Annotated in this window: 44 protein-coding genes and 3 pseudogenes; 32 read left to right on the top strand and 15 right to left on the bottom strand. The window is 61.7% G+C overall.

Annotated features, from left to right (window positions below):
* The first annotated feature begins 368 nt into the window (after positions 1 to 368).
* Positions 369 to 701, top strand: coding sequence for a DUF2790 domain-containing protein (locus tag ABX75_RS26565; RefSeq protein ID WP_047882969.1), 333 nt, complete (start codon positions 369 to 371; stop codon positions 699 to 701).
* 159 nt (positions 702 to 860) lie between these two features.
* Positions 861 to 1621, top strand: a pseudogene (locus ABX75_RS26560) (OprD family outer membrane porin); the annotation flags it as partial.
* A gap of 36 nt (positions 1622 to 1657) precedes the next feature.
* Here the strand turns inward: ABX75_RS26560 and ABX75_RS26555 are convergent.
* Both ABX75_RS26555 and ABX75_RS26550 read right to left on the bottom strand, forming a co-directional pair.
* Complete coding sequence (locus ABX75_RS26555; RefSeq protein WP_033979952.1) at positions 1658 to 1927, bottom strand: hypothetical protein; 270 nt, start codon at positions 1925 to 1927, stop codon at positions 1658 to 1660.
* Positions 1928 to 2062: 135 nt separating this feature from the next.
* Positions 2063 to 3112 (bottom strand): DNA-binding protein, encoded by a 1050-nt coding sequence (locus ABX75_RS26550; protein WP_011154388.1) that lies wholly within the window; start codon positions 3110 to 3112, stop codon positions 2063 to 2065.
* Positions 3113 to 3298: 186 nt separating this feature from the next.
* Between ABX75_RS26550 and ABX75_RS26545 the strand changes: the two genes are divergently transcribed.
* Positions 3299 to 4309 (top strand): tyrosine-type recombinase/integrase, encoded by a 1011-nt coding sequence (locus ABX75_RS26545; protein ID WP_077747747.1) that lies wholly within the window; start codon positions 3299 to 3301, stop codon positions 4307 to 4309.
* A 128-nt stretch (positions 4310 to 4437) separates the two neighbouring features.
* On the opposite strand, the gene ABX75_RS26540 is transcribed toward ABX75_RS26545, so the two are convergent.
* Positions 4438 to 5598, bottom strand: coding sequence for a 7TM diverse intracellular signaling domain-containing protein (locus ABX75_RS26540; protein WP_053060116.1), 1161 nt, complete (start codon positions 5596 to 5598; stop codon positions 4438 to 4440).
* Positions 5599 to 5709: 111 nt separating this feature from the next.
* Between ABX75_RS26540 and ABX75_RS26535 the strand changes: the two genes are divergently transcribed.
* Both ABX75_RS26535 and ABX75_RS26530 read left to right on the top strand, forming a co-directional pair.
* Positions 5710 to 6402, top strand: a complete 693-nt coding sequence (locus tag ABX75_RS26535; protein ID WP_047882968.1) for a response regulator transcription factor — start codon at positions 5710 to 5712, stop codon at positions 6400 to 6402.
* An 8-nt stretch (positions 6403 to 6410) separates the two neighbouring features.
* On the top strand, positions 6411 to 7250 hold the full coding sequence (locus ABX75_RS26530; protein ID WP_053060118.1) for an alpha/beta fold hydrolase: 840 nt from the start codon (positions 6411 to 6413) through the stop codon (positions 7248 to 7250).
* Positions 7251 to 7273: 23 nt separating this feature from the next.
* Here the strand turns inward: ABX75_RS26530 and ABX75_RS28140 are convergent, their stop codons facing one another.
* Positions 7274 to 7492, bottom strand: a complete 219-nt coding sequence (locus ABX75_RS28140; protein ID WP_371264010.1) for an SDR family oxidoreductase — start codon at positions 7490 to 7492, stop codon at positions 7274 to 7276.
* Between the two features lie 112 nt (positions 7493 to 7604).
* Here ABX75_RS28140 and ABX75_RS26520 point away from each other — a divergent pair, with 112 nt between their 5' ends.
* From ABX75_RS26520 to ABX75_RS26510, 3 genes are all read left to right on the top strand, one after another.
* Complete coding sequence (locus ABX75_RS26520; protein ID WP_047882966.1) at positions 7605 to 8120, top strand: sigma-70 family RNA polymerase sigma factor; 516 nt, start codon at positions 7605 to 7607, stop codon at positions 8118 to 8120.
* Positions 8107 to 9087, top strand: a complete 981-nt coding sequence (locus ABX75_RS26515; RefSeq protein WP_047882965.1) for a DUF4880 domain-containing protein — start codon at positions 8107 to 8109, stop codon at positions 9085 to 9087. The genes ABX75_RS26520 and ABX75_RS26515 overlap by 14 nt, the downstream gene beginning before the upstream one ends.
* Positions 9088 to 9188: 101 nt before the next feature.
* Complete coding sequence (locus ABX75_RS26510) at positions 9189 to 11627, top strand: TonB-dependent siderophore receptor (protein ID WP_047882964.1); 2439 nt, start codon at positions 9189 to 9191, stop codon at positions 11625 to 11627.
* 15 nt (positions 11628 to 11642) lie between these two features.
* On the opposite strand, the gene ABX75_RS26505 is transcribed toward ABX75_RS26510, so the two are convergent.
* The 3 genes from ABX75_RS26505 to ABX75_RS26495 all read right to left on the bottom strand — a co-directional run bounded on the left by ABX75_RS26505 (position 11643) and on the right by ABX75_RS26495 (position 16465).
* Positions 11643 to 13346: an AMP-binding protein gene (locus ABX75_RS26505; protein WP_047882963.1), complete on the bottom strand. Its 1704-nt coding sequence runs from the start codon at positions 13344 to 13346 to the stop codon at positions 11643 to 11645.
* 72 nt (positions 13347 to 13418) lie between these two features.
* Positions 13419 to 15449, bottom strand: coding sequence for a PQQ-dependent dehydrogenase, methanol/ethanol family (locus ABX75_RS26500; protein WP_047882977.1), 2031 nt, complete (start codon positions 15447 to 15449; stop codon positions 13419 to 13421).
* An 86-nt stretch (positions 15450 to 15535) separates the two neighbouring features.
* Positions 15536 to 16465 carry a transporter gene (locus ABX75_RS26495; RefSeq protein ID WP_082136209.1) on the bottom strand — a complete coding sequence of 310 codons (930 nt, stop codon included), beginning with the start codon at positions 16463 to 16465 and terminating at the stop codon, positions 15536 to 15538.
* Between the two features lie 355 nt (positions 16466 to 16820).
* On the opposite strand from ABX75_RS26495, the gene ABX75_RS26490 reads away from it, so the two are divergent.
* Positions 16821 to 18311 carry an aldehyde dehydrogenase family protein gene (locus ABX75_RS26490; protein WP_047882962.1) on the top strand — a complete coding sequence of 497 codons (1491 nt, stop codon included), beginning with the start codon at positions 16821 to 16823 and terminating at the stop codon, positions 18309 to 18311.
* Between the two features lie 41 nt (positions 18312 to 18352).
* On the opposite strand, the gene ABX75_RS26485 is transcribed toward ABX75_RS26490, so the two are convergent.
* Positions 18353 to 20245, bottom strand: a complete 1893-nt coding sequence (locus ABX75_RS26485; protein WP_053060114.1) for a sigma-54-dependent Fis family transcriptional regulator — start codon at positions 20243 to 20245, stop codon at positions 18353 to 18355.
* Positions 20246 to 20671: 426 nt separating this feature from the next.
* Here ABX75_RS26485 and ABX75_RS26480 point away from each other — a divergent pair, with 426 nt between their 5' ends.
* The 6 genes from ABX75_RS26480 to ABX75_RS26455 all read left to right on the top strand — a co-directional run bounded on the left by ABX75_RS26480 (position 20672) and on the right by ABX75_RS26455 (position 28933).
* Positions 20672 to 21181, top strand: coding sequence for a sigma-70 family RNA polymerase sigma factor (locus tag ABX75_RS26480; protein ID WP_047882961.1), 510 nt, complete (start codon positions 20672 to 20674; stop codon positions 21179 to 21181).
* A complete protein-coding gene (locus ABX75_RS26475) occupies positions 21178 to 22143 on the top strand; it encodes a FecR family protein (protein WP_047882960.1) in 966 nt (321 codons plus the stop codon). The genes ABX75_RS26480 and ABX75_RS26475 overlap by 4 nt, the downstream gene beginning before the upstream one ends.
* Before the next feature lie 101 nt (positions 22144 to 22244).
* Positions 22245 to 25010 (top strand): TonB-dependent receptor, encoded by a 2766-nt coding sequence (locus tag ABX75_RS26470; protein ID WP_053060113.1) that lies wholly within the window; start codon positions 22245 to 22247, stop codon positions 25008 to 25010.
* A gap of 31 nt (positions 25011 to 25041) precedes the next feature.
* Positions 25042 to 26883, top strand: a complete 1842-nt coding sequence (locus ABX75_RS26465; protein WP_047882959.1) for an iron ABC transporter permease — start codon at positions 25042 to 25044, stop codon at positions 26881 to 26883.
* Between the two features lie 2 nt (positions 26884 to 26885).
* Positions 26886 to 28040: an ABC transporter ATP-binding protein gene (locus tag ABX75_RS26460; RefSeq protein ID WP_053060112.1), complete on the top strand. Its 1155-nt coding sequence runs from the start codon at positions 26886 to 26888 to the stop codon at positions 28038 to 28040.
* Positions 28037 to 28933, top strand: coding sequence for a hypothetical protein (locus ABX75_RS26455; protein ID WP_047882958.1), 897 nt, complete (start codon positions 28037 to 28039; stop codon positions 28931 to 28933). The genes ABX75_RS26460 and ABX75_RS26455 overlap by 4 nt, the downstream gene beginning before the upstream one ends.
* 15 nt (positions 28934 to 28948) lie before the next feature.
* Here the strand turns inward: ABX75_RS26455 and ABX75_RS26450 are convergent, their stop codons facing one another.
* From ABX75_RS26450 to ABX75_RS26440, 3 genes are all read right to left on the bottom strand, one after another.
* On the bottom strand, positions 28949 to 29284 hold the full coding sequence (locus ABX75_RS26450; protein WP_047882957.1) for a hypothetical protein: 336 nt from the start codon (positions 29282 to 29284) through the stop codon (positions 28949 to 28951).
* Positions 29281 to 29775 carry a hypothetical protein gene (locus tag ABX75_RS26445; protein ID WP_047882956.1) on the bottom strand — a complete coding sequence of 165 codons (495 nt, stop codon included), beginning with the start codon at positions 29773 to 29775 and terminating at the stop codon, positions 29281 to 29283. The genes ABX75_RS26450 and ABX75_RS26445 overlap by 4 nt, the downstream gene beginning before the upstream one ends.
* Before the next feature lie 115 nt (positions 29776 to 29890).
* Positions 29891 to 30346: an RDD family protein gene (locus ABX75_RS26440; RefSeq protein ID WP_047882955.1), complete on the bottom strand. Its 456-nt coding sequence runs from the start codon at positions 30344 to 30346 to the stop codon at positions 29891 to 29893.
* Between the two features lie 215 nt (positions 30347 to 30561).
* On the opposite strand from ABX75_RS26440, the gene ABX75_RS26435 reads away from it, so the two are divergent.
* The 3 genes from ABX75_RS26435 (at position 30562) to ABX75_RS26425 (ending at position 31785) form a co-directional block, all read left to right on the top strand.
* Positions 30562 to 30795 carry a hypothetical protein gene (locus tag ABX75_RS26435; RefSeq protein WP_096067288.1) on the top strand — a complete coding sequence of 78 codons (234 nt, stop codon included), beginning with the start codon at positions 30562 to 30564 and terminating at the stop codon, positions 30793 to 30795.
* Between the two features lie 285 nt (positions 30796 to 31080).
* Positions 31081 to 31350 (top strand): nicotinamide mononucleotide transporter, encoded by a 270-nt coding sequence (locus ABX75_RS26430; protein ID WP_047882953.1) that lies wholly within the window; start codon positions 31081 to 31083, stop codon positions 31348 to 31350.
* A gap of 96 nt (positions 31351 to 31446) precedes the next feature.
* On the top strand, positions 31447 to 31785 hold the full coding sequence (locus ABX75_RS26425) for a hypothetical protein (protein ID WP_126588706.1): 339 nt from the start codon (positions 31447 to 31449) through the stop codon (positions 31783 to 31785).
* A 78-nt stretch (positions 31786 to 31863) separates the two neighbouring features.
* On the opposite strand, the gene ABX75_RS26420 is transcribed toward ABX75_RS26425, so the two are convergent.
* From ABX75_RS26420 to ABX75_RS26410, 3 genes are read right to left on the bottom strand one after another with little or no spacing between them, the layout of a single operon-like run.
* Complete coding sequence (locus ABX75_RS26420) at positions 31864 to 32307, bottom strand: hypothetical protein (RefSeq protein ID WP_047882951.1); 444 nt, start codon at positions 32305 to 32307, stop codon at positions 31864 to 31866.
* Positions 32297 to 32956 (bottom strand): PIN domain-containing protein, encoded by a 660-nt coding sequence (locus tag ABX75_RS28135; protein ID WP_053060111.1) that lies wholly within the window; start codon positions 32954 to 32956, stop codon positions 32297 to 32299. The genes ABX75_RS26420 and ABX75_RS28135 overlap by 11 nt, the downstream gene beginning before the upstream one ends.
* A complete protein-coding gene (locus tag ABX75_RS26410) occupies positions 32956 to 33237 on the bottom strand; it encodes a hypothetical protein (RefSeq protein ID WP_047882950.1) in 282 nt (93 codons plus the stop codon). Before ABX75_RS26410 ends, ABX75_RS28135 begins: the two co-directional genes overlap by 1 nt.
* A gap of 179 nt (positions 33238 to 33416) precedes the next feature.
* On the opposite strand from ABX75_RS26410, the gene ABX75_RS26405 reads away from it, so the two are divergent.
* The 6 genes from ABX75_RS26405 to ABX75_RS26380 all read left to right on the top strand — a co-directional run bounded on the left by ABX75_RS26405 (position 33417) and on the right by ABX75_RS26380 (position 38817).
* The gene (locus tag ABX75_RS26405; protein WP_082136211.1) at positions 33417 to 35177 is read left to right on the top strand and encodes a PRTRC system ParB family protein; all 1761 of its coding nucleotides are present in this window, start codon (positions 33417 to 33419) and stop codon (positions 35175 to 35177) included.
* 14 nt (positions 35178 to 35191) lie between these two features.
* On the top strand, positions 35192 to 35659 hold the full coding sequence (locus ABX75_RS26400; RefSeq protein ID WP_053060110.1) for a hypothetical protein: 468 nt from the start codon (positions 35192 to 35194) through the stop codon (positions 35657 to 35659).
* 11 nt (positions 35660 to 35670) lie between these two features.
* Entirely contained in the window at positions 35671 to 35883 is a 213-nt protein-coding gene (locus tag ABX75_RS26395; RefSeq protein ID WP_047882948.1) for a PRTRC system protein C, read from the top strand.
* Positions 35884 to 36078: 195 nt separating this feature from the next.
* On the top strand, positions 36079 to 37353 hold the full coding sequence (locus tag ABX75_RS26390; RefSeq protein WP_169859693.1) for a hypothetical protein: 1275 nt from the start codon (positions 36079 to 36081) through the stop codon (positions 37351 to 37353).
* Entirely contained in the window at positions 37343 to 38047 is a 705-nt protein-coding gene (locus ABX75_RS26385; RefSeq protein ID WP_047882946.1) for a hypothetical protein, read from the top strand. The genes ABX75_RS26390 and ABX75_RS26385 overlap by 11 nt, the downstream gene beginning before the upstream one ends.
* Positions 38044 to 38817, top strand: a complete 774-nt coding sequence (locus ABX75_RS26380; protein ID WP_047882945.1) for a PRTRC system ThiF family protein — start codon at positions 38044 to 38046, stop codon at positions 38815 to 38817. Before ABX75_RS26385 ends, ABX75_RS26380 begins: the two co-directional genes overlap by 4 nt.
* Position 38818: 1 nt before the next feature.
* Here the strand turns inward: ABX75_RS26380 and ABX75_RS26375 are convergent, their stop codons facing one another.
* Positions 38819 to 39118, bottom strand: coding sequence for a helix-turn-helix domain-containing protein (locus ABX75_RS26375; protein ID WP_047882944.1), 300 nt, complete (start codon positions 39116 to 39118; stop codon positions 38819 to 38821).
* Between the two features lie 130 nt (positions 39119 to 39248).
* Between ABX75_RS26375 and ABX75_RS26370 the strand changes: the two genes are divergently transcribed.
* From ABX75_RS26370 to ABX75_RS26345, 8 genes and pseudogenes are all read left to right on the top strand, one after another.
* Entirely contained in the window at positions 39249 to 39806 is a 558-nt protein-coding gene (locus ABX75_RS26370) for a hypothetical protein (RefSeq protein WP_047882943.1), read from the top strand.
* A 200-nt stretch (positions 39807 to 40006) separates the two neighbouring features.
* Positions 40007 to 40336 (top strand): hypothetical protein, encoded by a 330-nt coding sequence (locus ABX75_RS26365; RefSeq protein ID WP_096067285.1) that lies wholly within the window; start codon positions 40007 to 40009, stop codon positions 40334 to 40336.
* Between the two features lie 84 nt (positions 40337 to 40420).
* Positions 40421 to 41110 carry a hypothetical protein gene (locus ABX75_RS26360; protein ID WP_047882941.1) on the top strand — a complete coding sequence of 230 codons (690 nt, stop codon included), beginning with the start codon at positions 40421 to 40423 and terminating at the stop codon, positions 41108 to 41110.
* A complete protein-coding gene (locus ABX75_RS29265; RefSeq protein ID WP_144419330.1) occupies positions 41107 to 41298 on the top strand; it encodes a hypothetical protein in 192 nt (63 codons plus the stop codon). Before ABX75_RS26360 ends, ABX75_RS29265 begins: the two co-directional genes overlap by 4 nt.
* A gap of 25 nt (positions 41299 to 41323) precedes the next feature.
* A complete protein-coding gene (locus ABX75_RS26355; RefSeq protein WP_047882940.1) occupies positions 41324 to 41554 on the top strand; it encodes a hypothetical protein in 231 nt (76 codons plus the stop codon).
* Positions 41555 to 41582: 28 nt separating this feature from the next.
* Positions 41583 to 41675 (top strand): annotated as a pseudogene (locus ABX75_RS30130) (DUF2807 domain-containing protein); the annotation flags it as partial.
* Positions 41676 to 41685: 10 nt separating this feature from the next.
* Complete coding sequence (locus ABX75_RS26350) at positions 41686 to 41991, top strand: hypothetical protein (protein ID WP_047882939.1); 306 nt, start codon at positions 41686 to 41688, stop codon at positions 41989 to 41991.
* A 423-nt stretch (positions 41992 to 42414) separates the two neighbouring features.
* A pseudogene (locus ABX75_RS26345) lies at positions 42415 to 42884 on the top strand (phosphohydrolase); the annotation flags it as partial.

Genomic DNA, 42884 nt, shown 5'->3' with positions numbered 1-42884 from the left:
GGCGGCACATCCTGCTGAACGGGCATTACACATTCCAGACTGACGGCAAGTTCATCGACCTGGATGCGCTCGTGGCGGGACTGGAGCTGGGCTGACGGAAATTTCTGGGATTCCGGCGTACAACCCCGTACTAGACCATGGTGCTGACGAAAGACTTGAGCCGGATGAGGCGCGACTCTCATGCCCGGTTCTTTGGGGGCGGTGGCGCAGTAATGCGCTGCTGTTACCCGACGAAAGTGTACTTAAGCCCTACCATCTTATCTCGGCGCCATAAACCAGGACCTTCATCTCCTCCCTCCTTGATTCCGTACTTAACTACGGAGGTAGAGTTGAATCGTGGATCGAAAACCCGAGAGGAGATCGCCGTTATGAAACACCTAAGACTGCTGCTGATAGTGAGTGCGACTCTGCTGTCATCCACCGTATGGGCCGATGGCAGTTCCGATCGCCTGTACGGTAAGATGATCCAGGCCAACGAGCAATCCATGCGCGAATACGCTAGCGCCCAAGGCAAGAACCCGCCAGAAGTCACTCACTACCGCTATGGCATGAAGCTCGACATCGCCAAGGTCATTCACGTCACGTCGACCAATGGCAACTGCGATGTGATGCCTGCGCAAATGACCTACGAGGATTCGAGCGGAAACCTGCATATTCTGGAGTACCTCGTATCAGGAACGGACTGCAGGAGCCAGCACTGAGCATTGTTGACGTGTTGCTGACGGAAAAGTAATTTTCACGTCACCCTGACGTTATTTTGCATGTGGAAGTATGTAAGAAGCGCACCCGGCTATGCCCGGCGCGCTTCGGCATATACACAACCGCACAATGAAAAATCTGCCAAAACATCAAGAGCGTTTATGAACAACAAGGCCCTGTTGGGACTTTCTCAGATCGTCTTGAGCATCAGCGCTGCGCAGGCTGCAATGGCCGCCGAGGAAAAAGGCGAGGGATTCATCGAAGGCAGCAGCCTGAGCATCCTCAATCGAAATTTCTACTTCAACCGTGATTTTCGCAAAGGCCAGTCCAGCAGTACAGGAAATGGCTACTCGGAAGAATGGGCCCACGGAGTCATAGGCCGATTCGAGTCGGGCTCGGCCAGGCCGAGGACAATTACTCCAAGCTCGGCGGCGCCGTAAAGACCCGTTTCCTGGACACTGAAATCAAAGTAGGCGATGTCTTCCCTGTCACGCCTGTCGTGCAGTACGGCGATTCGCGACTGCTTCCGGAAAGCTTCCGCGGCGTCACCGCATACAACACCAGTGTCGAGGGCTTGGTGCTACAGGGCGGACGCCTGCACGCGATGAGCCAACCCAGCTCCAGCAGCATGCGGGATGATTTTGCAACCTTCTACGCAGGCGAAGTCGGCTCTCCGTGGATAGTCGGCGGTGATTACACACCCAACGACAACCTTGGCTTCAGCCTTTACACCAGTTGTCTCAAGGATGCCTGAAACCAATACTATACCGGCACTACCTGGAGCTACCCGCTTGCAGATGATGTCGCCTTGGTCGGTGGTTTGAATTACTACAAGGCCGTCGATGAGGGGAAGCAGCTCCTCGGCAGTTTTGAGAACGATATCTGGAGCGGCAAGGTCGGCCTCCGTGTCGGGGCGCACACCGGCGAGGGACGGAGACGGCCGACGTGAACCAGATCGCTATTGTGCCTTGCTATCGCCCTTCGGGGACTCCATTCCAATGTGTTGGTTCATGTTCTCCATCATTGTATTGCAGTTTTTCATCATCTTGGACATTTCCTGCATGTCCATCATCGGCATATGGTTGCCGTCCATCATGTGCATGTCCTCACCCTTATTTGTCTCGGCACTGCTTTGGGCGGGGGCTTTGGCCTGTTCGGCAAATCCCGTGGCAACAGTTCCAAGGGCTATGAAGGTAGCAAGGACGGTGTAGGTAATGGCGTTACGCATGGCGACTCTCCTCATCTACGACCTTGGTTTCCAGCCAGGCTGTGTATTGAAGAGTTGATTGCTCCACTGTCCTCCTGTTTGGCTCCTTTGGTTTGGAGGATGGTTTCAGGCGCCTGAGGTAGGCGCCTTTTTCGGTCAACAAGTCTTCGGCTTCATCGCTCTGGACTCTGCGAGCTGGCTTGACAGCACCGCGTTGTCTTGCACGAGAAGCTGCTTTTCTGTGGCCAACTGGCTCAATTGGCTTTCAGTTTGGCTTAAGCGTTCCGCCAGCAGGCTTCGCTCCCGTTCATTGACGGCCAGGTAAGTCCGCGTCTCAGCCAAACGCTGCTCACCTTGGCCATGGCGCTGCTCCAGTGCCTGATGCGACTGTTGCAAGTCGGTGAATTGAAGTAAGACGTGTTCATGCGCAATCTGACTCTGCGCGAGCGTCGCTTGCGTCGTGAGCAGGGTGCTCTCTAGACGATCATGGTCCTGCACCAGGCGTTGTTCCTGCGCCTGCAGTTCGCCCAGGCGGGTTTGCTGCGCGAGCAGACGCTGCCGGAGCGCTGCCAATTCGTGTTCCAGGCGCTGCTGGCGTTGCTCAGTGGCCTGGCGCTCGTCGCTGCGTTGTTGCGCGACCGATGCCTGGTAGTGCTCAAACTGCTCCCGCGCTTGTTGCAGTTGCCGGGTCAGTGCGGCCGCCTCGGCGGCGCGGTCAGCCAGACGTTGTTCGAGCCCGGTCTTTTCACTGCCCAGGCTGGCCAGGGCGATCTCCTGACGCTGCAGGGTGTCAGCCAGCCCCTGGCTGCGCGTAGTGGCTACGGCAAGTGCCTGGGCCTGCTGCTCCTGAACGCTGAGTTGCGCGTCGCGCTCGACGAATGCCTGCTGCAACTGTTCCTGCAACGCGTCGGCCTCTGCCTGGTGAGCCGCTACGGCCTGCTGGAGTTGGACGGCCGCCTCCGCCTGAACTTTTTCGTACAGTCCTTTCAGCGCCAGGACCAGCTCCGCGGGCAATCCCAGTTCGGCCTGGGCCAGCGTGCCGGGATGCGCGGCTTTCCAACGCTTTAACAACGGAGCAATCGTGCTTTTGCTGCCCGTCCCACCCAGGGCGACGCGGATGCTGTCAATGGTGGGGTTGTGGCCCGCAGCCACCAGTTGGGTGGCCGCCTGGGCAACATGCAGGTAGAGGACGCCGGAACGGGCCATGAACACCTCGGATTTTTTCGTACCGTATTATGGAAAACGTAATACCTCGATTTAAGTACAGAATAGCTCAACCTTGAGTAACTGCTGCTTGGCCCACGATAAGCGCGGTTATCGTGAGTTAAGTCATCGCGATCGAGGGTTGTGTCTATAATCTGCGGTACACATGGCCTAAACAGGCGCTTCGTGATGACAGCCGGCAATAATGACGAAAACCTCCCCACCAGGCGGCACGAAGAGCCGACAGTACTTGCGCGTACCCCCGGTACGCTCACCACCCCCGAACAATTGGCTGAGCAACATCAGCGTTTTCTCGCCGCCGCGACAACCGACAACACCCGGCGCACCTACCGCTCGGCCATTCGCCACTTTCTCGCCTGGGGCGGCGTGCTGCCGTGCGATGAAGCCGCGCTGATTCGTTATCTATTGTCTTTTGCGGAAGTATTGAACCCGCGCACCCTGGCCCTGCGCCTCACGGCGCTGTCGCAATGGCACCGTTATCAGGGTTTTCCTGACCCTACCGCCAGCGCCACCGTGGGCAAAACCTTGCGCGGTATTGAGCGGGTGAACGGGCGGCCTCGACAAAAAGCCAAGGCCCTGGTCCTAGAGGATCTCGAACGCATCGTGGTGCACCTGAACACGCTCGACGGACTGGCGACACTGCGGGACAGTGCACTGCTCCAGGTCGGGTATTTTGGTGCGTTCCGGCGCAGCGAATTGGTCACGCTGGAGATGCAATACCTCGAGTGGGAGCAGGAAGGTCTACGGATCACGCTGCCCCGTTCCAAGACCGATCAGGAGGGCGAGGGACTCGACAAGGCGATCCCATACGGCGACAGCATCTGCTGCCCCGCGACAGCGCTACGCCGGTGGTTGGACGCGGCTCAGATCGTTCAGGGGCCACTGTTCCGGCGCATCAGCCGCTGGGGCGTACTCGGCGAGGTGGCACTGCACGAGGGCAGCGTGAATACCATCCTGACGGCACGTGCCGAAGCCGCAGGGCTGTTGTATGTGCCCGAACTGAGCAGCCACAGTCTGCGTCGGGGACTGGCTACCAGTGCGCATCGGGCTGGGGCGGATTTCCTTGAGATCAAACGACAGGGTGGCTGGCGGCACGATGGCACCGTACACGGCTATATCGAGGAAGCTGGAGCTTTCGAGGAGAATGCGGCTGGCTCGTTATTACGACGCAAACCGTAGCCAAGGTTTGTAAGCAGGGCTGGTTAGAATCCCAAGTGGCCACCCTCTATTCTCGACCGTCCTTCCGCAGCACATGAGCAGTTCCCTTAAAAACAGTTACTTACAGAACGAATGTCCTAATTTTTGGCTTATCTCGGCACGCCCCCGATAATGCGCAGGCTCATCAGGCCCATATGCAGCATGGAGCCAATGGGCGACACCACATTGGTCCAGACATTGCTCGGCACATAACCCAGGTTGCGCATAAAACTGATGACCGCCCCGGCATAAAACACCCCGAAGGCAAACAGGTAGTAACGGGCCGGCCGGTGCCCGCGCAGCAGCAGCCAGAACGCCAGTGCGAGAAAGAACGGGATCAGCACCAGCGCACTGCCCTGGCTCAACATGGCGCCTTCGCCATAATGGCCACTCAGTACCGCCAGCGCGGCGACGCCGGCAATCCCCCAGCACAGCACGGCCAGGCGCGCCTGCAAGCGCGGGTAGACCTGGGGCAGACCCAGTTGGCGGCCGGCAAAAATCATCCCGATGGGAATCGACAAGGCCAGGGCCACGCCCAGCAGGGAGTCGCTGAGGCTGACCGGCAGATCGAGCAACTGCTGGGGCAGGCCCAGCGACAACACCTCGATGCCCACGCAGCAATTGACGTACAGCAGGTACCAGCCGCTTTCCGGGGCGCGGGTCATGCGCCAGAACACCGTATGAAAACCGATCAGCAGCAGGTAGACGCCAAAATACAGGCCGTAGGCAAAAAACTCGCGCCGCGAATGGTTGGAGAACTGCTGGCCGGGTTCCAGATCCAGACTGACCGACATCGCGTTCTTGCTTTGCAGGCGCAGCAACAGGGTTCTGTCCCCCGGCTCGGCAAATCGCAGGGGAAACACCGCGCTGCGGTAATCCACCGGCCACAGGGGGCGCGCCAGGTTCTCTCCAGCGCGCTGCTCGCTCCAGCGCCCATCGCTTTCACGCTGATACAGGCGCACATCGTCCAGCAGGGCATTGTCCAGGCGCAGGGCCCAGGTCGGCACCACGGACGCCGGCACCCGCACGCTCAAGCGCAGCCAGATCGTGGCATCGGTAAAGCCAGCATTGAGATTGCCCGGCAAGGCTTGCCATCTCGGCGCCAGCATCGCTTCTTCGGGGCTCAATGTGCCGTCGGGATCGTCGAGCCGCTCGATGTAGCCCTGAGCTTCAATCGGCAACGCCCCGCCCTCCAGCAGCAAAGGCCTGGCGTTCAAGGGCGCACACGTGAACAGCGCAGCCAGCAGCAGGACGAAAACGGGCCATTTCATGGCGGGCGATACTATCACGGGGCCATTAGCCGCTGCACAGCGCTCAGGTTCGCTCAGATTCACCCGCGCAAACCGCCGCCCAGGGGCCCGGCATTCGGGTAAGCTGCGCCCATGACCGACCTGATCCTGCTCGAAGACGAGCCCATATTGCGCCAGGAACTGGGCGAATTCCTCGAGGACTGCGGCTACCGCACCGACAAGGTCGCGAGCCTGGCCGAATTCGCCCATGCCTTCGAACCCCAACGCCATTGCCTGGCGATCATCGACCTCGGCCTGCCCGACGGCGACGGCCTGCACCTGATCCGCCAACTGCGCGAGGGCGACCACCGCCTGGGCATCGTGGTGCTGACCGGGCGCAATACCACCCTGGACAAGATTGCCGGCCTTGAAGGCGGTGCCGACCATTACCTGGACAAGGGCTGCGACCTCGACGAACTGGCCGCGACCCTGCAATCGCTCAAGCGCCGCCTGGAGCTGGGCGAACAGCCGCGGCAGGGCGACGAATGGCGACTGGAGCTGGGCCCCCGGCGCCTGCATGTACCAGGTGCGCCTGCCGTGGCCTTGTCCCAGCAGGACCTGGTGGTGCTCGAAAGCCTGATGAGCAATGCCGGCGAAGGGGTCAGCCGGCAGATGATCGTCAGCGCGCTCGATGAAGACTACCTGCACTACGACCAGCGCCGCCTGGACACCCAGATGCGCCGCCTGCGGCGCAAGATCGAGGAAGTGACCGGCCAGGAACTGCCGGTCAAGACCCTGCGCAATGCCGGCTACTGCTTTTACGCCAACGCCCGGATCCAGCCCTGAGAATGCCCATGCCCCACCTGCGCCTGCTGCCTGTTCTACTGATCGCCCTGCTCAGCGCCTGTGCCAGCGCCCCGGCGCCCGAAGCTCGCCGCCAGCAGGCCATGGAGCTGGCACGGACCCAGCATTGGCAGGGGCTCACGCTCGACACCCGCTCGTTCCCCTTGCAGGCCTTTGTACCGCCAGCCTTTGCCGCCGAACGCCAATTGGTGATTTACCTGGAAGGCGACGGCTTTGCCTGGCGCACCGCCAGCCAACCGTCCGATGACCCGACGCCGATCAACCCGCTGGCCCTACGCCTGGCCCTGGCCCAGCCCGGCGGCAACGCGGCATACCTGGCACGCCCCTGCCAATACCTGGGCGCACAGCGCTCGCCTTGCAGCCAGCGCTATTGGACCGACGCCCGCTTTGCCGACAACGTGGTCGCCAGTGTCGACCAGGCCATCAGCACCCTCAAGGCCCGGGCAAAAGCCCAGGAACTGGTGCTGGTGGGTTACTCCGGCGGCGCGGCGATTGCATTGCTGCTGGCTGCCCGGCGCGACGATATCAGCCGTGTCGTGACGGTCGCCGGCAACCTCGACCATCGCGCCTGGACCGAGTATCACCGCGTGCAACCGTTGCGCGGATCGCTTAACCCGGCGGACGACGGCGCGCGCCTGGCCCATCTGGAACAGATTCATCTGGTCGGCGCCGACGACCGGGTCCTGCCGCCGTCGCTGGCCCAGCGGTTTGTCCGCGAACATCCGACCAACCCGCCGGCCAGGGTCTGGGTGATGCCTGGCTACACCCACCAAAGCGGCTGGGCCGAGCACTGGCCAAGCCTGTGGCAGCGCCTCGAACAGACGCCTTAGAACGACACCTACAACACTTTTGGCTACCCATCGGACGCCGTCACCCCGCCGTCCACCGGCAGGTTGACGCCATTGATAAAGCTCGAGTCGCTGCTGGCCAGAAACGCAATCGCTGCCGCCACCTCACTCGGCAACGCTTCGCGTTGCAGGGGAATGCGCTCATTGAATTTGTCGCGGATCGATTGTTCCCAGCCCCAGGCCATAAAGCGCGCGCGAGTGGAGCCTGCTCGACTGAGCCGCACTCCCCAGGCGACCCCTCACTCGGAACCCTTGTGCAACATGGCAATTGCTGGCGCGTCTTCGGCCTGACTATAATGCGAAACATTATCAAATACATTTCCGGAACCGGCCTGCATGCAGAGCGACACCGACCCGCTGACCGCCGGCATTGGCCATCTGTACCGCGAACACCATTCCTGGCTGCAAGGCTGGCTCAGCCGCCGTGTCGGTTGCCGGGAGAATGCTGCGGACCTGGCTCAGGATGTGTTCGTGCGCCTGCTCAAGAGCGAGCGCAGCCCCAGCCTGCTACAGCCCAGGGCTTATCTGAGCAGCATCGCCCGCGGCCTGATGATCGACCACTATCGCCGCCGCGCCCTGGAACAGGCCTACCTGGACAGCATCCTGCACCTGGAACCCTGCCTGATTCCCAGCGAGGAGGAGCGCCTGGTGCTGCTCGACGCCCTGGAGCGCCTTGATCGTCTGCTCGACCGGCTCAAGCCCCGGGTCCGCGAGGCCTTTTTACTGGCCCAGTTGGAGGGCCTGAGTTGCCCGCAGATCGCCGAGCGCCTCGGGGTGTCCCGAGCCACGGTGGAGCGCGATCTGGCCAAAGCCCTGCACGCCTGCTACCGGTTGCACTATGGCGATCTCTGAAACCACCCCACTCGATGCGACGGTGGTCGACCAGGCCATCGGCTGGCTGGTGCGCCTGCGTTTCGACCGGCCCGATCCCGCCACCGTGCAGGCCTTCGAGCAATGGCTCGGGCAGCACCCCCAGCATGCCCAGGCCTGGCAGCGCGTCGCCACGCTGGGCAGTGAATTCAATGGCCTGCCGCCGACCCTGGCCCGCCAGACCCTCGACGGCGCCAAGCGCCAGATCAGTCGCCGCGAGGGCCTCAAGCTGCTGGGCCTGGGGTTGGGCGCCAGCAGCCTGGCCTGGCTGGGCCGCGAACACCTGCCCTGGCCCGGCACAATGGCCGACTATCACACCGCGGTGGGCGAACAGCGCCGTATCGTCCTGGCCGATGGCAGCCAGCTGCAGCTCAATACCGACAGCGCCGTCGACGTCGATTTCAACCCGCAACAGCGCCAGTTGCACCTGCGCCAAGGGGAAATCCTGGTCGAGACCGGTGCCGACTCGCCGTATTCCCCTGCTCGACCGTTCTGGAGCCGGACCCGCGATGGCTATCTGCACGCCCAGCGCTCGCGCTTTCTGTTGCGCGAACTGCTCCACGGCACCCTGCTAGCGGTCCAGCGCGGCAGCGTCACGGTGTTTGCCGAGCATGGCCGGCAGACGCCAATGCGCACCCTGGGCGCCGGCGAGCAATGGCTGTTCACCGCCAACGGGCCCCTGCCCATGGCCAACGACGGGCTCGACCCCTGGTCCTGGAGCGACGGCGTTCTGAGCGCCCGACAGATGCGCCTGGGCGCTTTCATCGATGAACTCGCCCGTTATCGACCCGGCGTGTTGCGCTATTCGCCGGCGGTGGCCGACCTACGGGTTTCGGGCACCTATCAGTTGGCCGACACCGACGAAGTCCTTGCCCTGCTGGCCCAGGCGCTGCCCGTACAGGTGCGCTACCGCAGCCGTTACTGGGTCACGCTGGAGGTTGCCAGTTAATTTCAAAAATAAATGAGGGGGATTCTCATTCCTGTTCGACCTGTAAAGGAAGGCGGAAAACACGCCGCACCTGCCCCACAGACCACGAACGAGATAGCGCAATGAATCTGTCCCCTCCTCCCCGTACTCATGTGCTGAGCCACGCCATTCGCGGTGTCCTGCTCGGGCTTGCCGTCGCCGGCGGCGCCCTGCCGGCCGTTGCCCTGGCCCAGGACAGCAGCACCCTACAGCACAGCTGGAATATCGGCGCCGGTGATCTGGCCCCGGCCCTTGACCAGTTCGCCCGCCAGGCCGGGGTCAGCCTGTCCTACGATGGGACCACCGTCGCCGGCAAGCGCACCCAGGGCGTCAGTGGAGCACTCGACAGTACCCAGGCGCTGGAACGCTTGCTGCGGGGCAGCGGGATCGAGGCGCAACAGCAATCGAGCAAGGCATTCCTGCTGCTTGCGCGCATCGACACGGGCAGCGCCCTGCAACTGGGCGCGACCAGCGTCTCGGGCGAACAACTGGGCGTGGCCACCGACGGCACCGGTTCCTATACCACCGGTGCGCTGACCATTGGCAAGACCGCCCACTCACTGCGCGAGACGCCGCAGTCGGTCAGCGTGGTGACGCGCCAATTGATGGACGACAAAAACCTCACCACCCTCGACCGGGTCATGGACCAGGCCACCGGTATCACCCGCTCGAACCGCAACTTCGGCTCGAACCGCTTCAACTCCCGGGGTTTCACCCTGGAAGACGACAGCTACATGCTCGATGGCGTCCCAGGCTCGGCCTATGACCCGACCGGCTGGCTGCCGGTGGATATGGCGGTCTTCGACCGCGTGGAAATCCTGCGCGGCGCCGCTGGCCTGCTGGTCGGCGCCGGCAACCCCGGCGGCGCGGTGAACCTGGTGCGCAAGCGCCCCGGGGCGGTGCCGCATTTCTCGGTGGCGGCCCACGCCGGTTCCTGGGACACCTATCGTCTCGATCTCGATGGCAGCAGCCCGCTCAATGACAGCGGCACCCTGCGCGGCCGTGCCGTGGTCGCCTATGAAGACCGTGGCTACTTCCAGGACGTGACCCAGACCCGCACGCCGCTGCTCTACGGGATCGTCGAGGCCGACCTGAACGACGCCACCACCCTGGCCGTCGGCCTGCGCCGCCAGACCATGGACACCCGGGGCTACTCGATCTTCGGCCTGCCGCGCTACAGCAATGGCAATGCCCTGGATGTACCGCGCTCGACCTCGCTGGTGCAGGACTGGAACCGCCATGAAACCGAAGTGACCGAGGTCTTCAGCGACCTGGAACACCACTTCAACGACGACTGGACCGGCAAGCTGTCGCTGATGCGCAGCGAAGGCGGCTTCGACCAGAAGGCCGCCTATGTGCGCGGCGCCGTCGACCCCGACACGCTGACCGGCCCCCGCCTGCAGGGCGTGCAGTTTCGCAGCTATGACATCGAAAACACGGCGGCCGACGCCCACCTTTCCGGCAACTTCTCAGCCTTTGGCCTGAGCCACGAACTGATGCTGGGGGCCAACTGGTCGCAGGTGGATATCGATGCCAGAACGGCGGACATGTCGGTCGGCCTGCCGTTCGATGTGTTCAACCCCAACCACCACCAGATCCCCGAACCGGCTCGCCCGCAATGGAGCGAGTTGCGCGACCAGACCACGCGCCAGTACGGCCTCTACAGCACCCTGCGCCTGCGCCTGGCCGAACCGCTGAGCCTGGTGATCGGCGGGCGGCTGAGCTGGTACAAGGACGATATTCAAACCAATACCGCGCCGCGCTCCGTGGCCCGCCAGGACCATGAGTTCACCCCGTTCGCCGGGCTGATCTACGACCTCGATCCCCACTGGTCGGTGTATGCCAGCTATGCCGATATCTTTCGCCCGCAAAGCGACAAGTTCAACGCCGGTGGCAAGGCACTGGAACCCACCGTCGGCTCGAACTACGAGACCGGGGTCAAGGGCGAGTTCTATGACGGGCGCCTGAACCTCTCGGCCGCGCTGTTCTACGTCAAGCAGCAAGACCTGGCCATGGAAGACGGCGACAACACCGATTTCACCGTCTGCTCGCGCTACAACACCGACGGTATCTGCTACGTCAATGGCACGCCGCGCACCAGCAAGGGCGTGGAGCTGGAAGCCAGTGGCGAAGTGCTGCCGGGCTGGCAGGTCATGGCCGGCTATACCTACAACACCCGCAAGGACGATGAAGGCCAGGTCTTCGATGCCGAGTCGCCCAAGCATATCGCCCGGGTCTCGAGCAACTATGACTTCCAGGGCGACCTCAAGCGCCTGAGCATTGGTGGCGGTGTCTCGGCCCAGAGCGGTTATGCCTCGGACTACGGCGTGATCGTGGCCAACCCCGGGCGCGCGGTCTGGGATGCGCGCACGGCCTGGCAACTGGATGAACACTGGAAGGTCGCGCTGGACTTGAAGAACGTCCTGGACCGCAAGTACTACGAAGCCACGGGCGAGGTTCGCCGTGGCAGTTACTACGGTGCACCGCGCAGTTACATGCTGACCCTGCGCGGCGACTTCTGACCGAACGCCGCGGTGTCAGCCTCCGGCCTGTTTGAGCAACGGGTCGGGAGCGGGCGATACCAGGGCGGCAATACTGATTTCGCGCATGCGAAATTTCTGCACCTTGCCGGTGACCGTCATCGGGAACTCGTCGACGAAAGTAAAGTGGCGCGGCACCTTGAAATGGGCAATGCGCTGCTTGCACCAGGCCTTGAGTTCGTCAGTCTCGGCGTGATGACCGGGGTGCAGCTTGATCCAGGCGACGATTTCCTCGCCGTACTTCTCGTCGGGAATACCGATCACCTGCACATCGGCCACCGCCGCATGGGTAATCAGGAATTCCTCCAGTTCGCGCGGGTAAATGTTTTCGCCGCCGCGGATAATCATCTCCTTGCTGCGCCCGACAATGCGCACATAGCCCTGCTCATCCATCACCGCCAGATCGCCGGTGTGCATCCAGCCTTCGCTGTCGATGGCCTCCAGGGTCGCCTGGGGATTTTCCCAGTAGCCGAGCATCACGCTGTAGCCACGGGTGCACAACTCACCGATCTGCCCGCGCAACAGCGGCTTGCCATGGGCGTCGATCACCTTGCTTTCCAGATGGGGCTGGGTGCGCCCCACCGTACTGACGCGCACGTCCAGGCCGTCGGTGGCGCTGGTTTGCAGAGACACCGGGCTGGTCTCGGTCATGCCGTAGGCGATCTGCACCTCGCGCATATGCATCACCTCGATCACCCGGCGCATCACTTCGATCGGGCAGTTGGAGCCGGCCATGATCCCGGTGCGCAGGCTCGACAGGTCGTAGTCGTGCAGGCGTGGGTGGTCGAGCTGGGCGATAAACATGGTGGGCACGCCGTAGAGCACCGTGGCCCGCTCCTCGGCCACGGCCTTGAGGGTCGCCTCGGGCTCGAACGCCGGCGCCGGGTAGATCATGGTGGTGCCGTGGGTCAGGCACCCCAGGTTGCCCATGACCATGCCAAAGCAGTGGTACAGCGGCACCGGGATAACCATGCGATCGTGCTCGGTCAGGCCCTGGCTTTCGCCGACCATATAGCCGTTGTTGAGAATATTGGCGTGGCTCAGGGTCGCGCCCTTGGGGAAACCGGTGGTGCCGGAGGTGTACTGGATATTGATCGGATCGTCCCAGTGAATCCGTGCCTGGCGCTGCGCCACTTCTTCGGGGCCAATACCCTGGGCCATGCTGCCCAGGTCGTCCCAACGCAGGAACCCGGCCGGCGCCTGGGGTGCCAGGCTGATCACCCCGCGCAGCAGCGGCAGGCGCTCGCTGTGCAGATGCCCCGGCGGATGCTCGCCCAGTTGCGGGAGCAGTTCGCCGAGCATGGCGTGGTAGTTGGAGGTCTTGAAGGCATCGGCGCACACCAGCCAGGCACAGCCGGCCTGTTTGAGCACATATTCGAGCTCGCTGCTGCGATACGCCGGGTTGATATTGACCAGAATTGCGCCAACCTTGGCGCTGGCCAGTTGGGCAATGCACCACTGGGCGCAGTTCGGTGCCCAGATGCCGAGGCGTTCGCCGGGCTTGAGCCCGAGCATCAGCAGGGCCCGGGCCACGACCAGCACCTCGGCGGCCAGTTCGGCCCAGGTGTAGCGCAGGTTCTGGTGGCAGACCACCAGCGCCTCACGCTGCGGATAGGCGGCCACCGTGGCATCCAGGGCTTCGCCAATGGTCATGGCCAACAGGGACTTGTCCCGGGGGCCGCGGGTGTAGGACTCGATCATGCTGACTTCCCTTGTTGTTCTTGTTGGTCGCCATCAGCGGGCCGGTACCGGGGTGCCGGCCCGCTGGTTTTCTCAGGGGGCCTTTTTCTGGCGGGCCATATAGTCCTCGTACTCGCGGGACATCACGTACAGCTTGATCTGCTCCACGTCCGCAGGCTTGAGCGAGTCCTCGAAGGACGGCATGCCCGCAGGCTTGAGCAGCCCCTGCAACACGATCTGCTGGAAGTGCTCGCGGGTGGCATCGCTGGACTGGCGCAGGTCCGCAACCAGGCCGCCGCTGATGGTCCCCATGCCATGGCAGACGCTGCAGAACTGCCCGTACAACTGTTTACCCGGCGTGACATCGGCCGTGACGGCAGGCGGTACGCGATCACTCTTCGCGGCCGTCGGCGCTACCGCCGGCAACTGCGCCTTGCCATCCAGGGCGAAGACCAGCAGACGACTGCGGTTTTTCATGCCCGGCTGGTTCATCGATTCGCCGCCGGTCAGGGTAGCCACGCCGCCCCAGCCCGCCATGATCGCCACATACTGGCGCCCGTTCTGCTCGAAGGTCATGGGCGCGGCGACAATGCCGCTCTGCGCTTCGTAGCTCCACAGTGGTTCGCCCTTGTCCGCCGAATAGGCATGCATCTGTCCGGTCGCGGTGCCCTGGAAGACCAGGTTGCCGCCGGTGCTCAGGGTGCCGCCGTTCCAGTGGGTCGGATACGGCACCTTCCAGGCTTCCTTCTGTTTCACCGGGTCCCAGGCCAGCAAGGCACCGCTGACCACGGCCGACGGCACATCGGTGGCATCGGCAAAGCCGGCGCCGGTGTTGAATGCCTTGCGTGAGACGAAGTCCTTGCCTTCATTGCGATAGACCCCCGGCACTTCCTGGTAGGGAATATAGACCAGGCCGGTTTTCGGGCTGAACGACATCGAATGCCAGTTGTGGGCGCCAAAGGGGCTCGGCCACATCACGATCGGCTCTTTCTCGTAGCGCACGCCGGGCGCCTCCACCGGACGGCCGGTCTTGAGGTCGACACGCTCGGCCCAGGTGACCTTGCCGAATTTTTCGGCCGAAATCAGCTTGCCAGTGGTGCGATCCAGGACATAGAAGAAGCCGTTTTTTGGTGCCTGCATCAGCACCTTGCGCGGCTTGCCGTCGATTTCCAGCTCGGCCAGGGTGATCTGCTGGGTCGCGGTAAAGTCCCAGCTGTCGCCCGGGGTGACCTGGTAATGCCAGGCCAGCTTGCCGCTGTCAGGACGGATCGCCAGGATCGACGACAGGTACAGGTTGTCGCCACCGCCCGGGCTGCGGATCTCGCGGTTCCACGGCGAGCCGTTGCCGGTGCCGACATACAGCAGGTCCAGGTCCGGGTCGTAGGCCATGCTGTCCCACACCGTGCCACCGCCACCGAGTTTCCAGTACTGGTCGCCCTTCCAGGTCTTGGCCGCTTCGCGCAGTTCCGGGTGCTCGTAGGGCAGCGCGGGATCGCCCGGCACGGTGTAGAAGCGCCACACCATCTTGCCGCTCACGGCGTCATAGGCCGAGACAAAACCGCGCACGCCATATTCGGCGCCGCCGTTGCCGATAATCACCTTGCCCTTCACCACGCGCGGTGCGCCGGTGATGCTGTAGGGCTTGCTCGGATCGGTGGTCTGCTGGCTCCAGAGTTCCTTGCCGGTCTTGGCATCCAGGGCGATCAGCCGGCCGTCCAGGGTGCCGACATAGACATTGCCGCCCCACAGCGCCACGCCCCGGTTGACCGCGTCGCAGCAGGAGGTGCGCGCCTTGACCCGCTCGACCTGCGGGTCGTAGCTCCACAGTTCCTTGCCGCTGACCGCGTCCACGGCGATCACCCGGCTCCAGGACATCGAGGTGTAGATCACCCCGTCGTGGAACAGCGGGGTCGATTCAAGGCCCCGGGTATTGTCCAGGTCCTTGTACCAGGCCAGGCCAAGGCCCTTGACGTTGCCGGCGTTGATTTGCTCCAGCGGGCTGTAGCGCTGTTCGGAATAGGTGCGGCCATGGCTGAGCCATTGCCCGCCCTCGTGTTCGGTGGCGCGGATCGCCGCTTCGTCCACCGCCGCGGCCAGCAACGGCATGGGCACGGCGAGGCACATCAGCAGCACGCAGCTGCGCAGGGAACTGGGGAAAGACAGAGTATTGAACATTGCAAGGCTTCCTCGGTGAACGCTGGGGGCGCGGATCAGAAAATCTGCATCAGGCGGAGGTTGATGCGATCACCCTCCCTGAAACCGTTTTCCACCGATTGGTCGCGGCCATAGTTGACCAGCAGTTGGGTCTTGGGCGCGACAAACCAGCCGGCGCCGACCGTGAACTTCTGGGTCTTGGGTTCATCGCGCTGATCCAGGCCATCGAGACGGGTCTCACCGCCCCAGAGCCGCGAGTAGCCGACGCGCACATCGAAGGTCGGGGTGACCTGATAGCGCAGGAACGCCTGGCCCTGGTACAGGGCCGACTGGCGCAGGGTCAGGCCGGCTGCCGTGGCGTCGTCGTTCTTGCCGAACCAGGTGACGTCCCCCACCAGATCGAGCCACCACTTGTCGCCCAGGCCCTGGATATAGCCGGCCTGAAGCGCGAATTTCCAGCGGTTCTCGCCAATGTTCAGCGCATCGTCGCGGTCGTAGCGACCGGTGGGCACATAGAGGAACGGCGTAATGCCGAAGTAGGTTTTCTCGGCGGGTTGCTCCACCAGCCAGATGGTCGACGCCAGGATCAGGTCGCCGATGCCGCCATCACTTTTGCCCAGCCCCTTGGTGTCGCGCTTGCCTTCCAGTTGGCCGAACGGCAGGAGAAATTGCGGGTCGATGGTGAAGCCGCCAAGCTTCATGAAGTGCACGCCCCGCAGGATGCCGATATCCGAATCGAGCCCGGCGCGCAGGGGTTGCTTGTGGCCGTCGGCATAGAGCGAGCGGCGTTCGGCGTGCTGGTAATAGACCATGCCCAGGGTGGTGCCTTCGGGCAGCGCGGTGTAGTCGCCGGCATCGACGTCGACGGCCTGAGCCTGGCCCGCGAGGCCGGCAGCCAGGGCCAGGGTGCAGGCCTGCAACAGTGTGGCGAGGGGGCGGCGCCGCACAGGGAGCGCGGGCACGGTTGACAGTGTGGTCTTGCTCATCGTGTCACCTGTTTATTGTTTTTGTGGATGAGCCACCCAGTGGGCAGCACTCAGGCAATAGCAGGCTTCATGCCAATAAAATTAATCCTTTTATATCAGCTACTTAATCAATATCCCCAGTAACCGGCCGGATGGGCAGTGGCCGGCGCAATGGCGGCGAAGGCCCGATTTACCGAGGCTTTGGCGCCGTCTCGGGGCTGTCTCAGCTGTCTCATCGCGATTCTCATCATGCGAGACAAACGGCCTCGGTAAAAGCCTTCAAACCCCTGAAAAACAAGTACTTTGGTACTGGTTTGAAGCTGGCATAGGGGTTGCTGAGGCAAAGCGTCACTTTCAATAAGAAGAGAGCCACTCCATGTCCCATGCCTTCCCGATTCACCCGGATACCCAAGCGTTCCTCGACCGTCAGCACCGCATGCTGATCGGCGCCGACTGGTGCGCCGCCAGCGATGGCGCGACCCTGCAACTGGTCAACCCGGCCAATGGCCAGGCCCTGGCCCAGGTGCCTGCCGCCACCGCCCAGGACGTCGACCGTGCCGTGCGCGCGGCACGCCAGGCCTTCGACGATTCGCCGTGGAGCCGGATGCGCCCGCGCGAGCGGCAGAACCTGCTGTGGAAACTCGCCGACCTGATCGAGCGGGACGCCCAGGTGCTGGCCGAGCTGGAATGCCTGAACAACGGCAAGAGCGCCCAGGTCGCCCGGGCCATGGATGTGCAGATGGCCATCGATTCCCTGCGCTATATGGCCGGCTGGGCCACCAAGATCGAAGGCAGCACCCTGGAGCCTTCCGTGCCGTTGTTCGATGGCCAGTTCCATGCCTTTGTGCGCCGTGAAGCGGTGGGCGTGGTCGGCGCCATCGTCGCCTGGAACTTCCCGCTGCTGCTGGCCTGCTGGAAGCTCGGCCCGGCCCTGGCCACCGGCTGCAGCGTGGTTCTCAAGCCGGCCGATGAAACGCCGCTCAGTGCCCTCAAGCTGGCCGAACTGGTGCTCGAAGCCGGCTACCCGGCGGGCGTGCTCAACGTGGTGACCGGGGTCGGCGCAGTGGCCGGTGCGGCGCTGTCGGCCCATCCGCAGCTGGACAAAGTGACCTTTACCGGCTCCACCGAAGTCGGCAAGTTAATCGGCAAGGCCGCCATGGACTCCATGACCCGGGTGACCCTGGAACTGGGCGGCAAGTCGCCGACCATCGTGCTCGCCGACGCCGATCTGGACACGGCCGCGGCCGGCGCCGCCAGTGCGATTTTCTTCAACCAGGGCCAGGTCTGCTGTGCCGGGTCGCGCCTGTATGTGCAGCGCAAGCACTTCGACCGGGTCGTTGCCGATATTGCCGGGATCGCCAACCGCATGAAGCTGGGCAATGGCCTGGACCCCAGTGTCGATATGGGGCCGCTGATCTCGGCCAAGCAGCAAGCGCGGGTTTCGCGCTATATCGACATGGGCCGGGAGATGGGCGCGCACCTGGCGTGTGGCGGTGAACACTACGGGCCGGGTTACTTTGTCCAGCCGACGGTGATCGCCGATGTCGACCAGCAATGCTCGCTGGTCCAGGAGGAAATCTTCGGCCCGGTGCTGGTGGCGATTCCCTTCGACGATGTGGAGGACGCGATTCGCCTGGCCAATGACAGCACCTACGGGCTGGGCGCCAGTATCTGGTCCAACGACCTGGGCCAGGTGCATCGGATGATCCCGCGCATCAAGTCCGGTTCGGTCTGGGTCAACTGCCACAGCGCCCTTGATCCGGCGCTGCCGTTTGGTGGCTACAAGCTGTCCGGCGTCGGCCGGGAGATGGGCGCCGCCGCCATCGAGCACTACACCGAGCTCAAGTCGGTGCTGATCAAGCTCTGAGGTACGCCGACGCGCCCCAGCCAATCCGGGGCGCGCCGTTGTTATTGCTTGAGCTTGCGGTACAGGGTCGCCCGGCTGATCCCCAGCGCGCGGGCGGCCGCCATCACATCGCCCTGATGCCGATCCAGCGCCTGCTGGATCGTCGCCGCGCCCTGCCCGGATCCGTCCTGGCGCGTACCCAGCGCGGGCTCGCGCAAATCATCGAGGGTGCAATCGGGCAGATGTTCGAGGGTCAACAGCGTTTCACCTTCGTCACGCATGGCCATGGCGGTGCGCAGCAACATTTCCAGCTGGCGGATATTGCCCGGCCAGTGGTATTGGCTCAGCAGCTCGTTCAAGGCCTCATCGAGGCGAATGCCCTCGCCGCCCATACCTGACAACAGTTGGCGACACAGGGCTGGCAGATCGTCACGCTCGCGCAGCGGCGGCAATTGCACGCACAGGCCATTGACCCGGTAATAGAGGTCTTCGCGAAAGCGCTGGGCCTGGACTTCCTGCTTCAGGTCGCGGTGGGTCGCGCAGATCAGCGCGATATCCAGCGCCTGCTCTTCGCCACCGCCCAGGGGCGCGACCTTGCGTTCCTGCAACACGCGCAACAGGCGGGCCTGCAACGCCAGGGGCATATCGCCGATTTCATCGAGAAACAGCGTGCCGCCATGGGCCTGGACCAGACGCCCGACCATGCCGCCACGGCGCGAGCCGGTAAAGGCACCTTCGCGATAGCCAAACAGTTCGGATTCGATCAGCCCCTCGGGAATGGCCGCACAGTTGACCGCGACAAAGGCCTTGTCCGCACGGCTGCTGGTGTCGTGCAGGGCCTGGGCCACACGCTCCTTACCCGTACCGGTCTCGCCCTGGAGCATGATGGGCAAGGCATTGCGCAAACCGCGCCGCGCCATACCCAGGCTGCGGGCAAAACGCAGGTTGCCGCCGGCCAGGGCCAGCAGGCGGTCTTCATCGGTTGTGCGCTCGCGGGCGACCGGCGGGCGCTGCGCAATTTCGTGCACCAGCAAGCGCAACGGCGCTTGCAATGCGCGATAGAACAGTTCGCCACGGGGGCTTTGCAGGCTGGCGGTGGCGCCCTGGGACAAGCGTGCGAGTTGATTCGCCTCGTCGCCCAGCAAGGCCTGGATCGTCTTGCCCAGCAGCGCTTCGCGGGGCTGGCGCAACAAGGCGCAGGCATGCTCGTTGGCGGCCAGCAGCTCGCCGTCAGCGCCAATCGCCAGCAGGCCCTGCCAGGAGGATTCGAGGTATTCACGACGGGGGTGGAAGGCCAGGATCAACTGGCGCGGATAGCAGGCGCTGAACAGCCGGCTTTCGATCTGGCTGGCACTCAGGGCCAGCAGCGACAGGCTGTCATGGGGCTGGCGATTGTGGCCCTGGCGGGTCAGGTCGAGCACGCCCTGCACCCGACCGGCCGGATCGCGGATAGGCACCGAGGTACAGCAGAACGGGCTGAGACGGTCGAGAAAATGCTCGTTGTAGTCGATCACCATCGGCCGCACTTCCACCAGCGCCGTGCCCAGGGCATTGGTGCCGCGCGAGGCCTCGCTCCAGCAGACGCCGGGGGCGATATCGCGCAATTCGCGCTGCGCCAGGGCCTTGTGCCCTTCCACGGCGACGATGGTCGCCTGGGCATTGGCCAGGATCACCAGGCTGTCGCCGTGGGTCTTGCCGAACTGCGCCGCCAGTTGCTCCATGATCGGCGTGGCCGCGTCGATAAAGGGCCGGTTGCTTTCATAAATCCGCGAATGGCTGGTGCGCGGCGTATCGCAGCCATCGTCCAGGCGGCGGCCATGGCCGAGGCTACGGCGCCAGGACGCGTCGATTTCATCGCGCAACAGCCCATCGGGAATCACGCCTTCCTGGCGGACGATACTGCGTACATCGAGGAATTCACGCAAAACAGCTTCGTTTCTTATTTTTGTCTGCATGCCAACTCCAGCACTCACCTACGGGCGTCAGGCAGCGGCCCGTCAGGAACACACCCGCCACATAAACATGCAGCCGGCGCCAGGGCAATGACCGACGAGTCACAATCGAACGCTTTCGTCATCGACCCTTACGCTTACGTCAAGGTAAGACAGATCGCCAGCCGATACAAGCCACCTGCTGCGCCGACAGCCCGAGGCCCCGACCCGCCCTGAAACGCCCGTAAAAACGACCGCCAACCCTGCCGCACATATAACCTAATGGAATTTATTTTCCATATTTTATTCTTTCTACTGCTATGAAATTCCAGTCATAGTTTCCCCACTGCCCTCGGCAGGGCGTACCCCTATACCCAGGTCGCCGGTTGCACACTCACTGCCTGCCACCCTTCGCTCCCTGCGGCGCAGCAGCTTCTTGCGTGATTCGCCATGGCTACTTCCCACGTTGCCGACCGCGAGCTGGTCGGCCAGCTGTTCAAACTCAACTATGACTGGCTGCGGGCGCGCGTACGCGCACGCCTGGGCTGCCCCCACGATGCCGACGACATTGCCGCGGAAACCTTTGCCCGCGTGCTGGCCCTGCCGGATCCCAGCGCCGTGCGCGAGCCCCGGGCGCTGCTGACCACCATCGCCCAGCACCTGATCTATGAAGGCTGGCGCCGACGTGATCTGGAAAAGGCCTACCTGCGCGCCCTGCATGATGTACCGGAGCAACAGCAGCCGGCCCCCGAGGAACACCTGATGCTGATCGAAAGCCTGCTGGCCATCGACAAGCTGCTCGACGGCCTGTCGAGCCAGGGCAAGGCGGTGTTTGTGCTTAGCCAGCTCGAAGGGCTGACCTATACCGGCATCGGCGAGCGCCTGGGGCTGTCCCTGGGCAGCGTGCATCGGCATATGAGCGATGCCCTGCGCTGCTGCTACCGGGTCTTTGGCGCATGAAGCGCAACGCCAGCACGGTGCTGGACGATGCAGTCGCCGAAGCGGCCATTTTGTGGATGGTGCGGTTGCAGTCCGGGGAAGTCAGTGCTGCCGAGCAGCAGGCCTTCGACGCCTGGCAGGCCGCCGATCCGCGCCACGCCAGCGCATTCGAGCGGCTGGCCGGGGGCCTGGCGATCGCGCGCCGGTCACCCTGGCAGGGACGCCCCAGCGGACCGATGCTGCAAGCGCTCGAAGCCCCTTCGAGCCGCCGTAGCTTTATGCGCAACAGCCTGGCCCTCGGCGGGCTGGCGCTGTCGGTTGGCCTGCTGGCACGTGCCGGGCTGTTGCCCTGGTCCCTGCCCGGTGATCTGCAGACCGGCACCGCCCAGCGCCGCGACTGGCAACTGGCCGATGGCAGCCGCCTGCAACTCAATGCCCGCAGCCGGGTGGCCACCGCGTTCTCGACGCAACGCCGCGACCTGCGGTTGTATCAGGGCGAGCTGGTGCTGGAGCTGGCCGCCGACCCGACGCGCACGTTCCACCTCAGCTCACAGCAGGGCCTGGTCAGCGCCAGCAGCGGACGTCTGTTGCTGCGCCAGCAAGGCGACTCGACCCGCCTGATCACCCTCAGCGGCGCCGCTCGACTGACCCCGGCCAATGGCGTGCAGCAGATTATCGAACCGCGGCGCAGCGTGCTCTTCGACCAGACCTCGATCCTCCAACAGGCGCCCATGAGCCGCCGCGATACGGCCTGGCTCGACGGCTGGATCGAGGCACGCAACGAGCCTCTGGCGCAGATCATCGAAACCGTGCGCGCCTACCGGCGCGGCATTGTGCGCCTGGATGCCAGCCTGGCGAACCTGGCCGTCAGCGGCCTGTACCCGCTGGACAACAGTGACCAGACCCTGGAAATGCTCCAGCAGCAACTGCCGATCCGGGTCACGCGCTACAGCCCCTACTGGATCGAAATCGAGCGCGCCTGAGCGGTTCTATCCATAGGCCCAAACGGTCTAGGGCGGCGTGGAAAATTCAGCCCGCTCATTGCTCATGGTGAATAACTCCACCCTGAAACAGTGAATTTTCCATGCCGACCCCAGCCCGCCACTTCGCCCTTGTTCCCCTTGCCTACGCGCTGCTGGCCGCCACTGCCGCGTTGCCGGAGCGCGCCCATGCCGGCGACACCCCGGTCGTGCATTCGCTCGAATCGTTCTCGATTGCCGCCGGCCCGCTGGCCGATACCCTGCTGGCCATCTCGCGTCAGACCCATACGCCGATTTCCTTCGACCAGGCGGCCCTCGACGGTTTGACCAGTGCGCCCATCGAAGGGCAGCTGAGCCGCGACCAGGCCATCGACCACGCCTTGCAGCGCAGCGGCCTGCGCGCCCACTACACCGCCAGTGGCGCCATCGTGATCAGCCAGGACAGCAGCGGCGCCAGCGCCCGTCCCAAGCCCGCAGCCCAGCACAACCGTAGCGCAACGCCTGCGGGCGGCGCCGATCCGGTACTGGCCACCGTCGTCACCCTGGGCACGCGTCGCCAGGATGTCACGGCCCTGCAAAGCCTCGCGCCGGTGGAGCTGATTACCCCCGAGCAGATCACCCGCACCGGCGCCGTGACCCTGAACCAGGCCCTGAGCCAACTGGTGCCCTCCTTCAACTTCCCCCAGGGCCAGAACGCCTCCAAGGGCACCAGCGCCGTGCGCGCCGCCTCGCTGCGCGGGCTGAGCCCGGCCTATACGCTGATCCTGGTCAACGGCAAGCGGCGCAACCCGACCGGACGCCTGTCCGGTGTCGATCCATGGGGCGCCGACCAATTGGTGGAGCTGAACAATATCCCCATCAGCGCCATCGAGCGGGTCGAAGTCCTGCGTGATGGCGCCTCGGCGCAATACGGCTCCGATGCCATCGCCGGGGTGCTGAATATCGTGCTCAAGGAGCGCGACAGCGGCGGCGGTTTCCAGACCCGCTACGGGCAATACAAGGAAGGCGACGGCGAAACCCGCAACGCCAGCGGCTGGTGGGGCACCAGCCTGCCCGGCGATGGTTTCCTGACCCTGAGCGCCGATGGCCTGAGCAACAACCCGGTGGACCGCAGCGGCACCGACCATCAATACGTCAACGCCGGCCCCGCCGGTGACCTGCGCACCGGGCGCTGGGGCCAGGGCGGCCGTCAACAGGGTTCGGTGCTGGCCAACGGCGAGCTGGGCTTCAACGACGAGACCCGCGGCTACGCCACGCTCAACTACGGCTACACGGAAAACTTCAACGACATCAACCCCAACTTCAGCCGCTCCAAGGACAATATCCTCGCCGTCTACCCCAACGGTTTCCAGCCGCGCACCCGGGAGAAGCGCTTCGACCTGTCCTCCGTGGTGGGGGTCAAGTACAGCGAGGCGCAACTGGGCAACTTCGACCTGTCGCTGTCCTACGGCAAAAACGAGGTCAAGGGTTACCTGGAGAACAGCCTGAGCCCCAGCTACGGCCTGGCCAGCGCCACCCACTTCGCCCTGGGCGCAACCGAAAGCAAGACCACCAATCTGACGCTGGACTGGGACCGCGAGCTGAATTTCAACTGGGCACCCTCGCCCTGGACCCTGTCCGCCGGCACCGCGTATCGCCATGAATACTTCGCCATCGACGAGATCGGCGACGAGCAATCCTGGAATTACGGCGGCGGCCTGATTCCCGCCGGCCAGCTCAATGCCGGGCAACCGGCACGCTTCGGCGCGGTGGACCTGGCGGGGATCAACCCCGATGACCTGGGCAGCCAGTCGCGCAATGTCTACAGCCTCTATGGCGGGTTGGAGGGGCATCTCACCGATAACCTGGAGCTGGGCACCGCGCTGCGCGCCGAGCATTACTCGGACTTCGGCGCCACGGTCAATGGCAAGCTCTCGGCGCGCTACACCTTTACCCCGGCGTTTGCCGTGCGCTCGACCTTCAGCACCGGCTACCGCGCCCCGAGCCTGGGCCAGTTGGCGACGCAGACCACCACCTACACCGGCAGCTGGAGCTTCGACGGCGGCCAGGCGGCGCCCGGGCGTACCCGCCTGTTCCGTCCCGGGGACTCAGCGGTCGCCGCCTTTGGCGCCAAGGACCTGGACCCGGTCAAGGCCCGCAACTACTCCCTGGGTTTTGTCTGGACCCCTACCGAGCGCACCTCGCTGACCGTGGACGCCTACCGGATCAATATCGAGGGCAATATCCTCGCCACCTCGGTGCTGCAGGACCCGGCCGACAACAGCTCCACCGCTGTGCGCGACCTGCTGGCCCAGGCCGGCCTGAGCAATTTCTCCGGTGCCTCGTTCTATACCAATGGCTACGACACCCGGACCAAGGGTATCGACGCCCTGCTCAAGCACCGCCTCGACCTGCAGCGCTTCGGCAAGCTGGAACTGGGTGCCGGGGCCAGCGTGACCGACACCAAAGTCAGCAACGTCAAGCAGGGCACCGTCCTGACCCGCACCGGCACCACCCTGTTCAACCGCGATGTGCTGCGCAACCCGGAAAACGGCACGCCGGAAAACAAGCTGATCCTCTCGAGTGACTACACCTATGGCGACGTGGGCGTAAACGTGCAGGCCACACGCTTTGGCGAGTACACCTACAACCACCCGACCCTCGCCAGCCGCGACCAGACCTTTAGCGCCCAATGGGTGGTGGACCTGGACGTGCGCTACCAGTTGACCCGTGAACTGGGGGTGAACGCCGGGGCCAATAACCTGTTCGACACCTACCCGGAGAAATTCAAGTCCTTCAACCAGGTCAACGGCATCAACCGCTACGGCTTTATCGCCCCGGCGGGCGCCTCCGGGGCCTTCTATTACGTCGGCCTGAACTATCAGTTCTGAGACGTACCAGTTCTAAGACGGAGCGCAGCCCATGACCACCAATACCCTCCAAACCGTGACGCCCTCACCCGGTCCCCTGCACTGGCTCGCCATCCAGCTGGCGCGCCTGAGCCGCCAGCGCGTCAGCGCCCGGGCGCTGCTCAAGGGCGTCTGGCTGACGCCCTTCCTCGGCCTGATCGGCGTGCTGTTTGTCTGGCCACTGGTGATGCTGGTGGTCGGTGCCTTTCGCAGCCGTGCGCCCTTTTTGCCGGGCGAATGGACACTCAGCGCCTGGAGCGTGGCGTTTCATAATCCGGGCATGCTGGCGGCGGTCTGGGCCTCGATCAAGATTGCGCTGGTCAGTACCTTCGCGGCCCTGGTGATTGCCGCGGCGCTGGCCTTTATCAGCGAGCGGACCAGCCTGTGGCTGCGCCGCGCGATCATGCCGAGCATGTTGCTGGTGTTCGTCACGCCGGGGATCTTCTACGCCATTGCCTTTACCCAACTGGCCAACCCCTGGACCGGGCTGGTGAACGATGCCCTGCGCTATGCCTTCGACCTGCCGACGCCCTGGCTGAACGTGCAGGGCTGGTGGGGCATCTACACCGTGCTGATCCTGAAAAAGGTCGCGCTGAGCTACCTGTTTATCGTCGGCGCATTCCGGGCCCTGGACAGCGCCCAGGACGAAGCCTCGTACCTGTGCGGGGCCGGGCCGCTGCGCACCTTCGTGCGGATCAACCTGCCGAGCCTGGCCCCGGCCCTGACCAGCGTCGCGCTGCTGGGGATCATCGCCGGGTTGCAGGTCTTCGAGCCGATCCTGATTCTCGGCGGGCCGGACAATATCGTGGTGATCGCCACCCTGCTGCTCAACCTGCTCGGCGGGGGCGCGGGGCCGGCCGATTACGCCCAGGCCAGTATTCTTTCCAGCGTATTCGTGGCCTTTGTCGCCGTGCTCTATGTGCTGCAACTGCGGGTGCTGGGGCGCAAGGGCTATGTCTCGGTCAGCGGCAAGTTTTCCCGCACGCGGCTCTTGCCGCTGCGCGGTGTACGCACCCTGGTCAGTGGGCTGGTCATCCTGTTTCTGCTGCTCTCGTTCGCCCTGCCCCTGGGCGCCCTGCTGTTTTCATCATTGCAGCCCTACCCCGGGATCTACAGCGGCTTCTCCCTGGCGCGCTACAGCGATGTACTCAGTCAGCCACGGGTGGTCGAGGCGATCCGCGTGACCCTGGTACTGGGGGTGATCGTCGGTGCGGTGGTGATGACCCTGGCCTTTAGCGTCACCCGTCTGTCCCAGCAGATGGGCCGCCGCAGCCGCGCCGCCGTGCGCTTTGCCACCCTGATTCCGCTCGCGATGCCGGGTGTGGTCACCACGGTGGCGATTTCCTGGGCCTGGCTCAGCCTGCCGGCATTTGCCTCGCTCTACGGCTCGATCTGGCTGGTGGCCCTGGCCTTGATCGTCACCGCCATGCCGTTTGCCAGCCAGATCGCCCTGTCGGCCATCTCGCAAATCGCCCCGTCGCTGTCCGAGGCCGCCCGCATGAGCGGGGCCGGGCCGACCCAGACGTTTTTCGAGATTGTCCTGGCGCTGGCCGCGCCCAGTTTTATCGCCGGCTGGTTTATGAGCGCGCTGATGGTCTCCGGCAATCTGGAAGTGCCCCTGCTGCTCAAGTCGCCGGGGGTCAACACCCTCGCCGTGATCACCTACAACCTGCAAAGCGCCGGCGACTACAGCCTGGCCGCCGCCTTGCTGATGGTGCTGATGGCCTTTTCCATCGCCCTGTGGCTCGCCAGCCTGCTGACGCTCTGGCTGTTTCGCCGCGCCCGCCATCTCAACCACCACCGTCACGAACAACGTGCCCTGGCCCTGGCCAGCAGCACCAACCCAAGGTTCTGAGCATGAGCAGTGTCACTCTCAACGGGATTCGCAAGGCCTTCGATGGTCGCGTCAACGCCATCGAGCAACTCGATCTGCATATTCAGGACGGCGAATTTTTCGTCCTGCTCGGTCCCAGTGGCTGCGGCAAGACCACCACCCTGCGCTGCATTGCCGGGCTGGAAGAGCCCGACAGCGGCACCCTGCTGCTGGGCCAGCGGGCCGTCGCCGACAGCCGCCAGGGCCTGTTTGTCGCCCCGGAAAAACGCAATATCGGCATGGTGTTCCAGAACTACGCCCTGTGGCCCCACCTGACGGTGCGCCAGAATGTCAGCTATCCGCTCAAGGTCCGTAGCCGCCTGGGTACCGAGCAGCGCCAGCAGGTGCTGCAGGCCCTGGAACTGGTGGGGTTGCACCAGCACGGTGAGCGCTATCCAGCCGAGCTTTCCGGCGGCCAGCAGCAGCGGGTCGCCCTGGCCCGGGCGCTGGTAGCGCGACCGGGGCTGATGCTGTTCGACGAGCCCCTGTCGAACATGGACGCCCAACTGCGCATTCGCCTGCGCCAGGACCTGCGACGGATCCACGACGAACTGGGCTACACCGCCGTCTATGTGACCCATGACCATGCCGAAGCCCTGGCCCTGGCCGACCGCATCGGGGTGATGAATGCCGGGCGACTGGAGCAGATCGGCACGCCAAGCGAGATATTCCTGACGCCGCGGACTCGTTATGTCGCCGACTTTGTCGGCTTTGAAAATATCCTGCCGGGGCGCATCGATGCCGCCCGTGGCGAGCGGGCGCAGGTCGCCCTCGATGGCAGCGATCTGGCCTTTACCACGGCCAACCCCGCCGGCCTGGCCACGGGTACACCGGTGTGGCTGGCCCTGCGTGCAGCCCAGATCAGCGCCCTGCCCATCGACCATGCCCTACCGGCGCAGGCCCAGGTGCTGGCCGGCACCGTCCGCCATATCACCTACGCCGGCGACCGCTACCTGGGCGAAGTGGATGTACAGGGGCAAGCCCTGGCCGTGACCTTCGCCCTGGATACCTGGGGCGTGGCGGCCCATGAGCGCGGCGCGGTGCCGGGGCGCTCCGTGCACCTGCTGATCCAGCCCGATGCCGCGCTGCTGCTGGCCGTGGATGCACCCGCGGTTGCCGTTACGGGAGCGGCGGCATGAGACGCCTGTCCTATGGCCTGCGCCTGAGCCTGCTGGCCGTTGCGCTGTTGGGGGTGCTGGCGGTCGGCACCCGGCAGACCCCCTATATGCAGCTTAACCAGCAACTCATATCCAGACTTGGGGCTCATGAGAGCAATACCGAACAATTCGTCTGCTGGAATGCTCCCGCACTCCCCATGAAACCGGCCCTTTCGCTCAATCATGGAAAATATCCCTTCGAGGTATCCGGTCTCAACGGCCTCAGCAGAAAGGCTGGGGTTTTTCAGGTCGAAAATCTCTCCGGTTGGCCACTCCAGCCCATCAAGTGGGGGGAGGTTTTCCAGCGCCCAGTAACCAGTACGCATGACTGCACGCGCTATCTCGTAATGTTCCTGGTCAGTCTGATACCAGCTATCGACGGAAAGGAGCTGGTGGCGCGCCTGGTCAAGGCATTCGAGCTGCTTGGCGCGTGTAGCGTGCTCATCATCAGGAAGGCTGTCAAAGCCATCAACCCATACAGGGATGATACGCAGCGCCTCCCAGCGCAGCAGGCATCGCATCAGGGACGAGCGGGTACCACTCATGACTACCTCGCCTGGTTCCAGCATCTGGTTGTGGCTGTTGTGCAGGCCGACGATGCAGTTTGCATGGAGCCAGCGGTTTCTCTGGATGAAGTCGTGGATCGCTTCAGGCTCGTGCTCAAGCGGATCTGCGCCGGCGGGAATGCTGAATGCCTTGGGCGAGAGAGTGACCATTTGTCGGTCAGCGGAGTACGCCCTCATTTTGCCGAGGGCGCAGAGACTGCGGATTTTCATGAGGGCGAATCCTCCTGGTGTATTCGATCAGGAGGCTATCGCGGGATGAGGAGTAGAAATTTCGTTTTCAGGACACCGGAGCGTCGGAATTACTGTTGATGGGGCTCAGGCGGATCAGAGCCAGCGCAGTGGGGCCGGAACCTCAACCGAATCGTCAGCTGCCTCAATAGCGGATGCCAGTGAAGGGCTGCCAATCTTTTCGGCACACTGAGCGATGGTCAGTGGTCGAACGGGAGCTTGGTTTGGCGGGACTTCAGACGGGCCGCGCAAGCACTGCCGATAGCGATCCACTGCATCTGCCTCACCTGGATTCGATTTAGACCAGGCCAGGATTGCAGACTCACGTGCTTGATCTACAGCCTTGAGTGTTGTGAAAAACTGGGTACCGACAAGCGCTATAAATCCGAACAACCCCACCGCTACGGTTCGAGTGATGTACTTAAATTTCATGCGAGACTTTCCTTGATTTGCTGTTGCGTGGTCGGTGACATGGCGTGTTGAAAACATTTCGCACCGCCCTTAGGAGGCAGGCCCTCGTTGTAATCGGCGAGGGCGTCTGCTGCTATCTGGGCAAGCTCGAAGTCGCGATCCATGATGCCTGTGGAGCCAGTTGCGATTTTCCCCAGGGCCTCGAGCAGCCCGGCAATCGCAGGGTTGGTGCGCAGCTTCTCCAGCTCCTCCAACGCCATAGTCACATTCATGAATCCCAACGCCTTGGATTTGCCCCATACCTCGTCGTACAGCTCGGCTTTGTAGCTCAGGCCAGAAATTACGCGCTCGGCGTCGGATTTGAACACCAGGGCATCATCGTTGACCGCATTCTCGAAGTTGATCCGATCGCTGCGGGTTTCGATGTAGGTCGTTTCTTCGTCGTAGCTCATCACTTCGATGGTGGCTACGACTTCAAGCTCCGGTTGGGTTTCGGTGGTTTGCTTACTCATTACGCTTCCCTTGATCAGTTGATGTGGCCAGCATCCCATGGGTTGAAAAACTCCCAACCACGGACGGCTGGTGGATGAGCCAGAACGCCACGTCCGGCTCAACTGAGCACGGTGATCAGCTCCGGAATTTCACCGGCTGTGTTCTGAGCTCGCGTACCACCACTGTTCCGGCGAGCTTGTCGTGCCAGCCCTGCTTACGGCGATCGAATGCCGCCCAGAAGAAGCCAAGCCCCAGCGGTAGAGTCGACACTACATAGCCGAGGTACCGGCCGATGCACTGTCGAACGCTTGCGGTGTTGCCGCTTTCAGCGTCGAGCACCCGCAATTTCAGCGCCATTTTCCCCGGCGTAGCCTGGAGACGACGCCAGAGAAATACCGTCAGGATCGCTGGCAGGAAAAAGTTGATTGCTAAGTCCGCTGGACCTTGGATCAGCATGTCGCTGCTGAAATAGCCCGTGCCATAGATCATCAACAGGAGCGGCAGGGAAACCAAAGTGAAAAGGATGCCGTCAACAATGCACGCCCCTGTTCTCGCCCAGAAACCTGCGTATTCAAGTTGTTCGTTCTGCATGAAAAATATTCCCTGTGATTGGTTGGCTAAGCCACTTTGGCTTGGCCTGATGCTATCGGGCCGGGAACCAGGCCGGGCGCGTTTTCACGCTGGATTTGTGCCTGAAATGGCGGTCGTCCAACAGCCTGTTGGACAAATTCGGCTCGGCCATCGGAGTTGGGTTTTCTGGGGCGGCATTCACCCTGAAGGCTATCCAGTCCAATCGAGTCATTTGCATGAGCCAGAAAAACTCCAAAGAGCCACTGACCTTCACCGCTCGCTTGGTGGAGTCCCACCACGGTTTTCAAGATTTCGATATCGACGGGCATCCGGTGGTGCGGCGTGCCTGTGTTCCGAACTCGATCAAGAAGGGCGAGCACTTCAACGTCTACCACGGGGAAAGCTCGAAGTCGGCCGCTGTATGGACGGGGACGCTCGGCGACTCCCTCCGCAAATTTGCGCTTATCTGAGGGGTTCCTATGTGTTTCCCTCGCAAACCCAGTCTGGGCCGGTACAGCGCGACCAGGGCTGAGTGGTGTCAGTCCTACCGGCAGGCCCGGATTGCCGCTGGCTGCGGCTTAGCGCCCGACCCCAAGTCCTCTGGCATTGCCTGGAAGGCCCAGCTCATCGTCGCTTTTGAACGCCGAGGCCACGATCCTCTGGCGTATCCCGTCCAGTGTCGGCTCAATGCTCATCGGATCATCAATGAAATTCGAGCCGAAGAAATCTCCCTGGAACATGTGAAGGACTGACCTATGACCCTGTATTTCGAGTGGATCGGAAGCCTCTGTGGCGTCCTCGGCGCGCTGATGATCTCCACCAATACACGTATTTCTCCGTGGGGATGGTGGCTATTCCTCGTGTCCAGCTTGAGCCTCTGCTGCTACGCCGTTCTGGCGCAGGCCTGGGGATTGTTGCTGCTGAATGGGTGTTTCGTTGCTACCAACGTCACCGGGTTGATCCGCTGGTGGTACCCCGCTGTGTCGGCCATGCGCTCAACTAGCCTTGCCCGCGTCGAGGGGTAAGCCGCTCGCTCGCCCTTCGGGAGGGTGCGTGCTTTAAGGCTTGGGTTTTGCGGGATGGTCGACATGCTGGGGGCATTCGTCAATGGGAGCCACCACATGCAAGTTTTCAACTCGATCCACAAGGCAGAACTGATCTCTATCGTCGAAGAGGCGTCAGCAAAAGCAGCGAAGAATGCGAGTGTCGCTCAGGAACTGGTTTTCCCGCACATATATTTCGTCCTCAGCAAGCGCCTTTGCATAGTAGAGGCTGCTGCGCAGTCTTCGGAATCCAAGGATTCTGTTCTGTTGGCGGCTCTCACAAAGGCCCAAACAGCGCTTCAGGATTGCGTGTCGGTTATGAGCAACGATCTCGGGGGCTTAAAGCTGATCCAGTCAGAGTTGGCGAGTGCGCGCCAAGCATTGGCGGCAGTCGATGCAGTGCTTGTTGTTCAGTGACCCTCTATTTCGATTGAAAACAAAAAGCCCGGCTCTAGACCGGGCTTTTTGCTACCTGCAATATGCAATTCGTCAGCGCTATATTTTCGAGAACATTACTGCTATAGGCTTCATAACCTGGATACCCCAGTCGAATAGCTCAAATCGAAGTAGGCCTAATAGGCAGGCTACAAAAAAGCCAAACACAGTCCCTACCAGGAAGACGAAATAAAGGGTTCCCAGGCTGGCACTCTGCCCTTCGGAGCTGGCCTCGATGTCTTCCCAACCATCGCGTCTCCAATTTGGAATCTTGATTCGTAGGCGCTCACCACGAAATTCCTTCGGGTGATAGTGAGCATCTTTGACTTTATCATTCTCTGCCTGCTTTGCTTGATCCTGGCCACAGGCTCGTTGTTTCGCACGCTCCTGCATGTAGTCCCTGTCGCTTAATCCCATATTTGTCCCCTTGTTTCTCCCAAAGCTGATGTGGCAAGTGCTGGCAGCAGAGGTTGCAGCTCTCTCCCAATCCATTTCATCGGGCATTTTCGATGATACAGCCGGGACACATCCACTCACCTTCGTCGAAGAATCCGTCGCTCATGTCGGTATGCTGGGAGCACCAAGCGCAAGTACCCATGCGCGGGCCACCCCCATTGGTATCTCTATTTTCAGAATATGGTATCGAGCGGGAGGGGAGTTGCTGCTGTTCCGGCGAGTGAGAAAATTGACCGCAATAGCTGCACCACTTTCCACCCAAGTGTTCAATACAACTGCCCCTGCCACAGTGATTGCAGGTACTTTCAGGAACTTGTTGCACCAGCTCTGTCATCTTTTGTGGTACCAACTCCTCCAGAGCCGCAATCCTCTTGCAGGTCAAACCATGCTTATTCAGGTAGGCCAGCAGTGGATCGAAGCCTTTATCCTTGGAAAGGACGATGCACTCAGTCTCTGGCGCGATTTCGAATGTGCGCCCGAGATGAAAGGCAATGTGAAAATCCAAGGCGTTTTTGCCCACGCCCTCGATCTTCTGAAAATCAACGCGGGAAAATCTATGCGCTGTGGAATCCCTGCGCGCAGCCTTCGGTAGCTGTTGCATCGCCCCTACAAAAATGATGGCTCGGTAGGAGATGTCCAGCCGCGATAGGTCGATTTTCCCGATGTTCTCGTAGTCCACCAAAATCAGACGTTTCATCACCACGGCATTTTCCCGAGAAAGATAAGCATCCCGACCCCAGAGCCAGCCAACACTGAAAGCGAGAAAGTAAGGTCGCGCAGCATTCGATTTTTCTTGCCAATGCGCCGCGCCAGCACTGCGCCAAGCACTGTACCGACCAGCATGCAGCCGAGGAAGACGACTACTTTTATCTTGAGTTCGGAGATTGCCGCGACGGCATAAGGTGGAAGCGAGCTATCAGCCATTGCATGCGATGCCGGTATGGCAATGAGTGCCAAAACGAGAGTGGATATTTTCATTCAATTTGAGCAGCCGTCTGCTCCCCCTGCTTGTGAAGCAAAAAATATATCTCGTAAATCCGGCGTGTTTTTCTGCTTTCAGGCACGATTTACGCCCGAAATATCCGGCACGACTCAGCGCTTGGGTTTTACCGGATATGGGTGAAGCTGAACTCATTGCAAACACGGAGTTTAGCCAAGTGAATCAGCAAGTAGCCCAAGTCCTCCCCCTCGGCCGTATCCGCCGCAACCCGCAAATCGACCCGCGTAAAGGCCGGAAGAAGTCCGCTTATGAGCAACTGGTGCGTTCGATCAGTGCCAAGGGCATCATCCAGCCGATTCTGGTCAGGCCAGTAAGCGATGACCCGAACTACGACCATGAGGTGGTCGCAGGCAACCGGCGCTGGACGGCGGCCCACGATGCGGGCTTGATCGAGGTTCCCGCCCTGATCCGCGCTATGAGCGATCAGGAAGCGCGGTTGATCGCTGCGCTGGAGAACCAGGTGCGGGCTGACCTGACGCCAATCGAAGAAGCCCAGCATGCCGTAATTTTGCTGGAGGACATGGCCAACGACCACTTGGCGGTGATGAAGGCCTTGGACTGGTCTAGAACCAAGCTCGACAGCCGCCTGCTGCTCGCCCATGCCTGTGATGCGGTGGCCGATGCCCTGCTGGAGGAGCAGATCAAGATTGGCCACGCTGAATTGCTGTGTCGTCTCCCCGCCCCCGATCAGGCGGGCATTCTGTCGAAGATCATCGAAAAGAACTATTCCGTCGAGCAGACCAGGGCGCGCCTGCTGGAGTTGACTCGGGACGTTTCGACTGCACGCTTTGACACCACGGAATGCCGGAGCTGCATCCACAACTCGGGTGCGAATGCCGATTTGTTCGAGGCAAGCCTTGGGGCGTCTCGCTGCCAGAACTCTGTCTGCTGGAACCGGAAAACCGAGCAGCTAATTTCTGTTCGGTTGATCGAGGCGCAGGAGGAGCACGCGGTGGTTCATAGCGAGCTGAATCTCGCCAAGGACTCATACGTGAAGCTCGTGGCACGGGGCGAGGATGGTGTGGGAGAGCAACAGGCAGCGGCGTGCGCTACCTGTGCAAGCTTCGGCGCTGTGGTCATGGTGTCGAGGGGGCGCGAAGGCGACGTGATCGGCGGCATGTGCTTCAACAAGCCTTGCCACAAGGAGAAAACCGCCGCCTACAAAACCGCCCTGGCCACCGTAACGAACACAGCACCAGCCACCGTTGCCGGGGGCGCTGTTGGAGCAGCCCCGGCCAAGCCGAAGGCCGCAAGCGCCAAGCCCACCCAGGTGAAGAAGTCGCTACGCCGTGAAGCCTTCGACCTTTACGCCCGTATGAGCAAGCAAGTCGTGCTCAATGACCGCTCGCTGGCGCTGGCAGTGGCCATCGTCAGCATGTATTTCGAGATGCGCAGCGACCTCAAGAGCGAGCTGCGGGCACAGATGGAAAAGGCCATGGGAGTCACAAGCTCCCTGATGACTACGGCTCGCGCCGATGCCGAGATTCGGCTTGCGCAACTCGGGGAGGAAAAACTCCTCACGTTCATGGGCAGCATGGCTGCCGCCTCGCTATTCCGCACGGATAGCGCTGACGCATTCGAGAAATCCGTGTCGGGTGCTCAGTCGCTCAAGTTCATGGAGTACGCCAACGTCGATCCGGCCAAAGGATTCGTGATGAACGAGAGCTACCTCAAGGCTCAGGTTAAGGCGGGCATCATCGAAGATTGCAAGCGTTCAGGCTTTGCCGCCGCCTACAACGAGGCGAAGGGCGAAAAGGCCTTTGAGGGGCTGGCCACCGGCAAGGCAAGCGCTCTTATCGACGCCATCCTGGCTTTCAAAGAGTTCAGCTGGTTGGGTTATTTGCCGCCTGCGTTACAACTATCGGCACAGGGCGGGAAGAACCCCGCTCCCCAGCAATCCGAATCGACCCAAGCCTGACAGGGAACATCACCATGCAATCCACGTTTTTTTCCGTAATGGCCACTGCACTTGCTGGCACTCAGCACCGCGTCAATGTGGCCATCGAAACAGCCTCCGCCGATGCACTGAAAGTGATGGTTACCGCCGACCTCGGCCCGACACCTGAAAAGGCATCAGAAAACGAAGTGCAGCTTCGCGCCGCCATGTGCCGCCCGCTGATCCTGGTAGGGAGTGCTGTTGAAATCGAGGAGGCGCTGATGAAGCGTCTGACACAGCACGTCCAGGCCTTGAATGAGGGTATGAGCCTGCTGGACGAAATCCGCTCGATTGGTGCAACCGTGCAGGCGAAAGCCGCCACGCCAGCTACTGAGCAGCCTGCAACGCCTGACCTCGATGCCGATGCCGATGCCGAGGATGGTGATGCTGCGCAGGTAGGTGGTGCTTCGGGCGCGGGCAGCCTTTCGGATGAACCCAATCTGAACCTCGCGGCATCTTTCTAGGAATTGCGCTCATGGCACTCGTTGAAATCTCTCTTGTCCGCGTTTTTCGCTACGCCGGTCGCGACCTCCCCGACCCGCAGCCCGAAATGTCCGTGACTGACGTGCTGAAACACTATGCCCGTCAGTTCCCAAAGCTCAACGGAGCAAAAATTATCGACCCCATTGTGGAGAATGACAGCTATGTCTACGAGTTCCGAGACGGCGGATTCGGCGCAAAAGGTTGACCCGCTTGAAGTCCTGAAAGCGTGGGAGCGTGGCGAATTGGATCGCCACCTCCCATCCGGTACCGAACCCGATTGTTTAGACCACCAGCAGAGACAAAGGCTATGGAAGTTGCTCTCCTCCCCCGCCAATCCCGGCACTATCGACTTCCAACTGCCGCGCTGACACCTCTTAGCTTGCCGAATGTTGGGCCTGTGATGCGTGAAGCACAGGCCCAACTGTTCAGCCGGGACTATGCAGGGATGGTCGACCACCAAGCTCATAGCATGCTGTGCCGGGAGGCCTTGGAAGCTGGTCTGGTAGCTGAAAGCTCAATCGAATGGCTTCGGCAGTACCCAAATAGCTACGGGCTGCATCGCCTTACGGGCGAAGTAGTACAGCGCCTTGGTGCGTCCTTTGCCATCAGTGATGCAGGCCTTTTTCCACAGCGCACCAGCCTGCTGAATCGGCTGAATACCCCATACGTCGATCCAGTTGAGACGGCATCCTATGCAATAGCCGCTGTAGAGGCTGGGCTGGTCGGACTTGATGCGCTCGCCCCCCACATCGAGGCAGGCCCTGATGGGGCAGGCCGGATAATGGCGGAGCTGGAGCGCTCGTTGATTGGCCGGGTCAAGCTGCCAAAATCCGTTGAGGACGCCTACTCCTTCGGAATCCAGGACGGTCATTTCATTCTGGAGTCGAGCTGCTTCGCTACCTTCACCATTCAAGCGCCAGCGAGCTTGGAACTGCGGGTGCTTCTTTTCAAAACTCTCGACGCGATGACACGCCATCTGCTGCCGTTCCATACCCCAATGACCTTCCTCGGGCCGCACAGCTACCTGAATCACGGACTTTCGGAGGCTTACGAGGCGTTTGCACCGCGCTTGGCCACGTGCTCTAGAGAGGAACTTTGCGCCTTCCTGTTGGACGATTCGGTCGAGCATGAGGACTACATCGCTGAATATCTCTACTGCCACGGCCAAGACGAGGATTCTGTAAACAGCTTGCTTGACGCCATCTATGAGATGGATGAACTCAAACAGATAGCTGGAGCTACCCTTGGCCAGGGAGATCGGTGCGAAATCGAGGAGCTGTCCGATCAGGCGCGGCAAATCTGTGAGCGTGATGATGCACACGCTCCGTTGACTCAAGTGCTGGCGGAAGCCTTGCAGCACTGCCTGGAGCATGAGGCCAGCGGATCGCTCAAAGAGTTCAACCCCCATGATTTCCCAGGCACAGCCGGTGATGGGGTTTCTCTTTTCGAGAGCATTCTGGTTTGTCTGACTAGGGATTTTCCAAATCTAGAGCAGAGTAGCTATGACGGTTTTGACGGCATCGTCAGCGGCTCTGGCTTCCCAGCCATCGGGTTACCGCTGAGTTCTGATCAATTGCGAACCGTCACCCTGCCAGTTCTAGACATGCTATCGCTGACCCTAGGTCTGTTGCAGCGAATCGCCGACGCTTTAGAGGAATGCGGTAATGCTAAGTGAAAATGTTTCGAGCAAGGCCATGCTGATACACCACCACTGCCAGACAGGCGTGGTCACTGTCACCAGTCACAGCGTCATTGCGCTGGAAGATGGTAAGGCAGGCTTCACCCTGGGCGCTGGGAGGGCTTTCAGCCCCTACGATAAATCCGAATTGGCTGCTCTGCTGTTGAATGAGGATGCCGGAGCAGAATTTCTCCCCGAGAGCTATCTGTTCAGCTCACGCACCGTCTTGGCGTGGTACCGCCGCCCTGGTCTGCACGATATTCCAATCCTTGGCGAGCGCATACGCGCCCCCCTGCCGGGCTTGATCTTCATCGCTGCGGCCAACCAATCCTTCCGTTGCTTTGCGTTCAAGGGCAACCAGCGTCCGACCCCGGAGACAGAACTTTTCTACGCCCCGTTGGGGAACGTGTACCAGGGCGGAACTTTCTGCACTGGCAGCGGCAATGTTCCCCGCGATGTTCGACGAGAGAACATCCCGGCCTGGGAGAACTTCGTGCTGGAGAGCGAAAACACCCACAGCGGCACGGTTGAGCCGGTGGCGGGTTGCCGCTCGTTTGAGGCCTTGAAGGAGTTCTATCGAGCACTGAGCGAGAAAGGATCGAAGCGGTTCCCAGCCTCAAAACTGGTTTCAGCCGGGTCATACAGTGGCCCGCTAACGCTAGCGCAAGCTATCAAAGGAGGTGCGCGATGAGCGTTCATCCGATCACAGCTCACCAATCGCCAATCTACAAGACGCCAGCCTCGTGGGTTGAGCGCGCACCACGCATTGTGGTTATCGGGGCCGGTGGCAATGGCAGTGAGGTGGTTGATGCGCTGGCCAGTTTCCACCATGCGCTTCGCTCCCTCGGCCATCCAGAGGGGCTGGAGGTCACTGTCATTGACGATGCCATCGTGCGCGAGCCGAACCTTGTACGTCAGCGTTTCTGGCCGTGCGACTTGGGCCAATTCAAAGCAATCAGTTTGGTGAATCGTTACAATCTCATGCTGGGTACGTCCTGGGAGGCCCTGCCCTTCCGATTTCCAAGCCAAGAGACCATAGAGGCGATGCGCGCCGCCGACTTGATCATTTCCGCTGTTGACCTTTCTTCGGCCCGCCGCGCAATCGCCAGCAGCGCGCTGCTATCCCGACACTGCATGTGGCTTGACCTCGGCAACGAGGCCCGCCATGGACAGGTTGTGTTCGGCGCTGCGCATTCAAACAAGAGGGGCATCTACCCCAACGTGATGGACGCTTACCCTGAAATCGAAACGCTTGAAGATGACAACAAAAAATCCTGCTCAGTTGCGGAAGCCATTCGTTCGCAGGACTGCTTGGTCAACCGGGCAGTTACAACTGCCGGAATGAGCATTGTGTGGGAGTTGCTGCGCACGGGGGAAACCGATAAGCACTGGATCACCGTGGATCTGGCGTCAGGCTCTCAAAACACTTTTCCGTTCCCACCTGTTCCGCAATCCGCCTAACTCAACCGCTCCCGTCTTCGCATTGGTCCAGCCTCTGCTCCATCTGCGATATCAGGTCAGCGGCTTTAACTTCGAGGACTTTGGACAATCTCATAATCAAGGGAAGTGTGGGCAGACTCTCGCCCCGCTCGATTTTCCCCAGGTGCGAACGCTCAACCCCAGCCAGGAGAGCAAGTTTCTCCTGAGCCAGGCCCGATTTCAGGCGTTCTTCGCGCACGACATTGCCAAAAGCTCCTGCCACCTGAGGGTCAAAGCTTGATGTTCCTGTCGGTCGCCCGCGTGTTGGTGGTCGCTTCTCCATAGACAGAAGCGTTATCGGCAGGAACAATTAAAACCACGTTTAAGAATACCTTTTTCGCTCGTGACGCTACGCCCAGAGGGTCAGCGGAGCGGTTTTATATGCACACTCCCCCTGGTTAGGACTACCAAATATGACTCACATTGACCCCTCCGTACCCCAGCATTTGGCCGAGCTTTATCAGGAACTCAACGCATCGAGAGCTTCCTTACGGGCACTGATCGAGGCCGAGGGTTCAGGCATCCATCAGCGAACTTTGGATCAGCTTGACCGCATGATTGCAGAGATATTTTTTCCGCTGGAGTCCGTTGTTTACAGCGAAGAGGCTATTTGCTCCCCGGATAATGCTGAGGCTGTAACCCCGGCGGGGTATGCGTGGCAGGTAACCGGCCGCAATGGCGATGTGAGGACTCTCCGCTGTGCCGAAACGGGGCAGGAAATATCCATTTCAATTGAGCAAGCGATTACAGACTTCGCCTTGGTGCCCTATCAACTGCCGGAAGCCTATCTCTCTGACCTGGATCGCACTCCGTCGCAACTAGAGAAAAGGTATGCGCTCAGTGGAAACGACCATCCTTTCCTGACCAACTACCAGTGGCTTCAAGCAGTGCGAAGCAACCAGACACAGCTTGGATACTGGCAGTGGGTATTGGCAGAGCTGGCGACACTGCACCACAACTCCCGTCCCTGACGCTCTGCCCATGAATACCGCGTCGGCCTGTTCCCTTAGGCTTGGCGCAGGCTTTAAGGCTCCTCACGAGCTATCCTCTCGCCGCCACGCCTCTCCAAGCCGTGTGGGATAATGCGCCCATGAGTTGGGATACCTGCGTTGCGCGCTATCTTGGCCGAAAGCAAATTAATGGAGTGCGGAATATGTTAGGAGCTGCATTTATGGCCGATATTTACGGCCTTTTTTATTGGCTGTTGATACTGCTAGCCATCTTCGCAGCCCTCGCCTGGCTGTGGGTGTTCTTCGATCACCTGGACATCCGCAAAGGTTGGCAAGCTCTGGTGGTGTGCGCCATGACGATAGTTCTTGTGCGTGTCGTTGGGGCACAGGCCGACCACTATCGGGCGATGGCGACCGCTGCTGGTACCGGGCTGCAGCCGGGCGATGGCCTGGGCATCTTCGCCATGTTCTTCATGGGGGTCGGGCTACTGGTGACCCCATTCGTGCTGCTTTTCTCAGGTAATGGCAGCAAGAAGGAAGGCAGTGGATAACCGAGTACGCCCCCCTCGCATAAATCTCGATCTCTAACAGCTCGGCGGTAGATCCACCGAATAGCGCTAAAGGCGTCAATCATAATGCTCTACATCCTCCTATGCTCCGTTGTTCTGCTGATCGTGGTCATTGGTACCGTCGCTCGCGCTACGTTGGCCTTGGTTTCCCCCGGCCCTGGGCAGCGGCTACTTCAAATGGCTCTCGTGCTGGCTTCCTATGCTGTAGGCATGGCCTACTGCGCACCACTGCTTTACCTCTTCTTTGGCCCAGATGGCTCTCCGGGGAAAACTCTTGGCATCGATACTGCGCGGCTAACCATCTATCTGCTTTTGGCCGCCTCAGTGGCCCTACTCTTCTACATCCCCTCGCTGTGGAAAAGAGCGGCTAACTCCAAAGGCTTTTGGCCGATGGGCCAGCTCACACTGGTCGCTCTCGCATGCTTCGTTGGGGGTAAATCTGCATACGACCATCTGACGTTTTTCAACACCGATCAGGCAGGATGGGCGGATATTGCGCTCATGAAGGAAATCGGAGAAATAACTGATATGCCCGGCTGCACCAGCCCGGTTGCCTTTGTCCGGTTCCAATCCACTGGCCCATTTGAATACCGCTGTCCTGGTTTGATCGTTTTCAACCGCCTTTCATCGCAGCCTTTCGGACCATGGCCACACAACGATAGCGGCTCAAGCCAGCAGCTCGCAGATGTCATCCTGAAAATCAAAAGCGAAGCGAAAGTGGCGGAAAACGTTGAAGACGAGTCCGCCCTGCGATGAGTGCGAAAGTCCGCAAGTCAAAGCCAGCGCAGCCACCGGCTGAAGTGCCTATTGAGTGGACGCGCGCCGACCCAGCCGAGTTGGCCAAGTTCGACCCGGCGTCGAAGGTCTGCAACATGAATTGCGGCCCTCACAAGAACGACCCGCGCAGCCGAGCCGAGCGGCTATTTCTGTGTGATGACTGCTAACCGGATAACCTGAGGAACCCGACTCATGATTGAGCAGACCGAAGCCCCGCCGTTGCTCGCCGCTTTCCGCGATGCGAGCTGGTTTCCGAACCCGGACACTCGCACGCCCAAGCGCGCCCACGTCCTGCGCGCTGATGGGCGCGCCGCGTGCGGGCTGGTGGCGGTGATGTGCGATCCCGAGCCGGCCGAGGATGTGCCCGACTGGCAGCGCTGCAAGAGGCCCGGGTGTCGGAGTAAGTGGCCGGCGGTCGAGTAGGCACGCAGACTGCGCATAACATCTGTCAGTGGCTGGCTCCGGTGACATCGTGGTGCGCGGCAACCCGCCGAGCCGTGACCAGTCTGTTGCCGGCTCCGGCGACATCAAGTTCAAGAAGTAGGAATCCATCCATGGAAATGAAATTTCGCACCCAGTCCGGTGCCATCGTCACTGCCGATCCTATGGCTGAGGGGCAGACACCCCTGGAGCTCGCAGATCCTGCTGCTGAGCGTGGCGTAGGCCAAGTTGAGTCCGCTTCCCTTCTGCGCAAACAGATCGAGCGCGTGATTCGTGAATACGGTGCAGATCCTGCGGAAGCCGCTCTGGCGGTCTGCGTCATCCTCGATGGGAACTTGGGCCTGGCTGAAGACGGCTGGTTTGACGATGACGAAACCGTGCTGAACGCGCTCATCGCTGGCAACCAGACTGACGACTGATTTGAAAAGCGGAGGCGAAAACATTGGCCTGGATCAAGACAAAAGACTTTATGCCCGCTCCAGGGGTGCCCGTCCAATGCAGACTCAGGCATTGCAGCAGTGGCAATATCCAGCAGCATCTTCTAGTCCACGTGGCAGAGGACGATTGTGCCTGGCGAACTGCCGGCGACCTTTGCGAAGTGAGCTATGACTGGGACGTAATCGAGTGGGAGTCAACCTAGTGCTACGTCTAGATAGAGCTATCCCATCCAGGAGAAGTGCGGCCGAGCGGTATCCGAACGCTCCCTGTCCCCTGTAGATGATTTCCTCCCAGCTTCCTGCTATCCCAAGGGGGAAACGTCCCCCTTGCCCTTCACTTGGGATTTCGCGTTGCCGCAGTAGCCTGAGACTGTAGGCATCAGGTAGGTGCTCAGAGGACAGCCAATGCACCCGTTAATCTCCCGCGCACACCAGTTTGACGACCAGGTAGTTATCCCGGCACTGGGTCAGCAGCTCACCCTGCTCGGGTTCGAGCCTGAGCCTACGGTACTGGCCGAGGGCACCTATTTCGATGCCCCGACAGTGGATCTGGACAGCTATGACCACGTTGTAGTCTGTGTTTCTGGCAAGGACAGCATCGCTTGCCTGCTGGCATTGATCGAGCAGGGTGTGGATCTGCGTCGCGTCGAACTCTGGCACCACCGCGTTGATGGCGCTGAGGGGAGCACACTCATGGACTGGACATTCAATGACAGTTTCATCGAGAAGTTCGCAGCAGCATTCAATTTGCCGCTCTATTTCTCCTGGTTGCAGGGTGGCATCGAGGGCGAAATGCTCAAGATGGACGCCTACTCCAAGCCTCACATGGTCGAAACTCCAGGCGGAATTATCTGCTTGGATCGTGATACCAGTCG

Origin of the sequence: Pseudomonas sp. ARP3, assembly GCF_001029595.1 — a bacterium.
Classification (GTDB): Bacteria; Pseudomonadota; Gammaproteobacteria; order Pseudomonadales; family Pseudomonadaceae; genus Aquipseudomonas; species Aquipseudomonas rhodesiae.
Note: the sequence above shows the minus strand (reverse complement) of the source record. Positions and strands in the feature narration are given on the sequence as shown.

Excerpts from the sequence above, each read along its gene's own strand:
- ABX75_RS26540 (WP_053060116.1), bottom strand. The coding sequence starts at position 5,598 with ATGAAATGGCCCGTTTTCGTCCTGCTGCTGGCTGCGCTGTTCACGTGT.
- ABX75_RS28135 (WP_053060111.1), bottom strand. The coding sequence starts at position 32,956 with ATGAAACGTCTGATTTTGGTGGACTACGAGAACATCGGGAAAATCGAC.
- ABX75_RS26450 (WP_047882957.1), bottom strand. The coding sequence starts at position 29,284 with ATGAAATTTAAGTACATCACTCGAACCGTAGCGGTGGGGTTGTTCGGA.
- ABX75_RS26420 (WP_047882951.1), bottom strand. The coding sequence starts at position 32,307 with ATGCCCGATGAAATGGATTGGGAGAGAGCTGCAACCTCTGCTGCCAGC.
- ABX75_RS26545 (WP_077747747.1), top strand. The coding sequence starts at position 3,299 with ATGACAGCCGGCAATAATGACGAAAACCTCCCCACCAGGCGGCACGAA.
- ABX75_RS26390 (WP_169859693.1), top strand. The coding sequence starts at position 36,079 with ATGCGTGAAGCACAGGCCCAACTGTTCAGCCGGGACTATGCAGGGATG.
- ABX75_RS26505 (WP_047882963.1), bottom strand. The coding sequence starts at position 13,346 with ATGATCGAGTCCTACACCCGCGGCCCCCGGGACAAGTCCCTGTTGGCC.
- ABX75_RS26430 (WP_047882953.1), top strand. The coding sequence starts at position 31,081 with ATGACCCTGTATTTCGAGTGGATCGGAAGCCTCTGTGGCGTCCTCGGC.
- ABX75_RS26550 (WP_011154388.1), bottom strand. The coding sequence starts at position 3,112 with ATGGCCCGTTCCGGCGTCCTCTACCTGCATGTTGCCCAGGCGGCCACC.
- ABX75_RS26365 (WP_096067285.1), top strand. The coding sequence starts at position 40,007 with ATGGCCGATATTTACGGCCTTTTTTATTGGCTGTTGATACTGCTAGCC.
- ABX75_RS26480 (WP_047882961.1), top strand. The coding sequence starts at position 20,672 with ATGGCTACTTCCCACGTTGCCGACCGCGAGCTGGTCGGCCAGCTGTTC.
- ABX75_RS26535 (WP_047882968.1), top strand. The coding sequence starts at position 5,710 with ATGACCGACCTGATCCTGCTCGAAGACGAGCCCATATTGCGCCAGGAA.
- ABX75_RS26375 (WP_047882944.1), bottom strand. The coding sequence starts at position 39,118 with ATGGAGAAGCGACCACCAACACGCGGGCGACCGACAGGAACATCAAGC.
- ABX75_RS26440 (WP_047882955.1), bottom strand. The coding sequence starts at position 30,346 with ATGCAGAACGAACAACTTGAATACGCAGGTTTCTGGGCGAGAACAGGG.
- ABX75_RS26460 (WP_053060112.1), top strand. The coding sequence starts at position 26,886 with ATGAGCAGTGTCACTCTCAACGGGATTCGCAAGGCCTTCGATGGTCGC.
- ABX75_RS26520 (WP_047882966.1), top strand. The coding sequence starts at position 7,605 with ATGCAGAGCGACACCGACCCGCTGACCGCCGGCATTGGCCATCTGTAC.
- ABX75_RS26465 (WP_047882959.1), top strand. The coding sequence starts at position 25,042 with ATGACCACCAATACCCTCCAAACCGTGACGCCCTCACCCGGTCCCCTG.
- ABX75_RS26425 (WP_126588706.1), top strand. The coding sequence starts at position 31,447 with ATGCAAGTTTTCAACTCGATCCACAAGGCAGAACTGATCTCTATCGTC.
- ABX75_RS26515 (WP_047882965.1), top strand. The coding sequence starts at position 8,107 with ATGGCGATCTCTGAAACCACCCCACTCGATGCGACGGTGGTCGACCAG.
- ABX75_RS26395 (WP_047882948.1), top strand. The coding sequence starts at position 35,671 with ATGGCACTCGTTGAAATCTCTCTTGTCCGCGTTTTTCGCTACGCCGGT.
- ABX75_RS26495 (WP_082136209.1), bottom strand. The coding sequence starts at position 16,465 with ATGAGCAAGACCACACTGTCAACCGTGCCCGCGCTCCCTGTGCGGCGC.
- ABX75_RS26565 (WP_047882969.1), top strand. The coding sequence starts at position 369 with ATGAAACACCTAAGACTGCTGCTGATAGTGAGTGCGACTCTGCTGTCA.
- ABX75_RS26360 (WP_047882941.1), top strand. The coding sequence starts at position 40,421 with ATGCTCTACATCCTCCTATGCTCCGTTGTTCTGCTGATCGTGGTCATT.
- ABX75_RS26455 (WP_047882958.1), top strand. The coding sequence starts at position 28,037 with ATGAGACGCCTGTCCTATGGCCTGCGCCTGAGCCTGCTGGCCGTTGCG.
- ABX75_RS26350 (WP_047882939.1), top strand. The coding sequence starts at position 41,686 with ATGGAAATGAAATTTCGCACCCAGTCCGGTGCCATCGTCACTGCCGAT.
- ABX75_RS26470 (WP_053060113.1), top strand. The coding sequence starts at position 22,245 with ATGCCGACCCCAGCCCGCCACTTCGCCCTTGTTCCCCTTGCCTACGCG.
- ABX75_RS26380 (WP_047882945.1), top strand. The coding sequence starts at position 38,044 with ATGAGCGTTCATCCGATCACAGCTCACCAATCGCCAATCTACAAGACG.
- ABX75_RS26400 (WP_053060110.1), top strand. The coding sequence starts at position 35,192 with ATGCAATCCACGTTTTTTTCCGTAATGGCCACTGCACTTGCTGGCACT.
- ABX75_RS26530 (WP_053060118.1), top strand. The coding sequence starts at position 6,411 with ATGCCCCACCTGCGCCTGCTGCCTGTTCTACTGATCGCCCTGCTCAGC.
- ABX75_RS29265 (WP_144419330.1), top strand. The coding sequence starts at position 41,107 with ATGAGTGCGAAAGTCCGCAAGTCAAAGCCAGCGCAGCCACCGGCTGAA.
- ABX75_RS26410 (WP_047882950.1), bottom strand. The coding sequence starts at position 33,237 with ATGAAAATATCCACTCTCGTTTTGGCACTCATTGCCATACCGGCATCG.
- ABX75_RS26485 (WP_053060114.1), bottom strand. The coding sequence starts at position 20,245 with ATGCAGACAAAAATAAGAAACGAAGCTGTTTTGCGTGAATTCCTCGAT.
- ABX75_RS26355 (WP_047882940.1), top strand. The coding sequence starts at position 41,324 with ATGATTGAGCAGACCGAAGCCCCGCCGTTGCTCGCCGCTTTCCGCGAT.
- ABX75_RS26370 (WP_047882943.1), top strand. The coding sequence starts at position 39,249 with ATGACTCACATTGACCCCTCCGTACCCCAGCATTTGGCCGAGCTTTAT.
- ABX75_RS26385 (WP_047882946.1), top strand. The coding sequence starts at position 37,343 with ATGCTAAGTGAAAATGTTTCGAGCAAGGCCATGCTGATACACCACCAC.
- ABX75_RS26500 (WP_047882977.1), bottom strand. The coding sequence starts at position 15,449 with ATGTGCCTCGCCGTGCCCATGCCGTTGCTGGCCGCGGCGGTGGACGAA.
- ABX75_RS26555 (WP_033979952.1), bottom strand. The coding sequence starts at position 1,927 with ATGCGTAACGCCATTACCTACACCGTCCTTGCTACCTTCATAGCCCTT.
- ABX75_RS26510 (WP_047882964.1), top strand. The coding sequence starts at position 9,189 with ATGAATCTGTCCCCTCCTCCCCGTACTCATGTGCTGAGCCACGCCATT.
- ABX75_RS26445 (WP_047882956.1), bottom strand. The coding sequence starts at position 29,775 with ATGAGTAAGCAAACCACCGAAACCCAACCGGAGCTTGAAGTCGTAGCC.
- ABX75_RS26475 (WP_047882960.1), top strand. The coding sequence starts at position 21,178 with ATGAAGCGCAACGCCAGCACGGTGCTGGACGATGCAGTCGCCGAAGCG.
- ABX75_RS26435 (WP_096067288.1), top strand. The coding sequence starts at position 30,562 with ATGAGCCAGAAAAACTCCAAAGAGCCACTGACCTTCACCGCTCGCTTG.
- ABX75_RS26490 (WP_047882962.1), top strand. The coding sequence starts at position 16,821 with ATGTCCCATGCCTTCCCGATTCACCCGGATACCCAAGCGTTCCTCGAC.